Consider the following 57671-nt stretch of genomic DNA (forward strand, 5'->3'; position numbering starts at 1 on the left):
AATTGGTAGAGCAACTGACTTGTAATCAGTAGGTTGGGGGTTCAAGTCCTCTTGCCGGCACTCTTAATATCGGAGGGGTAGCGAAGTGGCTAAACGCGGCGGACTGTAAATCCGCTCCTTCGGGTTCGGCAGTTCGAATCTGCCCCCCTCCACCATTCATTATAGGGGCATAGTTTAAAGGTAGAACAGAGGTCTCCAAAACCTCCAGTGTGGGTTCAATTCCTACTGCCCCTGCCAATAAATATGGCGATTGTGGCGAAGTGGTTAACGCATCGGATTGTGGTTCCGACATTCGTGGGTTCGATTCCCATCAGTCGCCCCATTTTTAGATTAAACTCGAATAATAGCTTATACTAACTAATAAATTTAATTGTTGGGCTATAGCCAAGTGGTAAGGCAACGGACTTTGACTCCGTCATTCGTAGGTTCGAATCCTGCTAGCCCAGCCAACTTAATGCGGAAGTAGTTCAGTGGTAGAACATCACCTTGCCAAGGTGAGGGTCGCGGGTTCGAGCCCCGTCTTCCGCTCCAACAAATTTGGCGGCATAGCCAAGTGGTAAGGCAGAGGTCTGCAAAACCTTTATCACCGGTTCAAATCCGGTTGCCGCCTCCAAAATCTTGCCGGTGTGGCGGAATTGGCAGACGCGCACGACTCAAAATCGTGTTCCGTAAGGAGTGTCGGTTCGACCCCGACCACCGGTATCATCAGATTAATTCTTGCCAAGATTAATCATTAAAAAGACTCCCAAATGTTGAATTAAAACATTTGGGAGTCTTTTTTTGTATAAGAGTAGCAAATCGAAATAGATACCGGAATCTTTATACATTCCCTTCAAATCCCTCCATCTATTACCATTGGACTATCTGAGATAATCTGTTAATATAGATTTAATTTAAATTGAAGACCTTTAAGAGCAGTCCAGAGAGGCTGACAAGGTGGGCGATACTTTGTTTGGAGAACGTATTTATACACATAATATATTATTGTGTGAATAATACGGTTATTTCTGACACCTTCCACTTGTCACTTTATGGCAAGTGGTTTTTTTTTGCTCACCAAGACTAATAACTTGGGAGGAAACAAAATGCAATTAAAAGACAAAGATTTTTCATTTCAATCAGTACCTGAAGCAAAACGTAACAGCTTTCTGAAAATGCTTGTTGTTATGCTTGGCTTCACATTCTATTCAGCAAGTATGTGGGCTGGTGGATCATTAGGTGAAGGATTAACATTTATGCAGTTGATTGGTGTCATCTTATTAGGAAACCTTATATTAGGAGCATTTACCGGTGCATTAAGTTATATTGCAGCAAAAACAGGATTATCGACTCACTTACTGGCACAATATAGTTTTGGTGAAAAAGGAGCATATATCTCTTCATTCATGTTATCTGCAACCCAAGTCGGATGGTTTGGTGTAGGGCTAGGAATGTTTGCCTATCCGGTTTCTAAATTAACTGGCCTCCCACTGGTACCGATTGTCATCATTACAGGGATTTTAATGACAGCAACTGCTTATTTCGGTATGAAAGCTTTAACAATCTTAAGTTTTATCGCTGTACCGGCTATTGCGATTTTTGGATCAACGAGTGCAGGAATGGCCATTTCAGATATGGGAGGAATGGAAGCGCTCATTGCTTATAAACCTGAAACTTCATTAACATTAGCAGCAGCTTTAACGATTACAATCGGTTCATTCATTAGTGGTGGTACATTAACACCCGACTTTGCACGCTATGCAAAATCAGGAAAACATGCTGTAACAACAACTGTCATTGCCTTTTTCTTAGGAAATACATTAATGTTCCTATTTGGTGCGATTGGTGTAATAGCAACCGGTCACAATGATATTTCAGATGTAATGATTTCACAAGGCTTACTATTGCCGGCTGTTTTAGTGCTCGGATTAAACATTTGGACAACAAACGATAACTCCCTGTACGCATCTGGACTTGGTTTTGCAACCATGTTCAAGAAGCCAAAGGTATTTATGGTTATGATGAACGGTACGATTGGTACGGTATTTGCCATCGTACTTTATAACAATTTCACAAGCTGGCTGACATTCCTAGGATCCACTCTGCCGGCTATTGGATCAATTATTATTGTGGATTTCTTCTTTATCCAAAAAAGACAATATATTCAGTATGAGCAGGCAAACATTGCAAAAGTACATGTTCCAGCCATCATTGCATGGGCTGTTGGTGTCATCTCGGGGTTAACATTGCCGGGAATCGCTTCACTAAACACATTATTGATTACAGGAATTGTTTATGTAGTTGCTGTTAAGCTAATGAAAACAACAGTTGTTACGGTAAGGGAAGAGGAGGTAGGATGCTATTATGAAAAAGTGGGCTAATGCTGCAATCTTCGGAAGAGAAGGCCTTTGGGATTTACTAATAGAAAATGGTTCATTTTTAAAGATTGTTGAGGCAGGTACAGGTGAATTTGACAGCTGTGAAACAATTGATCTAAGTGGAAAGCTGGTTTGTGCGCCATTTATTGAACCTCATATTCATCTAGATACTACTTTAACGGCAGGCCAACCACGTTGGAATGAAAGTGGGACTTTATTTGAAGGTATTCAATGTTGGTCTGAACGCAAAGATTCCTTAATAAAAGAGGATGTAAAAGAGCGTGCAAAGAAAGCCCTTAGCTGGCAAATTGCTAACGGAATAGGTGCTGTGCGTACACATGTCGATACAACGGATCCTTCTTTAGTAGCATTAGAAGCTATGCTTGAAGTGAAAGCAGAAATGAAAGACTTTGTTGATTTACAAATTGTCGCTTTCCCGCAGGAAGGTCTAATATCTTATCCAAATGGGTTGGAGCTAGTAGAGGAAGCCTTAAAAATGGGTGCTGATATTGTTGGGGGAATCCCTCACTTTGAATTTACGCGTGAAGACGGAGTTCAATCGGTTCGCGAGATTTTTAAATTGGCCATGAAATATGACAAGCCGATTGATATTCATTGTGATGAAATTGATGATGAGCAGTCTCGCCATGTGGAAGTTGTAGCACGTGAAACGATTATGAATGAGTACCAAGGTCGTGTTACAGCAAGTCATACGACGGCAATGGGATCTTACAATGATGCCTACGCATATAAATTAATGCGTGTACTTAGACTTGCCGAATTGAATTTCGTAGCAAATCCATTAGTGAATATTCATCTGCAGGGGCGTTTTGACACGTATCCAAAACGTCGTGGCTTAACACGCGTAAAAGAGCTTGATCAAAACGGATTAAATGTTTGCTTCGGTCATGATGATATTATGGATCCTTGGTATCCAATCGGAAACGGGAATATGCTTCAAGTATTGCATATGGGCTTACATGCTTCACAGTTAATGGGCTATAGTGATATTGCAAACAGTTTACGTTTTGTGACTGGTAATAGTGCTAAAGCATTGAACCTTAAAAATTACGGTATTGCAGAAGGAAATCCAGCAAACTTCGTTGTGCTGAATGCGGAAGATGGTTACCATGCCCTTCGCCTGCAAGCAGAGATTCTATACTCTGTTCGAAACGGTAAAGTGATTGCTGAAACGAAGCCTCGCGAGACGAACATTTTTCTGCAAGGTCAAAAGAACATTACCTTTATGTAAGTAAAAGTGAAGACTATCATCAGTTAATGAACTGCCCCTGAAACGGTAGACACGGATTTACCTCTTCAGGGGATTTTTTGAGTGAATGTATATGATGAACAACGTATTGAAGCGGTTAAAAGATACATAAATGGCTCTGAAACATAAGAGAAAGTTCGAAAATGAAATTAAACACGGGAGTTATCAAAAAACGAAATTTATATATGAAACGTAGTGCCATCTTCCGGATTGTGGAAAATTCTCGAAGCAGGTAGGTTAATCTTAATGAAATATAAAAAAGCCAAGGGCAAATTCTTAGCTTTTTTTCCGATTATTGAGTGGGATGGATGGCTGAGAATTCTTTTTTGATTTGTATGATTGCTTTAGTTTTTTCTCCTTTTGTTACCTCGGATGATAAAGAACCAGGGCCTCCACTACGTTCATAATAGACTTTCCCATCAACCTCTCTCTTTTTCTGATTATCCTCAAAATATATTTCAAATTTAACCTCATCATTTTCTGGTAATGTATTTTCATAATAGTAAATATATAATTCTTTTGCTTAGTTCGCTTTCAATTTCTATAAAAGCAACTACAGTGGGATATCCACCACTTCCTGTAGGTCCATAGGGGAAAAAGACTCCATAATCAAAATTCTTATCGATGATCTTAGTAATTTTCTTTCTAATTGAGATTGATTCATAGAAGTTATGTTTTTCATATCTTCCTTAATGAACGATTTTATAATTATATTTTATCAAAATGAAGGATTCTCTCGCATTAGAAAATGGAAAATAATAGTTTTAATGATGTTCGTAACTGAATTCAGATTAATTGACGATGAGTAAGGTATATGAATGTTGGACATTTACTCACTATTCGCATGATTAGTAGTAATCGAATGGAACGTTATTCACCGAGTTGTTTGTATAATATTCAAAATATTAAAAAAGTAAGTTGACTTGTACAAACGAGTGGAATATGATGGTAAAAAATGAATACGCTTACAATAATAGAGCTTGTTTTAAAAGAGTAAAAGACTAAAGGAGGTTATAAATAGCTTGTAATTTAAAGGATTGACTAGGTTCAAATGAGTATAAACCATAAAAATTGAGGTGTATAGAATGAGCGTGTTAAGTGCTGGTAAACGTAAGATAATGACTCTTGTTTTGGCATTAATACTGGTTTTGTCCTTTTCATTGGCTGGCTGTAGTTCAGGTGACTCCCCTTCTGATGCTAAAACAAAAGATGGAAAAGCTCAATATACCATGTGGACATTTGTACAAGTACATGCTGATTATTGGAAAGATGCAGCTGAAACCTGGAATAAAAATCATCCTGATGAACAAATTAATTTGAAAATAAATGTTCTTCCTTTTGATCAGATGAATCAAAAGTTACAGGTAGCATTAAATTCTGGTAATGGTGCTCCAGATATCGCGGACGTAGAAATTGGACAATTCGCTAAATATACAAAAACAAACAAGCCTCCATTTGAAGATATTACAAATGAAGTAGAACCATATAATGAAAACTTAGTAAAAGGACGCACAGATAATTATACGGTAGATGGCAAAGTCTATGGTCTGGATTATCATGTAGGGACAACTCTTGTTTATTACAATATGGATATCATGAAAAAAGCGGGGGTAGATCCATCCACTATTAAAACTTGGGATGACTATGTGGAAGCAGGGAAAGTGGTTAAAGAAAAGACGGGTATATATATGACTTCTGTAGAAACAAGTTCCCAATTTGTATATACGGCAATGGTTGCTCAACAGAAAGCAGATATGGTAAGAGATGATAAGTCTATTTTATCCGAGGAAGCCAGTGTAACTGCTGTACAAACTCTTCAAGATATGGTCTACAAACATAAAATTGCTAAAACGGCAGAAGGCGGCCATCAAGATGTTGAAGAATATTATGCAGCCTTTAATAAAGGTAAGTATGCTTCAGTGGTCATGCCAGCGTGGTATATGAGTCGTATGGTAAGCTTTATGCCTAAATTAAGCGGAAAAATAAAAATCCAGGGTTTACCAATATTTAAAGAGGGAGATCTCCGTTCGGCGGGACTTGGAGGAACAGCTACAGTTGTCACAAATCAAGCGCATGATAAAGATTTACTTAAGAAATTTGTAGTTGAATCCAAGGCCAGTGAAGAAGGATCTATTAAGACTTGGACAATACTTGGTTTTGATCCAATTCGATCAGATGTATGGCTGAGTCCTGAAATGGAAAAACCGAACAAATACACAGATTATTTCGGAACTGATATTTTTAAACAAATGGCAGTATTGAAGGATGAGGTAGGAACATTAAGTTTTACCCATAATAGTTATCCGATTATTATTGATGAGTTACTCACGAATGGTATGCCAAAAATGATGACTAAACAGGCGGACGTACAAAAAACTTTGGATGCTGTTGATAAATCTGCCAATAAACGAATTAAAGCAGGTAAATAATGTTTGCAATCTAACAAATTAAGGAGGGAACATTCTCTTCTTAATTTGTTGGATAACATTTTGGTATGAAGAGGGATAAGGGGGGAATGAAGATGACGAACGATATTACGGCACAAATAAGTCCAAAGAGCAAAAGTCCATTAAAAAGAGAAAAAAAGAAAATAAATATGCAGAAGATAGCTCCATATCTATTTGTCTCCCCGTTTATTATTGTATTTTTAGTGTTTTCTTTATACCCTTTTATAAATTCGATTATTATGAGTTTCCAAAGAATTTCAGGTTTCGATGAAACGACATTTATAGGTTTAGAGAATTATAAGCGGTTGTTTGCAGATCCTGTATTCTATAAAGCTTTATGGAACGTTACCAGGTATACATTTTGGACTATTTTAATTTTAATCCCATTACCACTCTTGCTGGCTTTAGTGATGAATAATAAAAATACTAAATATAAATATTTTTTTAGATCAATTTTCTTTATACCAGTATTAACATCTACGGTAATTGTAGGGCTGGTATTTAAATTTGCTTTCAGCAAAGAACCTACTGGAGTATTCAACAGTTGGCTTAGTTACCTTAACATAGGTCCGATTGATTGGCTTAATAATTCAGGGACAGCTATGTTTGCACTTGTAATAGTATGTGTGTGGAGATGGCTTGGTGTAAATATGATTTATTTTTTATCTGGGTTACAAAATATCCCACGGGAGTTGTATGAATGCGCTGAAATTGATGGCGCAAGTAAATGGGATAAATTTAAAAGTATAACATTGCCAATGATTAAACCAATTACTACTTATGTTTTAACTATATCTATACTCGCAGGCTTTTCATTATTTAATGAAACTTATGTGTATTGGGGAGCACAGTCTCCAGATAATATTGGAACAACTTTCTTAACATATATTTACAAAACAGCCTTTAGCGATGGGGATTTCGGGTATGCATGTACGCTTGGAGTAATAATGTTTGTGATTGTGGTTGCAATAAATTTGATTCAAGTTTCAGTAAGAGGCTTATTTAAGGAGGATTAATGATGAAGGCCAAAAAAAGAGTATCAACCTTGATCACAACCCTAATACTTAGTGTTATCGGATTTATTATACTGATTCCTTTTTGGTTTATGTTAGTCTCCTCCTTTAAAGAATCCTCAGATATTTTTGCACAGGGTTTAAATATACATATAGATTTATCCAGTATCAACTTTAGTAACTATGGAAAATTGTTTACTAATAATAATGGTATATTTCTATCCTGGTTTAAAAATAGTGCACTAATAACAATTATACAAACAGTTTTAGTACTGATTTTTTGTTCAATGGTAGGTTATGGTTTGGCGCAATATCGTTTTAGAGGCCGAAATTTTATTTTTATGCTTGTCTTGATTATGTTGATGGTTCCGGGTGATATTTTATTAATTCCGTTATATAAGCTAGTTACAAATTTAGGCTTAATGGATACTTACGCAGGGGTGATATTACCAGGAATAGTTCCGCCTGCTACAGTGTTTTTCTTTAGGCAATATGCAATTGGGATTCCAAATGATTATGCTGAGGCCGCTAGAATAGATGGGGCGGGAGAATTTCGTATTTTCTCGCAAATATATGTACCGATGATGAAACCGGCTTTTGGAGCAATGACTATTATGACTTCCATGGGAGCTTGGAATAATTTTCTTTGGCCATTGATTGTTATGAGGTCAGATGAGAATTTGGTTATACCTGCAGGGTTATTAACTGCAATGACACCATATGGTAATAACTATGATATCGTCTTTTCGGGCTCGATCATGTCTATTATTCCTATACTTATATTATTCTTATTCAATCAAAAATCTTTTATATCAGGAATGACTGTTGGTGGGGTAAAAGGTTGATAGTGTCAGTAAATGAGGTGTTTTTTGATGGCAAATAAAAGCTTTTTAATCAAAACTACAAATATTGTCTGGAGTTTATTTGTGGTAGGTATTTGTGCTTTGTTAACGAGTGGTATTCTGATTTTTTTATTGCTATTTGTAAAATTCCACTTAATTACACTTCCCTTATATTTAATTGCTTTTTTGTTAATTGGCCCAACAATGGGGGCGATATTCCAAACTATTTTTAAAATGCTTTTTGAAACTGAAATTAGGGTCGTGAGAAAATATTTCTATTACTATAAGAAAGATTTCAAAGATTCCTTAAAACTATGGATTCCATACAGTGTATTAATACTGATTTTGTGTGCAGATATTGATTTTCTGGCCTCCAACGAAAAAGGCGCATATTTGTTACCTATGTTATTTTTAATCCTTCTTTTATCAATGATTAGTTATGTCTATTCACTCATTCTATATAGCCGCTTCATTATCAGGATGAGAGACATTATAAAATACTCCCTTTATTTAGTCATCAATCGCCCGGTACAATCTTTATCTATTGTTATATTAATCTTTATCCTGTATCAATCGTTTAAATATTTTGGCAACTTTGCGATATTTTGGGGAGTCCCGATGTTTGCAGCGTGTACTGTCTTGTTAGTGAGAAATGTGTTACTACAGATTGAAATGAAATATGTTCAATAAATAGATTGAAGAATACTATCATGCATATTACAGAAATCTGTTGAAGAAATATGGCTCTTAGTGAGGGATTCGGCAATTTATGAATGTGAGTTAAAAGTGAAATGATCCGATCTATCGTTTAAAACCAGAAAGCATTTAGAAATTGGAGGAGGATTGAGCGAATACGAAAATTATCACAACTGACATTTCATGTCGATCGTTACGGTAGAGATTGAAAGAGGTGAAAGAATGAATAGGAGAAATATTTGAAAAGCTGTTCAGGAAGTATCAAAGTCAGTGAAGATCATATTCAATCTTTAATTAAGGAAGCAGATTTAAATAAGTTCAATATTGTATCCGATGAATTATATAAAGCAAGGGTAGAAATATGCAAACAATGTTCTTCTTTTCAATATGGGACAACCTGTTCTTACAGCCGGTCAATCATTCATTATCAAGCGAAATTTAAAAGTCAGACTTGTCCGTACCCAAGGGAATCAAAATGGGCAATGATAACGATCTGATTTGAACATATTGTACTTATATAAGTTAGGCTAGTACAAACAAAATGGAGGGATTGTAAATGGCAGCCAATAAAGCAAAAATGATTCTAGAGAAAGATTTTAAAATCGCTGAAATTGATAATCGTATATATGGTTCATTTATTGAACATTTAGGCAGAGCTGTATATGGAGGTATTTATGAGCCTACTCATCCTCAGGCAGATGAAAATGGCTTTAGAAAGGATGTTCTAGAATTAGTAAAAGAACTAAAAGTGCCGTTAGTCCGATATCCTGGAGGGAATTTTGTCTCCGGCTATAATTGGGAGGATGGTGTGGGTCCTAAAGAAAAACGCCCAAACCGCTTAGATCTTGCATGGAGTACTACAGAAACAAATGAAATGGGTACCAATGAATTTATGAAATGGGCTAAATTGGTGAATGCAGATGTAAATATGGCTGTTAATTTAGGTACGAGGGGAATTGATGCAGCTAGAAATTTAGTGGAATATTGCAATCATCCTGGAGGCTCTTATTATAGTGATTTGCGCATCTCGCATGGTGTAAAAGAACCCTATAATATAAAGACATGGTGTCTTGGCAATGAAATGGATGGTCCTTGGCAAATTGGACATAAGACCGCTGCTGAATATGGAAGAATAGCTCAGGAAGCAGCAAAGGTGATGAAGTGGGTAGATCCAAGCATCGAATTGGTAGCATGTGGAAGTTCGCATAGAGCGATGCCTACATTTGCTGATTGGGAAGCAACGGTATTAGATTATACATATGACCATGTTGATTTCATCTCTCTTCATCAGTATTATGGGAATCGAGACAATGACCTATCCAATTATTTAGCTTTATCTTTAGAAATGGATGATTTCATAAAATCAGTTGTCGCCATTGCTGATTATATTAAGGCGAAAAAACGTGGTAAGAAAACTATAAATCTATCTTTTGACGAATGGAACGTTTGGTATCACAGTAATGAGCAGGATAAACAGATTGAACCTTGGAGTATTGCGCCTCCTCAATTAGAGGATATATATACTTTTGAAGATGCGCTCTTAGTTGGATGCATGTTGATTACGTTGCTGAAGCATGCGGATCGAGTTAAAATTGCCTGTCTTGCGCAGTTAGTGAATGTCATTGCGCCGATTATGACAGAAAATAACGGACCTGCTTGGAAGCAAACTATATTCTATCCTTATATGCATACTTCCGTTTATGGACGGGGTATTTCGTTAAATCCGATTATTACTAGTGATAAATACGATAGTAAAGATTTTACGGACGTTCCATATTTAGAGTCTACAGCGGTTTATAATGATGAGGAAGATACATTAACTATTTTTGCGGTTAATCGTCATCTTGAAGAAGTTTTGGAGCTAGAGGTAGATATACGTAATTTTAATGAATATGAAGTAATCGAGCATATTGTTCTAGAAAATGAAAATATTAAACAAACCAATTCAGCACATAAAGAGACAGTAAAACCACATTCCAATGGGAATGCAAAATGTGAGAATGGTAAGGTAATAACCATTCTGCCGAACTTGTCATGGAACGTAATTCGTTTAGCAAAACAGAGATAATTATAAAGTATGGCATATTTTTTTAATATAATAGAAAATATGCCTGCTTATCTAGTATTATTTGAAGCAAGTAAGTACTTTATAGCTGTTCACCAATTGAGTGAGAGTTGTGGATTTAAAACAAGATCGATAGAAGAAAGAAGTATTTCTACATTTTCTCAATTAGACAGCTAATTTTGTTGTATACTTTGTTTATCTATTAGACAAACAAAGTATAAAGTGCTACAATGCTAATTAATACAGGTTGCAGATTAAGAATTTAGAGACTCATATTTTGTAAGCATTTACATAAACGATCTGAAACCTAAAAAATTTGGGAGGCATGCCACAATGGCTTATTTCGAAACTGTTAATAAAATCCAATATGAAGGCGCTTCATCTAAAAATCCTTTAGCATTTAAGTATTATAATCCAGAAGAAATGATAAATGGAAAAACAATGGAAGATATTCTCCGATTCTCAGTTACCTATTGGCACACGTTCACAGCAGATGGAACAGATCCATTTGGTGTTGGTACAGCGATTCGCCCATGGAATAATCTCAAAGGTTTAGATTTAGCAAAAGCCCGTGTGGAAGCGGCATTTGAACTCTTTGAAAAATTAAATGTTCCTTATTTTGCTTTCCATGATGTAGATATCGCTCCAGAAGGAAGCACATTAAAAGAAACAAATGAAAATCAGGATATTATCGTAGCAATGATTCAGGAATACATGAAAACAAGTAAAACAAAGTTGCTTTGGAATACAGCAAATATGTTCACTAATCCTCGTTATGTTCATGGTGCTGCCACTTCTCCGAATGCTGATGTATTTGCCTATTCAGCTGCGAAAGTAAAAAAAGGCTTAGAAGTAGCGAAGGAACTTGGCGCTGAAAACTATGTGTTTTGGGGCGGTCGTGAAGGCTACGAAACACTCCTAAATACGGACATGAAGCTTGAACAAGATAACTTGGCTCGCTTCTTCCATATGGCAGTTGACTATGCGAAAGAAATCGGTTTGAATGTTCCTTTCTTGATTGAGCCAAAACCTAAAGAACCTACAAAACACCAATATGATTTTGATGTGGCGACTAGTATGGCTTTCTTGCAAAAATATGATCTGACAGATTATTTCAAGTTCAATATTGAAGCTAACCATGCAACTCTTGCTGGCCATACATTTGAGCATGAGTTAAGAACAGCTCGTATCAATGGAATGCTTGGATCAGTGGATGCAAACCAGGGGGATACACTCCTTGGATGGGATACAGATGAATTTCCGACTGATCTTTATTCTAATACATTAGCAATGTATGAAATATTGAAAAATGGAGGTTTAGGCAAAGGTGGTTTAAACTTCGATGCAAAAGTACGACGGGGTTCATTTGAGCCAGAGGATCTTTTTCATGCCCACATCGCTGGTATGGATGCATTTGCTATTGGATTAAAGGTAGCAAACAAGCTTATTGAAGATAAAGCTTTAGATAGCTTTGTTGAGGAACGCTATAGCAGCTATCAAGAAGGCGTTGGCTTAGATATCGTTGAGGGCAGAACCAACTTCCGTGAATTAGAAAAGTATGCTCTTCAATTAACTGAGATTAAGAACACATCTGGAAGAACAGAGCGCCTGAAAGCCATCATCAACCAATATTTATTAGAAACACTATCAAGCGTACACGTTTAATCTATTAATCTTACAAAGTGCTGGAAGCCTTTCCTCCAGCACTTTTTTTAGAAAAGGATGATAAGGATGAAATATGTTATTGGTGTAGACCTCGGAACAAGTGCAGTGAAAATCTTACTGGTGAATCAGCGTGGAGACGTATGTATGGAAGTAGCAAAGTCATATCCGCTTATTATTGAAAAATCTAGTTACAGTGAACAAAACCCGGAAGAATGGGTTGAAAAAACAACAGCAGGAATAGCGGAATTAATTCACCAGTTCGATGGAGATGTAAATGATATCGAGGGGATCAGTTTCTCGGGTCAGATGCATGGTTTAGTTTTATTAGATGAAGATAATCAAGTCTTAAGAAATGCAATTTTATGGAATGACACGAGAACTACAAGGCAATGTCAGGAAATATACGATGTTATGGGGAGTAAACGTTTATTAGAAGTAACGAAAAACCCTGCATTAGAAGGCTTTACCCTGCCTAAAATTCTCTGGGTAAAAGAAAATGAACCAGACATTTTCAAACGTGCCAGATTATTTGTGCTCCCAAAGGATTATTTACGCTACCGTCTAACTGGAAATATCCATATGGACTACTCCGATGCTGCAGGAACGCTATTACTGAATGTGGCGGAACGGGAATGGAGCCAGGAAGTATTGGCGGCATTTGGTCTATCCTCTGATTTTTGCCCACCATTAGTGGAATCACATGATTTCGTAGGTACAGTAACAGCTGAATTTGCCCAAAAAACAGGATTGACTGAAGCGGTAAAAGTGTTTGCAGGCGGAGCTGATAATGCATGCGGTGCGATTGGTTCCGGAATTTTAACACCAGGAAAAACGTTAGCAAGCATTGGTACCTCTGGTGTCGTACTATCTTATGAAGAAAGAAATGACCAAGATTTTAATGGGAAAGTTCACTATTTTAATCATGGTGAAGAAAATGCTTACTATACAATGGGTGTGACGCTTGCGGCTGGCTATAGCTTAAGCTGGTTTAAGGAAACGTTCGCGAAGCAAGAAGATTTTGATCAATTTTTGGCTGGAGTGGAAGAAGTACCTGCAGGCAGCAATGGTCTATTATTTACGCCATATATTGTCGGTGAAAGAACACCACACGCAGATGCCACTATTCGCGGTAGCTTTATTGGCGTTGATGCATCTCATGATCGGAAATATTTTGCCCGTGCGGTTCTGGAAGGGATAACGTTCTCTCTAAACGAATCAATTGAAATTTTCAGGGAAAATGGTAAGACGATTAATTCAATAATCTCTATTGGCGGCGGTGCCAAAAATGACACATGGCTGCAGATGCAAGCGGATATTTTCAATACGAAAATTGAAAGACTGACAAGCGAGCAAGGTCCAGGAATGGGAGCGGCGATGCTTGCAGCGTATGGATGCGGTTGGTTTGCTTCATTAAACGAATGTGCCAATCATTTTATTCAAGTTGCAAAATCCTATGATCCGATTCAAGAAAATGTCGAGACGTATAAGCGATTATTTAAGGTATATCAACAGGTATATACTCAAACGAAGGGGCTTAATGAGCAACTTGAAGAATATAGAAAATAATTAATGGTAATGGTGTTATTTGGGTTTTGAAGTGCCAAAGGTGATGTTGTAATCCTTTTCTAACTGCTAGTAAAAAGTAAATAATATTCGTAAAATAAGTCGGACTATTAAATCTGACTTATTTTTTTGATTAATAGGTCAGATTTTTTTGTAATGAGAGAGAAAGTTCTAACCGTTATTAAATTTTTATAGGTCCCTCAATATTCTGTTAATGAGAGAAATAAATGAGTTCGATTATATTCCACGTGTACTTGTGGAATACTTTTTATATGGTTTTAGCAGTTTATTAGGAGGATCTTGATGGATGAACTAAAAAAGGAAAGTCATCAATTGGAGAAAATAAGTCCGTTTGAGTTAAAAGATAAGCTCATTGATCTTGCAAAAGGAAAAATGAGAATCACTAGAACTATGCTGGATGCAGGACGGGGGAATCCTAATTGGATTGCAGCGACACCTCGAGAAGCGTTTTTTGCTTTAGGGCAATTCGCTGTTACAGAATCGAGGCAAGTATGGGATGATGGCAATTTAGCGGGGATGCCAAGTCGGATAGGAATTGCAGAACGTTTTAATAAATATGTTGAGGCCAATCAGCAAATTCCAGGAATTCATTTGCTGAAAGAAATTATTCAATACGGTATCAAAAATAAACAGTTTGAGCCAGATACATGGGTCTATGAATTAGTAGATGGAATTATTGGTGATAATTACCCGATTCCGGATCGAATGCTTGTTAGAACTGAACAGGTTGTACATGATTTTTTAATTAAAGAGCTATGTAATGGTGATTCGTCGGCTGGTCCGTTTGATTTATTTGCTGTTGAAGGAGCAACGGCAGCGATGTGTTATATATTTGATACGTTATTTAAAAATTATTTGCTGCCCAAAGGATCTAAGATTGCGGTGATGGTTCCAATTTTTCCGCCTTATATAGAGATTCCAGAGCTTCCTAACAATGATTACGAACTTGTGAAAATTGAAGCAACCGAATTAAACAATGAAGGACAGCATACATGGCAATACCCTGATGAAGAAATAGAAAAATTAAAAGATACGGACATTAAAGCACTTTTTTTAGTAAATCCGAGCAATCCGCCTTCAGTTTCTTTGGAAAAGAAATCCACAGAAAAAATCATACAAATCGTGAAACAAGATAATCCAAATCTTATGATAATTTCAGATGATGTATATGGTACTTTTGTTGAAGGGTTCCGTTCCTTAATGGTGGATTTACCATTCAATACAATTGGGGTCTATTCATTTTCTAAATATTTTGGTGTGACAGGCTGGCGATTAGGGACGATTTCCATAAATCGATCCAATGTCTTTGATAAATTAGTCGATGATTTACCAGAAGAAACGAAGGAGGTTCTACATAAAAGATACGCTTCGCTTACACGGAATCCAGAAAGTCTTACGTTTATCGATCGAATAGTTGCAGATAGCAGAGCCGTTGCGATGAATCACACAGCTGGATTATCGACACCGCAACAAGTACAAATGGCTTTATTTTCGATTTTTGCAATGCTCGATACCAATAATGAATACAAGAAAAAAACTATGGACATTTTACACCGGAGGATGAATTTATTATACAAAGGTCTCGGTTTACCTAAGAAACATTTGCCTAATGATGCAGATTATTATACAGAAATCGATTTGGAAATCTGGTGTAATCATCACTTTGATAAAGGGTTCACCGATTACCTGAAAAAGAATTATAACCCGGTTGATATTTTATATCGCCTAGCAGAAAACTCATCGATTGTATTATTAAGCGGCGAAGGATTTTCAGCACCAGTATGGTCCATTCGTGTATCTCTTGCTAATCTAAATGATGAAGACTACTTACAAATTGGCCAAGAACTAAAAAATGTACTAGAAAATTATGTGATGGAATGGAAAAAGAAAATGGGCCATATTTAAATTTAAGTGCCTAAATCTCAGGGATTTCAGGTTCCATTAGCTGGAATTTAATTATTCCTATATAATAACAGTCAAAGCCTTGCTACGATATTTATGTAGCAAGGCTTTTTAAGTTCTTTATTATACTGTTATCTCATAGCTTATCTCCTCTATTGATAATAACCATATTTTACTCCTTTACCAGATTAAAATGTTGAAGTATAGTTGTACGTGTTATTTACAATGTTAAAAGATGACTATATAATTAGAAATTATTGTAGAATAACTAAAATGTTAGAATAGGAGAGTAGTAATGGAACTATTAGGGATCTTGATTATAATAATAGGATTTGCACTAAAGTTAGATACCATTGCAGTAGTTGTTGTAGCAGGTATTTCGACTGGACTTGTGGCAAACATGAATATCGTAGATATACTTAATACACTTGGAGAAGCATTTGTATCAAATAGAGTAACTTGTTTATTTTTGATTACCATTCCTGTTATAGGGTTGAGTGAAAGATACGGATTAAAAGCCAAGGCAGTTATGCTTATTAAAAAAGCAAGCAGTTTATCAGTAGGAAAATTACTGAGTGGTTATACGTTTATAAGAGAAGTAACGATTGGTATGGGCGTAACACTTGGTGGACACCCACAATTTGTTAGACCTTTAGTAAGCCCAATGGCAGAAGGTGCAGCCGTTGCTAAATACGGAGATAAGGTCGACGAAAAAGATATTGAAAAAATAAAATCATACTCAGCAGCATCTGATAATATCGGTAATTTCTTTGCGCAAAATGTATTCATCGCAAATTCTGGTGTACTTTTAATTGCATCTACACTGGAAGGGCTAGGCATGCAGGTAGATACACTTGAAGTAGCGAAAGTTTCAGTACCAGTTGCCGTTATTGCATTCATATTCTGGACTGCTCAAAATTTATTATTCGATAGAAAAATGACGCAAAAATATTCTAGTAAAAATGGAGAAGGACGAGGTGAACAATAATGGATATAACACAAATCTCTAATCTTTTATTAGAACTCTTTTATATTATAATCGGTTTATTCATGGGAGTTACCATGGTATTTACTTTAAAGGATAAAAACCACAAAACAAGAATCGGTACAGCTATGTTTTGGGGAATACTAGCCGTAATTTTCATACTTGGAAACTATATTCCAAGTACGATAGTAGGTATTTTAGTAGTTGTTATCGCTGTATTATCGGCAACTAAGCAAATAAATATTGGAACGTTAAAACAATTAGATGAGACATTCGCTAACTTAAAAGCAGAAAAATTAGGCTTGAAAATTTTCATCCCATCACTGTCTATCGCAGTTATAGCCATGCTTGTGGCTCAATTTACAAGTTTCCCTGGAACGGTAGCGATTGGTATAGCATCCACCATAGCATTAGTATTAACGTTTATATTAACTAAAGCTACTTCTAAAGAGCTATTAGAGGATACCAATAGAATGTATCAATCAATTGGAGCATTTGCGATTCTGCCTCAATTATTAGCTTCATTAGGCGTATTATTTACGACAGCGGGTGTAGGCGATAAGATTGCATCTATTATTTCAAATGTGATCCCAACAGGTAATGCATTGGTAGGTGTAGCAACTTATTGTGTAGGTATGGCTTTATTTACAGCTATCATGGGTAATGCATTTGCCGCATTTGCTGTAATAACGGCTGGAATCGGTGTACCGTTTGTATTTGCTATAGGCGGAGACCCTCTTATCTGTGGAACTCTGGCATTAACAGCTGGATACTGTGGAACATTAATTACACCTATGGCTGCGAACTTCAATATGTTACCAGCTGCATTGCTTGAACTTAAAGATAAGAATTCAGTCATAAAGGCACAAGCTCCAATCGCTTTAACATTATTAGTTGTTCATATATTTATGATGTATATTTGGGGATTTTAAGATAAAAAACTTACAATAGGAGAATAAATTATGAAAGTATTAATAACTGGATTTGATGCATTCGGAGGAGAGCCAGTAAACCCAGCTGAAGAAGCTGTTAAAATGGTAAACAACAAAATCGCAGGAGCAGAGGTTATTAAGGTCATTATACCGACAGTTCAAAATAAATCTGTTGAAGCAATAGAGAATGCAATAGAACAGCACAAGCCGGATATTGTCATATCAGTAGGGCAGGCAGGAGGAAGATTTGATATAACTCCTGAAAGAGTTGCTATTAACCTGGATGATTATAGAATTAAAGATAACGAAGGTAATCAACCAATTGATGCAGTTATCCAACCGGATGGTCAACCTGCTTATTTCTCAAACTTACCTGTCAAAGCTATGGTTAAACATATGAGTGAAAATGGAATCCCGGCAACGTTATCAAATACAGCCGGAACATTTGTATGTAACCATGTAATGTACGGAATTCTTTACATGATTGATAAGAAGTATCCAAATATAAAAGGTGGATTTATTCACATCCCTTATATGACTTCTCAAGTGATGGATAAGAAAAATACTCCGTTTATGTCGTTAAATGATATTGTAAAGGGCTTGGAACTGGCTATTGAAGCTTGTGTTATCTATGACGAAGATATAAAAGCAATCGGCGGAGAGATTTGTTAATGAGTCGGATCAATCTTTTTGTTTATGGAAGCTTACGGGAAGGGTTTTTCAATTATAATAAGTATTTAGCTAATAAGGTCATTGAGAAAAAAGAAGCCAAATTAGAAAATATGAAATTATATCATATGCCGTATAAAGGTTATCCTGCTATTACATTTGGTGAAGATGTAGTATGGGGAGAAATCATGGTCATAAAAGAAGATTGTTACGAGGATACAATGAAGGCAATGGATGAGATGGAGGGATACATTAGTGAAAATAATCCCGAAAATGAATACCATAAAGTAGTGCTGGAAGTAGAAAATCTTCATACCCATCAAAAAGAAAAATGTTTTGTTTATTTCTATAACAAAGACAAAGATTCAATTTTTGAGAGTAGTACCATTTATATTCCGCATGGTGATTGGAAAGAATACATGATAAGTGGAAATTTACAAAAAGAGCTTTCTCCAAATAAGAATATTTTAATCGGGATGGCTAAAGAAGAAATGCGAGAAAGCTATGTTTATAGCTGAGCTTTCTAATGAAATCCGAGTATTAAACAGCTGTGTAAAAGCAGCTGTTTTTCTTTTTTTGTTTTTTGATCTGGAATTAAAGAATTTCACCTAACCCTATCTCTTGGTAAGGTGTTGAAAACTAGCATTTTTCATTAGGTCAGGAGGTATTATTGTCCTCCATAAATCCTTTATTTTTATGATATAAAATAACGGTGAGCAGGATAATACTGGCTGCTATCCAGATGGCTGTGTTCCCCATATGAATACTGGAATAGGTCCCAACTAATGCACCAAAAATAAAGGAGAGTATAATGGCGGAAAACCCTTTAAATTTTTTTTTTGATTCTGAATCACGATCTATAAAGGCGCCGTAAAAAGCTGAAGAGGCAGTTCGCAGATTTCCGGTTGTGATGGTTGAATTGTAGCTCCAATTTTCCAATTTGTTAAAGGTAGCGATTTGCAGGGAGGATACAAAGGCAATGCTCATAGTGACAATCATATTCGGTACACTTCCTGGTAACCAACCGACAATAAATAAAATGACACACTCCAGTATTAAAACTGCTCGTCTATGCATATCGTGTTTGTCTTTGATGTATTCGGCTGTTAACACGCCGGCAATAAAAGCTAAAAAAGGCGGTACATTCTGAATGGCTGCACCGTATTTTGTGCTGGCTGCTCTCACCGCAAATAAAACGGTATTTCCTGTTTGTGCAGTTGCAAAAACTCCGTCCCTTGTAACGTATGTATAAGCATCTAAAAACCCACCTACTAATGCCAGGATCATTCCCATAACTAAGGAATTAGCTGATAATGAAAGAAATTTTCTTATTCTATGTTCCATATATATCTCCTTACGACCAGCCCATTTTTAGCAAAAAGGAAGAGAACGTGGCTTTTATGAAAATGATTCCACATACCTACTTAGATTATTCAAAAAATCTTGAATGTCATTATCCGAAAAATAAGTGGATGAGGAAACGGATGCGATTTTTTTTTTTGCATTTTAGATGGACGGAGAAGCTAACTGCTACTAAAGAATGTAAATGATTTATTACGCACTATTAGACCGTTTGCTCGAGGAAGAGGGGAGATGAAATAGAGGGAGTTATCTTTGCAAAGAATGAAGAACCTCCATTAGTAACTAGAGGTTCTTCATTCTTTTTAGGCTTTAATTTTCTTTACATTCATTTCTTTTAGAGAAACAACTTTTGTTTTCTTATTATATTTATATCCAAACCACAAAATTAGAAATAGCGGAAGACTGATATAGGATACTAATAAACCGTACCAATCTATAGTACCGCCAAATAAGGCATCGGTATTTTGGCCAAGTATGATCAGGGTACATAGTGTGGCAGCAGCGAGCGGTGCGAACGGGAACCATTTTGCTTTATAAGGAAGATCATTTACATCATATCCCTGAGCCACATATGCTCTGCGAAAACGATAGTGGCTAATGGCGATGCCAAGCCAGGCAATAAACCCAGATAAACCGGCTGCATTAATGAGCCAGACATAAACCACACCATCTCCAAAAAATGAACTTAAAAATGCCAGACAGCCAACCAGGCCAGTAGCAATTAAGGCATTGATGGGTACACCTTTTTTGCTCAATTTTCCAAGGAATTTTGGAGCATGTCCTCTTTCTGCTAAGTTCCATAGCATTCGGGCTGCTGCATACATTCCTGAGTTACCTGCTGAAAGAATGGCGGTCAGGATGATTGCGTTCATAACAGATGCAGCAAAGGCAATGCCAGCGCGCTCAAATAGAAGAGTGAAAGGACTTTTTACGACACTATCGGTAGCAGCAAGGTCCGGAGTAGTATAGGGAATCACTAAACCGATGATTAAGATAGAAAGAATAAAGAAAATTAAAATCCTCCAAAAAACTGAATTTACAGCTTTAGGAATAGTTTTTGCTGGTTCCTTACTTTCTCCGGCCGTAATCCCAATAAGCTCTGTCCCTTGAAATGAAAAACCAACGACCATAAAGACTCCTAATATAGCCATGATTCCTCCATTAAAAGGTGCATCATCAACTGTGAAATTCTTGAATCCAATGGCTTCTCCGCCCATAATTCCAAATATCATCAAGACACCTGTACCAATAAAAACAATAATGGCAATTACTTTTATTAATGAGAACCAATATTCTGACTCTCCGAAGCTTTTAACAGAGAGAGCGTTTAGTAGAAAAATAATGAGAAGAAATAATCCACTCCATAATGCTGAAGGGCTATCAGGAAACCAAAACTTCATTATTAACACAATCGCTGATAGCTCTGCTGCAATCGTGACTGCCCAACTATACCAGTAATTCCAGCCAAGTGCGAAGCCAAAGGCAGGATCGACGAACTTTTCTCCATAGATACTGAATGATCCCGCAACGGGCATATGTGCGGCCATCTCTCCCAGACTTGTCATTAAAAAATATACCATTATACCAACAATTGCGAAGGCAACAAGGGCACCGCCAGGACCGGCAGCATGAACTGTATTTCCACTAGCCAGAAATAATCCCGTACCAATCGTTCCGCCGAGAGAAATCATTGTTAAATGCCTGGTTTTTAAATCTCTTTTTAATTTTCTTTTCTTTTTACGTTTATATATAGGTGATGTTTCTTTAATGGCAGGTTCCATTATTATGCCTCTTTCCTTCTTTATGTCATTTATTAATTAGTAGTGTTATATACCAATTTAGCAAGCAAGCTTAAACATTTTTGTTAACAATCTAATTTTTTAGAAAAAACAGTAAAGTATAATTTGGGAATAATAAAAATAGCGTGGGCAATGAGAAAAGAGCCTCTCTTCTTTACAGAGAAAGGCTCTTTAAAACAGAGGGTAAGCTATTTATTTATGAGATTCGAGGTTTAGCGTTCCATCAATAATTTTATAAACTTTATCACAATAATCTATTAGTCTTGTATCGTGTGTGACCACAATGGTTGTTTTACCATGATTGGTAGTAGCATTTTTCAACATTTCCATTACCTCAAAGGCGCGGTCAGAATCGAGGGAGGCGGTTGGTTCATCAGCAAGAATGATACTAGGATCTGTATATAATGCTTTTGCTAATGCAACACGTTGGCGCTCACCACCCGATAAATCTGATGGGAAACTGGTAAGCAAATCCTCAATTCCAAGTGCCCTGTAAAGGCTTTGAATTTGAGTATTATCCATATTATCCTTCTTTACTTTATCCAGTAAATGCATTTGCTGATTTACTGTAAGAAAGGGTACAAGGTTAGAGGCTTGCAAAACAAAGCCTATTTCTTTTAAACGAATGGATGCTCGCTCTTTTTCCTTTAGGTTAGTCAGGTTTTGATCATTTACAATCACTTCACCGTTGCTTGGTGCTTGAAGACCGCCCGCAATGGTTAGAAAAGTACTTTTTCCAGAACCGGAAGGACCGATAACGGCAATTAATTCTCCTGAATCTGCCGAAAAGTTAGTAGTTTTTAATGCTTCGATTTCTGTACGGCCGGACATGAAAACTTTGTTGACCTCTTTTAATTCAAGTAATGCCATTATGTTAACCTCCTATCGCGTCTAAAGGATCGATTTTGACAATAGTCTGTACAGAGAATAGCGCTCCAAGTATAGATACAATAACCAGGACAGCAGCGTATATCAGCATATCCATATAGTTAAAGGCAACAGGAACAGCTGCTGGTAAGAAATATCCGGTTATAAGAGTTAGGGTGAAACCAACAATAACTCCTGCTAAGGATAGGATAAATGTTTGGGCAATCACCGATTTGGACAAATAGCTGTTGGAAATTCCCTGTGCTTTCATAACTCCGAAAATACTGATTTTTTGAATGGTTAATACATAAAGGAATATCGCCAGGATGACGGCAGATATGATAAATAGAAAATAGATCATAAAGGTTAATGTCAAGTTTTGTTCGGAATATCCGGGCATGTTTTCAATAAATGTTTGTGTTGAAACAACACTAAGTGAATCGTCGACAGCGACGCTTTCTAAGTTATCTGTACGAATGACATAACCATTAATTTGATCATCTTTTTGCTCTGCTGCATCACCAAAACGAACTTCCTGTATCGTTTCCAGTGATCCATACAATACTGGTGCAGCATTAAATTTTGCATCCTCAGTGAATCCGGTAATCGTAAGAGTGATGTCCGTAGAAGAAAGGCTCAATTCATCGCCCATTTTAAACCCTTCATCTTTGAGAGAATCATCGGCTATTACTTCCCCCGTTTTACTAAAAGCCTTCCCTTCACTTATATCAGGCATAATAAATTCATCTTCATTGATGCCAAAAAGAGAGACATTTGCTTTTATATCGTCTGTTTTTGCGATGGAGTTTAATTGGGACAAGATTGCATATTCATCTGTACCGTCCCCTGTAAAATCGCCGATTTCCATTGTTGATTGCGGAAGATTTATATCTGATTCATCCGTCAGTATAACTCCATCTGCCTCCCATTTATCAACAGCTTCTTTATTTAGGTTTTCAAGCCCATTAGCTAACCCGGATAAAAAGAATACTAGGTAGGAAACGAGTGTTAAAACACCGACAATCAATAAAAAGCGAAGTTTATTATTCTTTATTTCATTCCAGGCTAAAAACATGTATCCCCATCCTCACATTATTTGTATTTAAAATATAATTAATATATAGATAATGTATAAGGAAAATATAATAATAGCAAATAATTGAATTTGAGGTAACTTTAATTAGTGAAAGAAAAATGCCCCAATATGAATTGGGGCATGGAGTAAGTATTTAATTTTTAAAATCATTAATCTGATTCATGATGTTCAGCCAGTCTTTGTCAGACGGAGATACATCCCAGCGAGGCTCTTGTTTTTTACTTTCTTTAATTCCTAAACCGCCGATGATGAATTTTAACTTTGGATTCTGGTTATAAAGAATATCTATATATTTTTGGGCTTTCAGTTCGTTTTCATCACTGGATATAGAAATGGCCACTATCTCAATATCTTTTTCCTTAATCAACTCATCCAACCCATCAAGTGGTGTATCGGCACCTATATAATAGACTGGATAATGCTGCTCTTTTAAAAAGAGAGTAAAGAGGATTAATCCAAGTTGATGATGCTCCCCTTCCGGACAAATGGCAATCACTTTGGGTAGAATGGGGGATGAATGGAAAATCGTAAAAAAATTAATGGCACGCTGAAGCACAATATTACTGATCATATGCTCCTTAATAACAGACAACTCTCCCTTTTCCCAAGCATCTCCAACTTTATACATAAGTGGGACGACAATTGAATAAAAGACCGTTTTATAATGAAATTGAGAAAAATATAAATCAAAGAGCTGATTGCATCTCTCGGAATCAAAATGTAGCGTTGCTTCAAATAATTCATTAATTTGCGCTTCAAATGAATGATTAATCGTGTTGTCGATTAATTGCTCCTTTTCAATTTCACCTTTGTGGATTTTCAGAAGCTGAACTGCCTGGCTGACGCTCATCTTATGATCCTGAACCTGTTTTTTGAGCCATTTTAAATCATTTACATTTTCTTCTGTATATACTCTATGACCCGATTCAGTACGTTTCGGAGTAATAGCATGATAACGGGTTTCCCATGATCGAATAGTAACAGTTGGCATATCTAATAATTTAGAAACAGCATTAATCTTATACATAAAATAACCTTTCTTTTACAAGTACTATAAATTCTCTATATTTTAACTGTATATTAAGTTTATAAAAGAATGCAATTCCTGGGTTACTATTTAGTTTTGGATTTTGTTAGGTTTAGGAAAAAAGAGTTACTTTAGTGGGGTAGTTTTTTTAAATGGAAGAGTTATGGATTGAGGTAATTCAATATTATAATAGAGGTAGTGTTGAAATTAATAGAAAACATACAAAGATAGTTCAGCCATTCCTTTATAACATAATCCCTGAACATTTTTTTAAGAGATGAACTACCAATAATATATGCACTCTAAAAAGAAAATTATGATTTGTGGATGATTTTAAGGAATATTAAAAAAAGTAGGCATTACATACATAAAAGAGAACCCAGTCAAGAGACTGGGTTTCTTCAGTTTTAATATAATTTAAGGCAGTCTAGTTTCTTGGTTCTTTAGGCGATTTTGTTGATCCGGTTTACGGCCTTTATCAATTGCGTTTTCTGGCTTCTTCTGACTGTTTTGAACTTTTCTTTCGAGTTCTCGTAATCCTTCAGTGTTATTTTTGTCTGTCATATTGTCGCCTCCTAACGTGTTGGTTATATTTTTCATTCCTGTATTCTTGAGCTGAAAACATCTTTATCCAGCTAGCGTATTTAATATTTTACTGATTATCCCTATAGATTTAAGTGAATTTATAGGATAACAGTTAGCAGATTTTAAAATAAAAAAATATATGTACATATTTTCCAGTAGGGGTTAAACTATATTCAGAATATTTTAATCTTTCAATCAAATCACCGTTTCATATCTTTATCTATAAGAAAAATAGGGGGCATGTGTAATGAAAAAGAAGAAACTAGCTGGTATTATTCTTTCATTATCATTAGGTATGGGTGTTTTGGCCGGCTGCGGTGGAGAGAAATCAGGCGGCGGAGAAAAAGGAGATACGATTAAAATTGGAGCCAACCTTGAGTTAACTGGCGGTGGGGCATCCTATGGTCAATCCATTGTGGAAGGGATGGATCTGGCACTTGAAGAAATAAACAAAGAAGGTGTCGGTGGCAAAAAACTGAAAATAGTAAAATATGATAACAAGTCAGATGCAGCAGAAGCAACGACCGGAGCAATCAAGCTTGCCAGCCAGGATAAGGTGGATGTCATGATTGGTGCGGCGACAAGTACAAATACATTGGCGCAGGTCCAGGTTGCCAATGATAACAAAGTTCCATTAATTACACCTACAGGGACGAACGAAACGATTACTTCGAAGGATGGCAAGGTTAATGAATATGTTTTTAGAACGTGTTTCATTGATCCGTTCCAGGGAACAGTTGCAGCGAATTTTGCTCAGCAGGAATTAGGGGCAAAAACAGCCGCTATTTATGTTGATAGCTCAAGCGACTATTCTAAAGGTCTTGCTGCAGCCTTCAAAGATGCATTTACAAAAGCGGGTGGGCAAATTGTAGCAGAAGAAGCATTCCTGCAAAAAGATACCGATTTCCAATCAACATTGACAAGAATCAAAAAAGCAAATCCGGACTTTGTTTTTGTTCCAGCATTCTATGAAGAAGTTGGATTAATTTTAAAACAAGCACGTGAGTCAGGAATTGAAGTTCCAGTTATGGGAGGAGACGGTTGGGATTCTCCTAAGTTACTAGAAATTGCCGGTAAGGAAGCGCTGAATAATACCTTTATCACGAACCATTATTCTGCTGGAGATCCGGACAAAAAAATCCAGGATTTTGTATCGGCATTTAAAAAGAAATATAAAGATAAATCACCGGACGCCTTTGCAGCACTTGGTTATGACACAGCCTACTTCATTGCAGATTCGATAAAACGCGCAGGAGATGACGCAACACCGGAAAAAATTAAAGATGCACTTGCTGAAACAAAAGATTTACAGCTTGTATCGGGGAATTTAACGATGGATAAAAATCATAATCCGGTTAAATCTGCGGCCATTTTAAAATATGAAAATGGTGAGCAAGTTTTTGAAACAAAGGTAAATCCATAAGAATGAGGAATAGGAAGCTTTGTTAAAAAGCTTCCTATTTTTGAAATAATGACCGAGGGGAGTCTTAGGTTATGGAATTTATTCAGCAACTTGTAAATGGGATATCACTTGGCAGTATTTATGCGTTAATAGCGCTCGGTTATACGATGGTGTATGGAATTGTAAAATTGATTAATTTTGCACATGGCGATGTATTTATGGTTGGAGCCTTCATCGGCTTTTATGCGATTACGTTTATGGAATTATCTTTTTTTCCCGCACTGCTTCTTGCCATGGTTGCCTGTGCTATCTTTGGAGTTTTGATTGAACGGATTGCGTACAAGCCTCTGCGTAATGCGACTCGTATTGCGGCACTCATTACGGCCATTGGGGTTTCCTTATTAATCGAAAACGGGATGATCCAAATCAGGGGAGCGCAGCCTGAAGCATATCCAAATAATGTTCTGCCAGCAGATTCAATAGATATCTTTGGTGTTACGATAAAAAGTCAATCGCTGATGATTTTGGGTGTTTCACTCTTCTTGATGATCGTTCTGCAATTTGTTGTTCATAAAACTAAAATTGGCCGGGCGATGCGTGCAGTTTCATTTGATGCAGATGCTGCTAAATTAATGGGAATCAGCGTAAACAATACAATTTCTGCTACGTTCGCAATCGGATCAGCACTTGCGGGAGCAGCGGGTGTTATATTTGGGACCTACTATACAAAAATAGAGCCATTAATGGGAGTAATGCCGGGACTTAAGGCTTTCGTCGCCGCGGTCCTTGGAGGGATTGGCATTATTCCAGGTGCCATGGTAGGCGGTCTGTTGCTTGGTGTAGTAGAGGGGTTGGTAAGTGCCTCCGGTTTATCCTTATGGAGGGATGCAGCTGCATTTGTTGTCCTCATCTTGATATTAATTTTTATGCCGCAGGGCTTGTTCGGAAAAAACAGAAGAGAAAAAGTGTAAGGGAGACATGGCGATGGCAATTCTTAAGAAGGTTAAAGGTTTTTGGCTCTCTATTTTACTCTCATTCGTCTTGTTTATCGTGGTACAGGTTCTTATTTCAGGCGGATATTTAAATGCTTTTAATACTAATCTTATTGTGACAATTGGAATTAATATTATTCTGGCAGTTAGTTTGCATCTAATTATTGGAATTACGGGCCAGTTCTCGATTGGACATGCTGGCTTTCTGGCAATTGGGGCATATGCTTCTGCTGTCATGTCTATGATGCTAGAGGTCTCATTCTTATCTGCCTTATTAATGGGAGGGATTGCAGCGGCCTTGGTAGGCATGCTTATCGGGATCCCGAGCTTGCGTTTAAAGGGAGATTATTTGGCGATTGCCACTCTTGGGTTTGGAGAAATAGTTCGTATTGTTTTTCTTAATATGGACTCCGTTGGTGGGGCAAGAGGGATGATGGTCACGCAAATGACAACCTGGCCTTGGGTTTTTGCCTGCTTACTAGTGACCATTATCGTCATTCGGAATTTCACTAATTCTACTCACGGTCGTGCTTGTATATCTGTGAGGGAAGATGAAACAGCAGCTGATTCCATGGGTATTAACACAACCTATTATAAGGTGGCTGCCTTTGTCATTGGTGCCTTTTTTGCTGGGATTGCCGGTGGGTTATATGCTCATAACTTTTATATTATTAATCCGTCAACCTTTGGTTTCCTTCGGTCGTTTGATATTTTAATATTCGTCGTGCTTGGGGGATTGGGCAGTATGTCAGGTTCTGTGATTGCAGCAATTCTCCTTACATTAATTTCTTCCTTCCTATCAGATTATTCTGATACGCGGATGATTCTTTACAGTATTATCCTAATTGTGACAATGCTGTACAGACCGCAGGGATTGATGGGTACAAAGGAAATTACCTCATTTTTCAAAAGGAAGACAAAAGGAGGCATGAAGGATGCAAACCACCAAACCACTGCTTAAGGTTGACCAAATTGGAATTCATTTCGGAGGGTTAAAGGCTGTAGCAGATGTATCTATGGAGCTGTATCCCGGTGAACTGTGCGGCTTAATAGGACCGAATGGAGCAGGGAAAACCACCTTTTTCAACCTTTTAACTGGTGTGTACGTACCATCAGAAGGAACCATTCATTTAAACGACGATAAGCTTAACAAATTACCGCCTTATAAAATTACAAGAAAGGGAATTAGCAGGACATTCCAAAATATTCGCTTGTTTGGAGATTTATCTGTCATAGATAATGTCAAAGTTGCTTATCATTCACAGGCTAAACATTCTATGCTCAGTTCAATTATACGAATGCCTAATCATTTTTCGGGAGAATTGGAAATGGACCAAAAGGCTGTAGATTTCCTGAAAATATTTAATCTGGATTCTTATCGTGATGAAAAGGCCAAGAATCTTCCATATGGAATGCAACGCAGACTTGAAATAGCCAGAGCCCTAGCAACGGGTCCGCGGTTACTGCTGCTGGATGAACCGGCAGCGGGTATGAATCCGAAGGAAACAAGTCAGCTGATGGAGTTAATCAGCTTAATACGTGAAAAATTTGATTTAACTGTACTTTTGATTGAGCATGATATGCAGCTTGTGATGGGGGTATGTGAACGTATTTATGTACTTGATCATGGACAATTAATCGCACACGGTACACCGGATGAAGTCCGCAATAATCCTAAGGTTATAGAGGCTTATCTTGGCGAGGAGGTTTCCTGATGCTGAAGGTTGAAGATATTAACGTTTACTATGGAAATATTCAGGCATTAAAAGGTGTCTCTTTTCATATTGACGAAGGGGAAATTGTTACCTTAATCGGTGCAAATGGGGCTGGAAAAAGTACACTACTTAAAACTGTTTCAGGTTTACTTAAACCGAAGCAGGGTCAAATCATGTATCAGGGTAAATCCATAGGTGGAAAAGCAGCTCAAGTGATTGTAAAGCAGGGAATCTCACATGTACCAGAAGGACGGCGGGTTTTTGCCAATATGACAGTGGAAGAAAATTTACAGCTTGGTGCTTATTTACGTAGGGATCGAGCTGGGATTAAAGAGGATATGGAGAAGGTATTTGATCTTTTTCCAAGGATGAACGAACGTCTTAAACAGCCGGCAGGAACATTGTCAGGTGGAGAACAACAAATGCTCGCAATGGGAAGGGCATTAATGGCTAAGCCCAAATTGCTTTTACTCGATGAACCTTCCATGGGATTGGCTCCACTACTGGTTAAAACAATTTTCCGCATAATTGAAGAAATAAATAATGCGGGAACAACTATTCTTTTAGTTGAACAAAATGCTAATTTGGCACTATCGATTGCCAACCGTGCCTATGTAGTGGAGACCGGCAAAATCGTCCTCTCGGGTTCGGCAGATGAGTTAACCTCAAGTGAAAAAGTAAAGATGGCCTATCTTGGCGGACATTAAAGGTGAATCACTCCCCTGTAAACTTTTACAGGGGAGTTTTAGTTTTGTGTGGGTTACAGGAACGAGAGGATTGGATTAATTAGCCTAACATGTTGTCGATCGGGTTACTCGTTAAGCAATTGAGTCAGGCTTCATCCTAATAATTAATCAGATAATTGTAAAAAAATACACATCTATTCCACATTGTGAACAGGAACGTAATCTGTTATATTAGAATAACAATTAGATAGTACCTTATCATTCCGATGGGGTAGAGGCGCAGGATTCAAGAGTAAGCTATGTGAGGATGACAACAGAGAGCATAGCCGAAAGGGGAAACTGCCGAAGCAAGTTGATTAGTCAGAAATGAATTTGCTGGGGTTGTTTTAAATAAAAGCAACACTGTCATTATAAGAGGTTCTTATAATGAGGAGCTACAGGTCGTGATGGAGAAAGAAAAGCTGATACAGGGCTGCGGTAGATATTTCTCTATTGCAGCCCTTCTTTATTTTCTTTTGCATAAAAGGTAAGAGCGCAAGGGTCAGCACTCACGACGAGTTCCCCTTATTTATTTGGAGGAGGAAAAAAGGAATGGAGTCGACAGTTTATACGCTTATTCCCCCACTATTGGCAATTCTAATGGTGGCTATAACAAGGAAGGTTTTGCTTTCACTTGGTGTGGGGATTATAGCATCAGCTTTAATGCTTGCTGATTTTAATATTGGTGAGACATGTGTCCTTATATGGGAAGCAGTAAAAGGAATCTTTATATCAGATGGATCACTCAATGTATCCAATATATATATTATTTTATTTTTGCTCATCCTTGGCATTATTACGGCTTTTATTTCAATTTCCGGTGGGAGCCGTGCCTTTGGTGAATGGGCGATGAAGCATGTTAAAACCAGAGTTGGAGCTCAGCTGGTAGCTGCATTACTTGGGATACTCATTTTCATTGATGATTATTTCAATGCTTTGGCGGTTGGCCAGGTAGCACGTCCGATTACAGATAGACATCAAATACCGAGAGCTAAGCTTGCCTATTTGATTGACTCTACCTCAGCGCCTATCTGTGTAATTATGCCTGTATCCAGCTGGGGGGCTTATATTATTGCACTGATAGGAGGAATTTTTATCACTCATGAGGTGACAGAATACAGTTCCATATCAGCGTTCATTCAAATGATCCCAATGAATTTTTATGCGATGGCAGCGTTGGCGATGGTATTTATTGTTATCTATCGAAATTGGAATATTGGTTCGATGAAAGTACATGAGGATAGAGCGGTAAAAGAAGGTATTCTTTATAATCCATCCAAGACAGTTCCAGGTGAATTAAAAGAAGATTTACCGAGAAGTACAACTGGCAGGGTTGGAGATTTGGTAATCCCCATTGTAACTCTTATTGTAGGCACAGTGGCTGCGATGCTTTGGACAGGTTATCAGGCAGTTGCTGGACATGCAACACTTCTAACCATTTTTGAAAATACTAATGTCACTAAATCATTGGTTCTGGGTGGTACAATCGGAATTATAGTAACAATCATTATGTTTTTACGACAAGTCTTTGTTTTGCATGGAATATCTGTAAAGGTATTCACAGTAGGAGTAAAACACGGAATAGGGTCCATGCTGCCAGCGGTTTATATTTTATTGTTTGCCTGGACAATCGTTGATTTAATCGGAAGGCTAGGAACTGGCCAGTATTTGGCTGGACTTGTACAGGATTTAAATTTAAATGTATCCTTCCTTCCATTACTTTTATTTTTAATAGCAGGATTGATGTCATTTGCAACGGGTACTTCATGGGGATCATTTGGTATCCTGCTTCCGATTGCAGGAGAAATTACGGCTGTAACAGATATTACGATGATATTGCCGGCGATGGCGGCTGTATTGGCTGGTGCGGTATTTGGTGACCATTGCTCACCGGTTTCCGATACAACCATTCTTTCTTCTACCGGTGCCTGTGCGAATCATATTGATCATGTGATGACGCAAATCCCATATGCTTTAATCAGTGCGGGTGTTGCGATGGCAGGGTATATTGTCCTTGGATTTACAGGAAGTACGCCTATGGGATTGATCACGGTCGTTATCTTGCTGGCATCTTTTGTATGGGTATCTAAGCCCAAAAAGCAGGAGCAATTAGAAAACAGTATTATTCATTAATAGATAGGATGGCTGGATACCGGCCATCCTTTTCTTTTTGTCTCTTTAACTAATAATGTGATGTTTGAACCATAAAATGCTCTACTTAAATTTTTGTTGAAAAGGGTTAAAATTGTATTTCTCCTGTTATAAGACCTATATAAATAATTGCAATAAAAATGGCTAATATGGAAAGGGATATTTTATAAAATAAAGAAATAGATTTCAGACGTTTTTTTAACTTATCAGAAAGATGTAAAGTAAGGATTAGTATAGAAATTCCAATTATTATTGCTAGTAAATCCGTGTAAGTAAATGGCTTACTAATATAACTGTCTAAATAAAAATTAGTCAGGATAATCATGCCAATTAGTAGACATTGTATACCTAAATATTTAATAAGGTTCATTTTTATACTCTCTTCTTTGTAAAAAATTAGCTAAGATAAAAAATTGAAAAAGCTCCCATGATAATTGTGGGTTTCCCCCTTTCACTATCATGTAAAGAATTGATTTATTTTATCCGCACAAATTTCCTAATAGTAGTAATGATTATTCCGCATATCAAGGCAACGGCGATGAAGGTAATTAGAAAAAACAAAGGAGAACCAACTGTTCCAAAAGCCACTTCACTTTGTAGCATTTTTACATTTTCCCATTCATCTTTAATATCGGGTTTATAAGTCTTTATAGTTATATAGCCTACGATTAGGGATCCACCAATATAGATTATATGAATCACAAATGAAACAACCAATGATTGAATAATAGTTTTCATTTAAACACACCCTTAAGCACCTTGTATTTCCATTATAATCCATGTTGGTTATTTCAGTAAATAGGACATGTATAAAGTCTGGATAGAGTCTGAAAAACCCATCTGAAGTGTTTAATACATGAATAAAACGGATAAATATTATTATATTTATATAATAATTTACTATTCGGAGAGTTTTATAACTTTTAGGATAAATTTTATCAGGAGGGTGAGGAATCGTGAGAAGCAGTATTCCATTTAGGTCATTGGTATCTATTATCATGCCAAGCTATAATTCAAAGGTTTTTATTCGTCAAACCATAGAATCAGTTAAAAAACAAACCTATGAAAACTGGGAATTAATTATTGTTGATGATGCTTCGACTGACAATAGCAAGGATATGATAAAAGAGTATCTAATGGATGATTCCAGAATTAAATTAATTACCCTGCAGGAAAATGTCGGTCCGGGCGAAGCCAGAAACATGGCTATTCAGGCAGCCAAAGGACATTATATTGCCTTTCTAAACAGCAAAGATTTATGGGCACCGAATAAATTGGAAAAGCAGCTTGAATTCATGGAAGCGCATAACTTGGCATTTAGTTACACTGATTATCAGTTTATTGATGAGGAGAACCAAGCATATGAACCTGTTATTGAGATGCCGGTTCATCTTACATATCAAGATTTGTTAAGAGATACAACAGCTATTGGCTGCTCGACTGTCATGATTGATAAATATAAGGTTGGGAAGATTCAATTAGTACATAACCGAGATATTCCTGAAGACTTCGCCCTTTGGCTTTCTATATTGAAAAGAGGATTTAAAGCGAAGAGACTAAAAAATGTCTATGTTTATCTTAGAAAAAGCAATGATGTTTTGGAAAAAAACAATTACCAAACGGCATCAAGAATCTGGTCGTTATATCGCCAAGTAGAGAAATTAGGTGTTTTTGAATCTGCTTTCTGTTTTGTAAATTATGCAAAACACGAGGCGAAAAGAAATCGAAGCTTAAAAGAATAAGGGAAAAGTGACGCCTACTAAATAAGGGCGTCACTTTTTAAGTAAATAAAAAAATGCGATTTTTGTCGAAAAAAGGTTGAAATCAGGTGAACTTTCTGCTAGTATAATATTTATCTTCTTTGCGGGTGTAGTTTAGTGGTAAAACCTCAGCCTTCCAAGCTGATGATGAGGGTTCGATTCCCTTCACCCGCTCTTGAATTGTTAACAACGCAGTGTTTCGTAACTTAGGAGTACGAAGCATTGCGTTTTTTATATTTTGATAGTATTGCATTCTTGGCTCAGTAGATGGATGGCAGATTCCCCTCCATGGACTTGAATGAACATCTTGGATATCGTGCGCATCATTTGCTGTGCTTGTTCAATGGTGATTTCGGGATAAAAATAAATGATATGCAGTGCATCTGAAGTATGGTCATCCACACTTGTGCGTACAGAATCAACATACGGGCTACCAAAAGGGCCTATTTGATCAAAAGAACCTATAATACCCTCCGATTTATTTACACGGCCATTTAATCCCTCATAGGTATCCTCAGCAACACCAATTCGAAATTCTACATCACCTTTCACGGCTGATAAATCATATATTCCTAATGGACAAGTATATTGCAGGGAGAAAAAATTATTGAGAGCAATCGCTGAGTTGCCTGACGGCGTGTATGCTTCTTTTTTGACGCGTCTAAGTAAGGATTCTACTGAGGGACGGTAACGAGATGGATCACTTCCAGTTTGTTTAAATACTTTCCTCCATGATACAATCCCTTCGTATGCATTCAAGGATTTACTCTCTAGTTCAGTATGTAAATGTTCAATATAGAGCTGAAGGCGTCCTACTAGCATCGGGGGAATGGCATCAGCAACAATTCCTTGATAGCGGATAATACCGATTTTTACATCGCCGGCCTTTGCGAATAGCTGGCGATCTACATGAATTTGCATAAATTTACACCTCCAAAATGATTGGATATAGTTTACCATACATATAAAAGTTATTCATTTTCCAGAGAAAGGAGAGGCTAAGATGGATTTTCAAATACTCAAAGATGAGCTTATCAAATATAGCAAGACAATAGGGATTGATCAAATTGGATTTACATCAGCTGATCCTTTCCAGGTTTTAAAGAAACGACTGATTGATCAACAGAACCTCAATTTTGCATCGGGTTTTGAAGAGCCAGATTTAGATAAGAGGACTAATCCAAGAAGGCTAATGCCAGAAGCACAATCTATTATAGCTATTGCTGTAGCTTATCCATCTAAACTCAAAGATGCACCTAAAAGTAAAGTGGGGGATAGACGTGGCATTTTTAGCCGCTCTTCTTGGGGGCAAGATTATCATTATGTGGTGAAAGATCGCCTGAAGAAGCTTGAAGCTTTTATTTTAGAGCGCATGCCGAATTCTTATTTATCCTCTATGGTAGATACAGGTGAGCTGGTTGATCGGGCCGTAGCAGAGCGGGCTGGTATAGGCTGGAGCGGCAAAAATTGTTCGATTTTAAACGAAGAATTTGGTTCATATATGTACCTTGGCGAAATGATTACAAGCATTCCATTTCCTCCGGATAATCCAATGGAGGATTTGTGCGGAACATGTACAAAATGTTTGGATGCCTGTCCTACCGGTGCGTTGGTTCAAGGAGGACAGATTAATGCAAAGAGATGTATATCCTTTCTGACTCAAACGAAGGATATGATTCCTTATGAATTCAGAGATAAAATGGGTAACAGAGTATATGGATGTGATTCCTGTCAGACATCATGTCCTTATAATCGCCGTATAGATTTTCATAATCACCCTGAATGTGAGTCTGATCCTGAGTTGGCAAAACCTCAGCTGGCCTCCCTTTTAAGCTTGAGCAACCGCCAGTTTAAAGAGAAGTTTGGCAGTGTTTCAGGTTCTTGGCGTGGGAAGATGCCCATTCAAAGAAATGCGATTATCGCATTGGCACATTTTAAGGATTCAGAAAGTGTTGCTTCAATTAAAGAATTGCTGCAAAAGGATCCTAGGCCTGTTATCAGAGGTACAGCAGCATGGGCGCTTGGAAAAATAGGTACCGAGGAAGCAATGGCTGTATTAAAGGATTGTTTAAAAGAAGAGACCGAACAGATGGTAGTGGCTGAAATAAATAATGCCTTAGAACGTCTTATGTTACCGGAGTAGCTTTTTACTCCGGTTTTTTGTATGTATTTTAGTCATTCATCATACTTTTTAGAGAAGGAGTGGATGAATGGATGAAAGAGAAACTGCAAAAACTGGTCGAGGAGAGGATACAAAAACTCAAAGAGAATACATCCTCAAATAAGACAGATAATATGGAAACCTTATTGAAGAAGCAGGAAGGCATGCGTAAACGCAATGGAGAAATAGTGAAGGTCATGGCAAAAGGGCATGTGAAAAAAATCAAGGAGCGGGAAGATGTCGTCGATGCTATATATGAGACTCATTGGAAGCTTGTAATGAAGCAAGGGACACAATTTTACATGGAAGAACATGTGGAGCTTCGTAAAGCTTCCTTTAAAGAAACTAAACTCTTGATAGATCAGAAATTAAATGTTAAGCCTCAAATAATGGAACAAGACCTCCTGAGGAGTTTAGATCTTACTTCCTCGCGTGCCAAGATTGCCTATAATCGGTTAAAGGCGGTTCAATACGCCGAGAGATGGTGGAATTCCTTTAATCCCACCTATCCACAATTCACCGATGATTGTACGAATTTTATATCTCAATGTTTATATGCCGGTGGTATACCGATGTGGGGTAAACCTAATCGTTCAAAGGGGTGGTGGATAGAAGGGAAAAGCAATTGGAGCTTTAGTTGGACAGTGGCACATGCTTTTATGCTCATGTTAAAGGCAGCTTCTTGGACGAAGGAAGTAAAGAATCCTTCCCAATTAATGATTGGAGATATTATTTGTTATGATTTTGAAGGGGATGGCAGGTTTAATCATAATACGATTGTGACCGGAAAGGATGAATATGGCTACCCTTTGGTGAATGCTCATACAACGAACAGCCGTATGAGATACTGGAATTATGAAGATTCTACTGCCTATACGCCTAATATCCAATATAAATATTTTCATATAATAACGAATTAGGTCTTCCATTTTTGGAAAAAGAGAAATAGTGTTATAATGAAGGCTGCTTATACTAACCAGAGGTGAGGAAAAGTGTCTTTACATATTGTTTTATACCAACCATTAATCCCGGCAAATACGGGGAATATTGCCCGTACATGTGCAGCTACAGATACAACCCTGCATTTAATCCGTCCTTTGGGCTTTTCCACTGACGATAAAGCTTTAAAGCGTGCCGGCCTTGATTATTGGGAGCATGTAACTATTATTTATTATGATTCAATTGAAGATTTTTTTGAAAAGAACAGTGGTGGGGAGTTCTTTTATATCACAAAATTTGCGAAGAATTATCATAGTGATATCTCATATGAAGATACCAATAAAGATTACTACTTTATCTTCGGCCGAGAAACGACAGGTCTGCCAAAGCATTTATTAGAGGAACATCCTGAAAGAGGATTGCGTTTACCTATGAATGATACTCATGTTCGTTCGCTTAATTTATCGAATACAGCAGCAATTGTTATCTATGAAGCTTTACGCCAACAAAATTATATTCATTTGACATAACTTCTCTTTCTAGAGAAGTTTTTGTTTTATAAAGAGTTAAACAAAATTTTAGATAACACTTCTATAATTTGTTATATTTGTACTACGTTATAAAGGAGCTGAGTCCAGTGAATGAAACGATTAACCTATTAAATAATCACCGATCGATTCGTAAATTTAAAGAAAAATCTCTCTCAAGGGAGCAGGTTGAAACAATTATAAGTGCAGCCCAGTCTGCATCCACATCGAGTTTTGTTCAAGCTTATTCAATCATTGGGGTCAGTGATCAAAGTAAGAAGACACAATTAGCGGAGCTGGCAGGTGGACAATCGTATGTTGAACACAATGGATATTTTCTAATGTTTTGCGCCGATTATCATCGCCATAAGTTGGCTGCTGATATGGAAGGTATGAATATGGATCACAATCTGGAAAGCATGGAAACATTCATGATTGCGTTAATTGATACAGCCTTGGCTGCACAAAATGCTGCTATTGCAGCTGAGTCTATGGATCTTGGTATTTGTTACATCGGTGGTATACGGAACAATATCGAAAAGGTATCTGAGCTTTTAAAATTGCCTGATCGTGTTATTCCACTCTTTGGAATGGCTATTGGCTATCCAGATCATGAATCTGATCTTAAACCGCGCTTACCGCTGAAAGCAGTCTTTCATGAGAATGAATACGAGGACAAGCAAGCAGAACTCGAAGAATACAACGAAATTATCTCTGCTTACTATAATGAGCGTACAAACGGATTGAGAAAAGATAGATGGACAGAGCAAGTCGTTGGTATGTTAACTAGTAAACAACGTGAATTTATGATGGATTTTGTTAAATCTAAACACTTTGCGCTCAAATAAATAAAAACACAAAATACCCTTCACTTTTATCTCAAAGTGAAGGGTATTTTGTGTTTTGTTGCTATGGGACATGATTATTTTAGTCTTTGTTCCTTAATGCAGTCGTTTCAGCTTTTTAGTTAATCCAGCTTCGACGGCTAGAAGCTCAGGACATAAGCATGGTCTCTGCAGGAGGAAGAACACCTCCTTCCGAGCCCCTGTCTTATGCTCCTCGCGGGCCTACACGATGTAGGTCATGAAGACGTTGCCACAGGACGTGGCGTATTTAGTCTTCGTTCCTTAATATAGCCGTCTTAGCTTTTTAGTTAATCTAACTCCTAATCCCTCGAGTCATAAGGATAGCCGCTGCGGGAGGGAAAAGCGCCTCCCTACGTGCCTATCCTTATGCTTGTCAGGCCTGACAAGTCGTCTCAGCCTTTTAGTTAATCTAGCTTCAGGGCCTAGCCGCTCGAGACATAAGTGTGGCTGCTACGGGAGATAAAAGCGCTCTCCCTACGCACCTCATCTTATGCTTGTCGGCTGATCAAGGCCCTTCAGCTTTTTAGTTAGTTTTATCATTGTAGCCACCGGTGAAGATGGCTGCGAGGAATGCTAGGGATACGGCAATAATAATGGCAAGTTTCATTGGATGATCCTCCTTGTATGAATGCTTTGGAAAAAGTATACCATATAAGTTAATTTTTTCTCCACTAAGAATATTTTAGAAAATTATAAATTGGTAATTCATTATGGATTCTTAAGGGGCTTACACATGTTTGACTATATACGTGCATACAGTATTAGTAGCAGCTGAATCACAGCTAGGGGAGGATTAATACTGAATGGATATCATTAAAAAAATAGAACAATTTAGAGAAGAAGAGGAAATGCTGAAGTGGGAAGGGACATTCGGTGATTATTTGCAATTATTAAAGAAAACACCCTTAGTAGCTCAATCAGCTCATTCCAGGGTTTACAACATGATTAAGGATGCAGGTGTAGAAATTGTTGATGGGAAGAAAAAATACAGCTTTTTTAAAGATGAATTATTTGGCCTCGAGGAGTCACTTGAGCGCCTTGTAGAGGAATATTTTCATCCAGCTGCTAAACGATTAGATGTGCGAAAACGTATTTTGCTACTAATGGGGCCTGTGAGTGGTGGTAAATCGACCTTAGTAACGCTTTTGAAACGCGGATTAGAACGATATTCACGGACGGATCGGGGAGCGATTTATGCGATAAAGGGTTGCCCGATGCATGAAGATCCATTGCATTTAATACCGGCACATTTACGTAATGATTTCTTTGAGGAGTATGGAATCAGGATTGAAGGTAATCTTTCACCTCTAAATTTGATGAGGTTGGAACAGGAATATGGTGGCCGTATTGAAGATATGCTGGTAGAAAGGATATTCCTCTCAGAAGATAAGCGGATTGGAGTAGGGACATTTAGTCCATCTGATCCGAAATCACAGGACATTGCAGATTTAACTGGAAGCATCGACTTTTCTACGATTGCTACGTATGGGTCTGAGTCCGATCCGCGCGCCTATCGATTTGATGGTGAATTAAACAAAGCGAACCGCGGGATGATGGAATTCCAGGAGATGCTGAAGTGTGATGAAAAATTCCTGTGGCACCTGCTTTCTTTGACTCAGGAGGGTAATTTTAAAGCTGGCCGATTTGCGTTGATTAGTGCCGATGAATTAATTATAGCGCACACGAATGAAACGGAATATCGCTCCTTTATTTCCAATAAAAAGAATGAAGCCCTGCATTCTAGGATTATCGTAATGCCAGTCCCTTATAACCTGAAAGTATCCGAGGAAGAAAAAATCTATGAAAAAATGATTCATGACAGTGATGTATCGAATGTTCATATTGCTCCGCATACTTTAAGGGTTGCAGCCATGTTTACTACTCTTAGCAGATTAAAAGATCCAAAAAAAGGCGATATTGATCTTGTTAAGAAAATGAGGCTATATGATGGAGAAAACGTGGAAGGCTTTAATTCTGCAGATGTAGAAGAATTGAAGAAGGAACATTCGGATGAAGGGATGGGCGGCATCGATCCGCGTTATGTCATTAACCGAATATCTTCAACTATTATTAGAAAAGAAACACCTTCCATTAATGCACTGGATGTATTGCGTTCCCTAAAAGAAGGATTGGATCAGCATGCTTCAATTACAGCCGAGTTGAAAGAACGGTATATGAATTATATCTCACTTGCACGAAAAGAATATGATGATATCGCGAAGAAGGAAGTACAGAAGGCATTCGTTTATTCCTATGAGGAATCAGCCAAAACCTTGATGAATAATTATTTGGATAATGTGGAGGCATTCTGCAATAAGTCAAAACTTCGTGATGTCCTAACAGGTGAGGAAATCAATCCTGATGAAAAATTAATGCGATCTATTGAAGAGCAAATTGGAATTTCTGAGAATGCTAAGAAAGCGTTTAGGGAAGAAATTTTAATTCGAATTTCTGCATATGCCCGTAAAGGAAAGCGGTTCGATTATAATTCTCATGACCGTTTACGGGAAGCAATACAGAAGAAACTGTTCGCTGACTTGAAGGATGTCGTTAAAATTACAACCTCCTCTAAAACTCCAGATGAAAGTCAATTGAAGAAAGTAAACGAGGTAGTTGCCAGATTAATAGATGAACATGGATATAATTCTACCTCGGCAAATGAGCTTCTGCGTTATGTAGGCAGCTTGTTGAACAGATAAGTATTGACGAAGGAGAGCTATCTTACATGTCGAGGTATTCGACTTGTGGATAGTTCTTTTTAGGTTGCTTTCTGAAGATTAATGAGGGCACCTATCTTAGGTTAGCTGAAATATCGAGGGTATCGGCTGGATAAAAGACTAGTTTGGCTGGATTATGACGTGAATCGGCTGCATAAAGGCTAGGATTGGCCGGATACAAAGTTAAAACGGCTGAACGAAGGCTCAGTCTAAGTATTCTCTATGGCTTTAGAATGGGAAAAAATGTTTATTAGGTTGATAGGATGGGAATAGGTCTTATGAGGTGATAGTGATGAAAAAAGACGAAAAGGCAGATACAATCGCTGAAAGTCTTGCTGAAAATGGCTCGATGGCACCGGATCTTGAAGAAATGAAAAACCTTGGAAAACAGATGGAGCACCTAAGGACAAATAAAGAATTATCCAAAGAATATAATAAGCAGCCTGATCCTGTTCAACATGAGGAAGAAGAGGCAGAAAATAAATAAATAGTAGTAGTTTTACAAAACGCTTGGTAAATGGCATCTCCCATTGTATATTCTGTTTGACAGTAGGGGAGATTACTAAGCGTTTTTTTCTTTTGATTAGATATATAGCCTAACACCAAATCGTTGGTTCGGTACATAGAGGTGAAGGGAATCTGGATACTTGGTCAATTTTTAAGATAAATTACTCTTTGCGTTCAGCTTCCATATTTAGCACTTCTCCATAATATTCAGGATAGTAATTTCCCTTTTAATAACTCTCAATGGCTTTATCTGAACCTTAATCTCATAATCTATATTACATTTGTTAATACTCACTAAACTATTCTCAGTAATAAGGATGGTTATAGATTCTATAATTCCAAATGACAAGGGGATAAGCAAAACTTTGTCTTATTTTAAGAATATTTTGGCAATAAATTGTAGTTTACGCATAGGATAGAGTAATCAAACATTAAATTCTAAAAAAGACTATTTAACATCTAGAGTATTATGATAAATGTGTTATAGGAGGGGGAAAAACGATGTCGGATAAGAACAATAGCTATCAGTTCGCCATTTCAAAGGAAGATTGGGCCCTCCATCGAAAAGGTTTTGATGATCAGCAAAGACATCAGGAGAAAGTACAGGAAGCGATACGTAATAATCTACCTGATCTAATAACAGAGGAAAGCATTATTATGTCCAATGGAAAGAATGTTGTAAAAATCCCGATACGCTCTCTTGATGAATATAAGATTCGTTATAATTATGATAAAAACAAGCATGTTGGTCAGGGAGATGGAGATTCCCAGGTTGGAGATGTAGTAGCAAGAGATGGAAGTGGACAAAAGGCGCCAGGAAAAGGAGGAGAAGCTGGAGATCAGGCAGGAGAGGATTATGTTGAGTCTGAAGTTTCTTTATTGGAAATAGAGGAAGCCTTATTTGCAAAATTGGAATTACCGAACTTAAAAGAAAAGGAACAGGGAGATCATACCATTGAGCATTACGAATTCAATGATATTCGTAAAACAGGTTTAATGGGAAATGTGGATAAGAAGCGAACGATGATTAGTGCATTTAAAAGAAATGCACTGGGTGGCAATCCTGGATTTACACCTATTTATCAAGATGATCTTAAGTTTAAAACATGGAATTCAGTTGTGAAGCCAGAATCTAAAGCAGTCGTTTTGGCTATGATGGATACTTCTGGAAGTATGGGGCTTTGGGAAAAATATATGGCACGTAGCTTTTTCTTTTGGATGACACGTTTCTTGAGAACGAAATATGAAACAGTTGACATCGAATTTATTGCTCATCATACAGAAGCAAAGGTGGTAGACGAAGAGGATTTCTTTTCTAAAGGTGAAAGCGGTGGGACGATTTGTTCATCAGCCTATCGGAAAGCATTAGAAATAATTGAACAAAAGTATCCGATGGAACGCTATAATATTTATCCTTTTCATTTTTCGGATGGTGATAACTTAACTTCAGATAATCCTCGTTGCATAAAACTTGTGGAAGAATTGATGGAAGTATCTAATATGTTTGGGTATGGTGAAGTTAATCAATACAATCGTAATTCCACATTAATGTCCGCATATAAAAATATTAAAGATGAAAAGTTTCAACACTATATATTGAAGCAAAAGGCAGATGTCTTTCATGCTTTGCAGTCATTCTTTAAACCAGAAAGTATGATTCATTAAAGTATGTTTCTCTTTAAGGAGTAAATAATTAAATTGCTTAGTATAAAGACGCTAGGGTATTTATCCTCTAGCGTCTTCTGATTTAACTGGACTTCTTGGTATTACTATTTTTTGTTTTATTATAAATTGCTATTGTCACATAAATAAGGATCAAAATGAGTTGACCGGCCATGGTTTCAACTGTTGGATAAAAACCAATTTGATTGAACACGGGTAATTGGTGAATGACGGTCGTCGGCAATATATTGGTGAGCTGTAATGTATGAATGCTTGAACCGATGATTTTAAATGCCAATACATAGATGAAAATGGTGGCTACAAAGAAAAATTTATGCACTTGGATTCGTACACTCATTTTGAATAATATAAAGGCAACAAGAGCCAGAATGGCTAATGCAATGATAATACCGAGGGTAAAATCAAACATCGGCATGTTGGGGGCAATACCCACGTAAAAAATAATAGTTTCCGCTCCTTCACGGAAAACAGATAAAAACGATACAGTAGCCATGGCAAACACAGATTGTTTTGAGATGGCCTGTCCCATTTGCTTCGATAAATAAGAGTTCCAGGATGCAACATTAGATTTGTTATGAAGCCATCCCCCGACCCCAATCATCATGGCAGCGGCAATTAGTCCGACATAGCCCTCCAAGATTTCGCGGCTCGTATTAACGGTCAATGAATTAAAGATGAACGATAATGCCACAGCGGCTACTGCAGATACAAGGACCCCTAAAAGAGCACCCATATAAATCCATCGAGCCATGTGCTCCTGATTCGATTTCTTCAGGAATGATACGAGTACCATAATAATAAGAAGTGCTTCCAAACCTTCACGTAATAAGATCAATGCAGAATCCCAAAAAGTATAATCGCTATCTTCCTGCAATAATTGGATTTCTGTTTTGAAATTAGATAATTGGTTAGTGATCGAATCTGTATCTATAGTATCCTTCGTTAATTCACTGACCAGAATTGGTAAATCACTTTCCAAGTTTGTATATAAGGAACTGTTGCGGGTAGAAACCTCCATTTCAATGTTCGGCCAAACAATAATGAATTCTGTCAAAGCATCACTGGCCTCGTCAAACTTTTCCATATCAATTGCCTGCAAGGCATCATCAATATGATTAATTAACGTTTGGAGTGAGTAACTTCCTTCTTCAACAGCAATATCTTCACCTGCCAAAAATTGTTCAATGGACGCTTTAAACGCTGCATATTGACTTGCTACAAGGGGTAAGTCTGGGTCTTCGCTTGCCAATGTGATGCGGATAAAAGCTAACTGTGTTTCAATTTGTCCATACATACCTACACTTTGATCACGTACAGGCTGTTCGTATTGATTCCATTTTCCATTAAGAACATTGTATGCTGGTAGAATCTTTTCATAGTCGTCCGTGGCTAATGCTTCTTCAAATTGCCTCATAAAAGGTGTATACTTCGTTTCAAACTCTTTCCGTTCTGCTTCCTCATCAACTGGATTTTCAAGTTTTTCTAATTGAGAAAGAGTTGTTGATAGCTGCATGATTGTCTTAACCCGTTCTTCTTGTGTTGAAGATTCAAGTACCGCGTTTAGTGCATCATCAACAGCTCTTTTTGCTTCCTTCTGTTCGGAAGTCACCGATGCCCAATTTTCTGCAAACTTATCTATAGCTTTTTGGGTTTGTTCGTCATTTCCTTGCTTTGCATTAATTAATGCATCACTAATTGATATGTAAAAAGAGCTGTAGGATGTTGCAGCTAAAGCTGGCAAAGCTACAAGCATACAAACTAGAAAACTACAAATTTGTAAAAAGCGCTTCACCTAAATAACTCCCTTTTTCAACACCAGGGAAGCAGGCAAAAATGGCGCTGCCTCGATGTGTAATATATTCATTTAATTTATCGTTACGGCCTAAACTATTTTGAATGTCGATAAATTGTTGCGGATGTTTTTGGAACGAGATAAACAGTAAGCCAGCATCATAAGCCCCGGTGTTTGACATAATGCCTGAAGAATAAGAAAAAGAACGGCGGAGAATCTTTTGCTTTGCTAATCGTGCAAGATGGACATGGGATGTTTCCGGAACAATGTAGTTGCCATTTGCATCTTTCTCTAATTCATTAAAATCGTCAAATTCATCTTTCTTACCGAATGCCGCTCCGCTTTCACGATAGCGGCCAAATGTTGCCTCCTGCTGATGTAAGCTGGTCCGATCCCATGTTTCCAAATGCATTTGAATGCGACGATAAACCAAATATGTTCCATTTACCAGCCAACTTTTCGATTCACCGGATTGAATCCATACAGAATCATTATATTCACTGTTTTTGGCAGGATTAACCGTACCATCTTTAAATGCAAATAAGTTGCGCGGTGTACTTCCATCGCGTGGAATGGCATTAAAACCAGATTGAGACCATTTGCTTCTGACCTTCCCGTTTGCCGCACGAACCAAATTCCGTACGGCGTGAAATGCTATTTGAGGATCATTGGCACATGCTTGTATGCAAATATCTCCGCCATTGTATGCTTCATCTAATTGATCTTTTGGGAAATGCGGCAAATCCATCAATTCTTTCGGCCTTAAATGCTGAATGTTAAGATTTTTATTATCGAATAGAGAAGGACCAACCCCAAACGTTATAGTTAAGTTAGAAGCATCGATTCCCATCGCTTCACCAGTATCAGTGGGAGGGATGTGACCGTTAGTGGAAGGTTCGACGATTTGTTCACCATTCATTAACCGAACAGTAAGAGATGTCCACAATTTAAATAATTGGCGCAATTCCTCTTTTGATTCTACTAAAACGTCCAATGCAGCAAAGTATATATGGCCTTGTAAAGGGCTTGAGATACCGGATTGATGGCGTCCATAAAATGCAATTTTGTTTTTTACAGACTGGTTATCATCCAAGGAAGGTTGCAACTCATAGCCTAAAGCATTCATCGTGGAACCCAATCCGCTTGCACCGATAACCATTCCTGTTGCTCCGATGCTAGTTAATTTCAACATCTCGCGTCTTGTCATTTTGTTAGTAGACAACGATACTCACCCTTATTCTAAAATGATCCCCATTTGGCTCAATGGTTCACCTAGTTGATTGACGGCTGTGGCTAATGCATTTGTATCTTTTTTCGTCAATTCATTGTATGATACATAGCCGCCATCAGCTGTTTCATATTTTGATAATAATTCATCGAGCTTAGCGAATTTCTCTTCTAGTGTAGTGACCAAGGCTTCATCTTTTGCTTCGATTTTATCATGTAAAATCTCGAAGATTTTTTCTGCCCCTTCAATATTTGCTTTAAAGTCATAAAGGTCTGTATGTGAGTAAATTTCTTCTTCACCTGTAATTTTTGAAGTGGATACTTCGTTCAATAAATCAACAGCACCAGTAATCATTAAATCCGGTTCTACTTCGACTGTTTGTACTAATGCATGCAATTCCTTTGTATCAGCTAATAATTGATTCGCGACTTCTTCATAACCCTTAGTTGTGTTTTCAATCCATAATGCATACTCAAGTTTATGGTAGCCAGTCCATTCTTCTTCGCCTTTGCCTTCTTCCTGGATATCAGCCAGACGGCCATCAATGCGTGGATCTAAGTCACCGAAGCTTTCCGCGATTGGCTCAGAGCGTTCAAAAAACATGCGCGCTTCAGGATATAATGCTTTCGCGGTTTCGATATCTCCATCCAGGAACGTAGTAACAAATTTTTCAGTTTCGACTAGAAAAGAATCCATTTGTTCCAAAGCGAATGTTTTATAAGTATCCGTTTCGGTTTTCAAGTCGGCAACAGTTGTTTTAGTCGATGTTGTTTGGTCTGCCGGTGTTGCAGTGGAAGCTGTTTCTTCTTCTGTACCGCATCCAGCTAATAGTAGGGAGGCTGATAAAACAGCTGCTGACATCATATTGAATTTTATAGACTTAAATTTCATAATTTTTAACCTTCTCTCTAGAAATTGTTATTGTAGAGATAATAAAATCCTTCTTAGTGTCCTACCCAGCCAATTTTTGAAGTAATGAATAATTGATATACATATTAGATTGATTAGACCGAATTATTAATAATACTTTTTTATCTATTCAAAAATTAAATGTGATAGATAAGTAGGAGAATAAGGATGATTGTCATTATCTGCTAGTATACAAACTATATGATATTGATAATCATTATCAATTGTCAATTCAAAGTTTAAAAATAGGACTTTATACATGTCATAAAAATATTTTCGACAAACGTCATTAAAAAATATATTAGAAAATTATCGAAATGAGAATCATTATCATTGACAATGATTCTCAGTATTGCTAATATTTAAACCGCAAATGACTGATATATGGTTATTTATGTATTGAGTGATGTACATGTCATCAGGTTGATTAGGAATTTTAGGGAGTAAGATCGAAGAAGTAAAAGGAGGAAGATATCTAGTTTCAAGAAAAATTTTCTGAAAATACTTAAAATTTTGTGACTTAAGATCTATTTACACGAAAAGAGGAGTTTAAAGATGGGGAAAAAGTTATTCAAAGGATTAACAGCAGCTACAGTGGCGTTCACATTTGCTATGCCGCTTGGGACAGTTTCAGCTAAAACAGTGCAAAAGACCCAAGTTGAGGTGCCTGCTATCGGCACTGCCAACAATGGCCAATTGATAGAATCAGAGGGGAATACAGCAACGAATGTATCTTATGGTGGGAAAGCTAGTGAAGAACAAATAATCGTGAAATATAAAGATGAAAAAAGTTCTGCCAAATCCGTGGAGAAAGTTGAACAATTGGGTGGAGAAGTGGTAGAGACTACGGATGAAATGGCTCTTTATAAAGTGTCGGAAGAAAATGTTGAAACTTCGATCGAAAAGCTAGAAGAAATGGATAATGTGGAATTTGTTGAAAAAAACACAATTTATTCAATTGAGGGTACAGTTAATGATACATACTTTGACAGTCAGTGGAACTTAGAAGCAATCAATGCTCCAAAAGCTTGGGAAGCAGTAGAGAACACAGATAGAGATGACGTAGTAGTGGCTGTCTTGGATACAGGTGTCCAAAGCTCTCATGAAGACTTGGAAGGCCGTGTGTCGGAAGAAGCTGCCACTTTCGTTGATGGATATGAAGAAACATTCGCAGGGGACGATAATGGCCATGGAACCTTTGTTTCCGGCATTGTTGCAGCAAATTCCAATAATGAGAAGGGGATTGCTGGGGCAGCAGGCAACAACAACGTTAAAATTTTACCGGTTAAAGTCATGAGTAAATCGGGTGTTGGTGATGCTTATAATATTGCGAGAGGAATCCAGTATGCAATAGAGAAAAAGGTAGACGTCATCAACTTAAGTTTTAGCGGAGAATATAGCGAATCGGTCGATAAAGCTATACAGCAAGCCCATGAAGCGGGAATTGTTGTTGTAGCTGCTTCAGGTAACGGAGGCGGAAATGCAGATGTTTCGTATCCTGCAGCATTACCGAACGTTATTTCAGTTGGTGCCATTGCCGCCAAAGACCAAGTGTATGCGGGTTCTAACTATGGTAGTACATTGGATCTTGTGGCTCCTGGTGTAAGTGTTTTGAGTACATCGATTTCAGGGGATTTAGGCGATGAAAATGGTTATTACAAAACAGGTACCGGTACTTCTTATGCAGCGCCGCATGTAGCAGCAGTAGCGGCACTATATAAATTGGAAAATCCAGAAGCCACTGCAACGGCAGTAGAAGAAGCTTTAACAACGACAGCCGTTGATATGAATGTGGAAGGATTTGATGAAAAAACAGGCTATGGAAAAGTCGATGCACTAGCTGCTTTATCTGATGATGTAACGATCTCTCCCTTATCCTTTACCTTGCCAAAAGCGAATGCAATTGTTATTGGTAAAACAGCTATTCAAGCAGAATTAAATAATGTAACAGACGTTGTAAGTACAAGGTTTTATATCGATACAACGGATGAAACTAACTTGATCGGCACTGTCTCCGATACAGACTCAACTACTGTTTCTGTAGAATGGGATACAACGCAGGTTGCCGATGGTGAACATAAAATCATAGCTGTTACATATGATGAGAATGGAAATAAGATTACTCAAGCTGAGCGTTCTGTAAAGGTTCTTAACGAAGCGCAATCCGGTTATATGTTCAGTGTGAAAACACCGAATGATACTGTCGCGAAAGGCGCGGCCGTTCAGTTGTACGAAAAAGTGAAAGCGAAGGATGGCGAGTATTCTTATTCATCACTTTGGTCCGGTGCAACAGACTCTGAGGGAGTTGTTCGTGTACCTAGTCATGTCGGTACAGATTTAAAAAAACTTACAGTTGTCGTTCAAGGAAAATTTGATTCCGAAGAGGGTAATGCATGGTTCATGTATTCACGTGAAGTAAACAGCAGCGGCACAGTGGAATTGTCCAGTGATAAAACGCAAGCGGTATCATTGAGAACACTTGGTGTAAATGGTGAAAACGTTGAAGAGGCACAATACTTCATTAAGATGAAAGATGAAGAAGGATTGGATATTACTGCCGATACAGCAATCAATGAAGAAAATGCAACAAAGTCCCCTGTTGTGTATTTGGATAAAGGTGCATACAGTCTTTACTCTTATTATAAACAAGATGGAGACACGTACTTTTTAACAAACTCTGATACTTCGATTACGAGTAAAACATCGTCATTGGTCTTTGATAGTCGTGAAACCGGTGAAATCGCTATCGATAATTCAGACGGAAAGCTTGTAAATGCAGTACTTTACTTGGATAACGAAGATGTGTCTGAAATTTTTGGTACATCTGAAGTATTAACAGGCCAAAAATTTTTCGTAACAGCTGGTGAATATGATTATATTGTCGATGCAGAGGTCAAAGATCCTGATGGCGGTGAAAATTGGATTTATGTTTTAACGAATGATGACCAAACCGCTGTGGTTGAAAAAGGCGGAAAAACATCCATTAAAGCTGGTGGATCGCTTGAAATCAGTGAATTCCTACCGGATCAAGAGTCATTAAAACGGTATTATGCACAACGCGGATTGACATATATTGAGCGTACAAGTCCATATACGGCTTATAAGTTAGATGGTGCGATTTATACTAAGCAAGTATTCTCTGATGAATACGGAAATATGTTAGTCGGGATGTACCGTGGTTCGGTAGACCCAACAAACGCATTGTACAAGAAGAATGTTGAAACTGGCGAAACGGTCATTATGGATGAGGAAAATACCGTAGCTGCTATAAACTTTGGTGACCTTTATCCAGTTTATCAAGTAAAGAGGGTTTCGGATGGCGAAATCATGTTAAATAGTTATACGAAAAACCCTACAAACCCAGCTAATCGTAGTTATTATTTTTATTCCTTCTGGGTACCGAATAGTTCAAAAGTGACAAACGGTGAGTATGAGCTTTCATTAACATTGGATTCAAGCCCGCTTGCACCGAATGGTTTGAATAAGGCAATGACCATCGACATGCAAGATTCAGGTGTCAATGTAACATTAAAAGATGATCAAGATCAAAATAAAGCAACATACGTGACAATCAATCGAGTGGAAAAAGACGAACATGGCGAATATCAGTGGGTACAGGCATTTGGGCGGAATTCAGATTCTACAACGAAGGTATTATCCGTTCCTTCAAATCTTGAATTGAGTGAAGAGGAAAATGGAAACGTAGCAATCATCCGGTACACAACATCGACTGGTGAGTTTGCGTATTTGTTCCGTCAATTTACTGATCTTGAGGAACTTTCTGATCCGATAACCATCCCTGACAATATGCAAAAAGTCTCCATCTCTGCAATGGAGGGCAGTGAAAAACTGGATAATGTTTCTTCGAAGCTTTGGATGATCAAAAAGCCTGTTGAAGTCAATGGCGTAACCGTATATCCGACAGCAAATAACTTGCAAAGTTACAAAAAAGAAGCGGTTTACTTAGAGCCAGGTTCATTTGTCATCGAAGGCAGCTATGTTACCCTGCCAAATGCGGATGGTGAAAAATCAAACTATTATTTCTTAGAAAACGATGTAGAAATCAAAGCTGACGATGAAAATCAAGTTATCTTCAATACGGAAGAATTAGCGGAAATTAAAATCGATGCAAATACTGAAGACTTCAAAGATGTTCGTGGAGCTATATTGTATCCATACAATCAATATAGCTCGGCATTTACAAAAACATTGCGAGTTGGCCATAAATTCTATGTGCCAGCTGATATGGAAATGGACTTGCAGGTACAGCTTGGTTATGGAGATCCAGAATCAACTGATTATATCTGGAATTACTTCTTATATAAAGGTACACAAACATTCAGCGCTGATGAAAAGGTAAACTGGAAGGTAGGCGGCCAATTCAAGGCTTCCATTGCTTTAAAGGATAACAAACTGAAGCAAGGTGAACCTTTATCTGCCGATACATCCATTCAAGATGAATATGGAAATACCATTAGTTCGGTAATTGTGAATAAGACGTCTGATTATAGCATCGCGGAAAATCAGGAGATTGTTTATGAACGTTTGGCGAATGGGCAAATCGTCGAAAAAGTGGGGACAACAGACAGTGGGAAATACCAGATAACTCATAGTGGTGTAACTGAAGCCAGTTCGGAAAGTGTAAAACCATTACTGCGTATATATAATAAAAAAGGTGAAATAGTAGTGGAACAATCCAATCTGGATTTCTATCAATCTGTTGAAGACTTACCATTATCATTGAATACAGGCAGATATCGAGCTGAATTAGCGATGGCAGCAAGCCCCATGGGACCAATAACATCAAGTGAGAAGGAGGGATTATTTAAGGTTACAAAGAAAAAATATCCTCCAACCACTAAACCAAACGGGAACTGGTCAAGTGAAGATTTAACAGCCACTATGACTAAGAAGAAGTATGGTTTCTCGTTTACTTTTACAGAAGAGCAGTTGAATACAATCAAGGCATCGGATGTGGGAAAGGTAACATTAGTCACAAATACCGGTGTAAAGATTCAGGTTGATACAAGTGAGTTTAAAGAAAAATATGCAAATACTTTAACAATGAGTCTTTCATTGAAAAAAAACCGACTGATCTTTGGAGCTTCTACAAATGGTAAGAGCATTCACTTCTCGAACTATGTATTCATTAGTCTGCCTAAAGAAGAGCTTTCCGCTCCTCTTGAGAAAATAGTCATTTTACGTGAAGGACGAAAAGGAATTGAAGTGGTTCCTCACATTGTGACCGATGAAGGCATCGTGCTAAAAGTAAAACAGGGTGGACAATTCAAAATAAGCACAAACAAAAAACCTTTTCATAATAAACGTTCATAAAGAGTATATTGAAGGAAGCGATTGATCTTAGGTCAGTTTTAACATTTTTGTTTGAAACAAAAGGCTGAATTTCATGTAAAGAGAAGTTTCTTTAAAAAAGAGATGGAGAGTATAGGTTTGATATAATAAAAAAGACTGACGTTATGGCAGATGAAAATCGTGCCTTGCGTCAGTCTTTTTTATAAGTTAATTATTTTATTTCCATCATTGCAACAAGTTTCTTGGATAGTGCTAAAAGAATTAGACCGAAGAAAATTGCTACACCGCCGATAAGGGCGAATACTTCAAAATATCCAAGTGATTGTGTTACAGCAGCTAATTGTCCAGCAATAATGTTAGCGACACCAGAAGAAGCTAACCATACACCCATTAGCAAGGACGCTAATTTAACTGGAGCAATTCTACTTACAAGGGAAAGTCCTACTGGAGATAAGAACAATTCACCCATTGTATGAAGGAAGTATGTTACCACGATGAACATGATACTTGCTTTTTGTTGAATGCTTGCAGCATCATTACCTGTTTTGAAAATTGCAAATAACAATACGATATAACCTAAACCTAGCGTAATCATACCCATTGCCATTTTAGTTGGAACTGGGATGTCACCACGTTTGGAACTTGCAAGTTTAACCCATAATGCAGATACAATTGGTGCCAAGAGTACGATGAATAATGGGTTAAGTGATTGGAACCAGGATACTGGCACTGTCCAACCGAATACTTCACGATCTACAAAGTCTTTTGTATATAGAGTTAACGAACTTCCAGCTTGTTCAAAACCAGCCCAGAAGAAAACAACAAAGCAAGTAATGATAATGATTACCCATGTACGTTGTTTCTCACTGCGTGTTAATGGAGCATTGGATTTTTCTTTAGATTCTTTTGTTGCAGAAACTGCTGGGCGTTTACCAGCATCACCTAAATATTTGTTAGCCAATAAGTTAAATAGTAATTGACCAATGATCATACCAATTGCTGAAATTAAGAAACCATATTTGTAGCCATAGGTCATAACACCGTCAATTGTCTTAGTAAATAAGTCTTCCGAAACAAAACCGATGACTAATGGAGCAAAGAAAGCACCAACATTTATACCCATATAGAAAATTGTATAACCTGCGTCACGGCGAGATTCATTGCCTTCATATAATTGGCCAAGCAATGTGGAAATATTTGGTTTGAAGAAACCATTACCAGCGATTAATAGAGCTAAGCCAATGTATAAGAATGTTTGGCTTTGATGGGCGAACAACGCGATATTACCTAAAGCCATCAAGACCCCACCAATCGTGATGGACAGACGGTGACCTAAATAGCGGTCTGCTAACCATCCACCGACAAGCGGCGTGAAGTAAACAGCACCAGTGTAGAATCCATAGATACTGAGAGCTGTTTTATTATCAATACCTAATCCGCCACTGACTAATTCAGTAGTTAAATAGAGGATTAAAATGGCACGCATGCCGTAATAACTAAATCTTTCCCACATTTCTGTTAGGAATAAAAGATATAATCCAGGAGGATGCTTTTTCTTGCCAAGCTCCTGAGCTTGAGTGTTAACTGACATCTTTATTTCCTCTCCTTATTTCATTTCGCATAAACATTATTTTAAAAAAATTTTAACTAAATAACAATAGTTTTTTTAACGCTTTAGCGAAGTAAAAAGATTCATAAATATTCAATAATTATTAATTTTTAAATAATGTTTTTACACATAGTAAGCTGAAGATATGAATATGAGAATAACTTTTTTGTATATAAATACATTGGTTTGTAAATCTATATTAACATAAATAACTATATTAAAAAAGTGTTTAATCGGATTCAGGAAAATAAAACTATTGGAAATAAATTTACAAATAAAGTATTATTAGGGAAATGGATGTGTGATATAAATAATTTGGTGTAATAGGATTACGTTTTCCTATAAAAGGGGAAATATCTAGATAAAATATAATATGGTATTTCAAAGGGGATTGGTGGAGTGTTTAAAACAGAAAACAAATTACATATTTCATCTGAAATAGGCCAACTTAAAAAAGTACTATTACATAGGCCGGGTAAAGAAATTGAGCATGTAATTCCTTCAAATATGGAGAGATTGCTATTTGATGATATTCCCTTCCTTCCCAGGATGCAATTGGAGCATGATCAATTTGCAACTGAGCTGGAAAAACGAAATGTTGAGGTCATCTATTTGGAAAGTTTGGTTAAAGAGTCATTTACTTCTCCAGAAATCAAGTTGCAGTTAATAGATACTTTTTTACGCGAAAGTAAACATCATCTTGTTGGAAGCTATGAAATGGTTAAAGAATACCTTGAATCCTTAACAGATACAGAGTTAGTCAGAAAATTAATGGAGGGTGTATTAAAAAAAGAACTGGATGATCGTAAAAAAGTTCATCTGGATGATTTTCTATCAACCTATTATCCTTTTTATATTGATCCCCTTCCAAATCTGTACTTTACAAGAGACCCTGCAGCAATCATAGGGGATGGAATGACCATTCATAAAATGTCTACAGCGGCCAGGAAAAGGGAATCTCTATTTTGGGAATTTATTATGAAACATCATCCTGATTATCAAAAACAGGATTATAAACACTGGTCCGATCGTTCCGAGCCTTTTGCAATTGAAGGAGGGGACATTCTAGTATTAAGTGATGAGGTTGTGGCCATTGGTGTAAGTGAGCGCACATCAGCACGGGCAATTGAAAGGATGGCCTTTAATCTGCTTAGTAGTTCTATGACCTATAAAAAAGTACTGGCTGTTGAGATTCCAAAAAAACGTGCATTTATGCATTTAGATACAGTGTTTACTATGGTTGATTATGATAAGTTCACTATTCATCCGGAAATTGAAGGGACAAATGGGCAGATGAATATCTTCATTTTGGAGCTGGTAAATGAGTCTGGTATCCAAATATCAAGAAGATATAATTTAGTAGATACCTTGAAGGAAGTATTGAACTTATCGGAACTGGCCTTAATTCCATGTGGTGGGGGAGATGATATCGTTTCACCGAGAGAACAATGGAATGATGGATCCAATACACTGGCAATAGCGCCGGGAGTTGTAATTACGTATGATCGCAATCAAGTAACAAATAAGCTACTTCAAGATTTTGGAGTGGAAGTTATCGAAATCCCAAGTTCAGAGCTGTCACGTGGCAGGGGAGGTCCTCGTTGTATGAGTATGCCCCTTTTACGAACCTAACAAAAAAACAGATGTAACGGTTAAAACCGTTACATCTGTTTTTTATTATCCAGTTTCTTAGTTGAGGCTTTCTTCGGCTGTCAGATTCATAGCATCTTTAATCGCCTTATAAGTGTATCCAAGATCTGTGGCTACCGCTTCATAGGTAACATAACCGTTAAGCGTGTTAACCCCCTTAGCTAAGCCAGCATTATCCGTAATAGCTTGGATTGCTCCTTTATTTGCAATCTCAAGGGCATATGGAATAGTTACATTTGTTAAAGCTATCGTAGAGGTTCTTGGTACTGCACCTGGTATATTGGCTACGGCATAATGAATCACGCCATGTTTTGTATATGTTGGACAATCATGTGTGGTAATATGGTCGACTGTTTCAAAAATGCCGCCTTGATCGATTGCCACGTCTATAATCACTGAACCAGGAGTCATAGCTTGTACCATTGAATCTGTCACAAGCTTTGGCGCCTTAGCACCTGGTATAAGAACAGCACCAATTACCAAATCAGATTCAGCAACAGCATCAGCAATATTAAATGGATTAGAGATAATGGTAGTCATTTGGTTGCCGAAAATATCATCAAGCTCCCTTAAACGATCAGGGCTTAAATCGATAATGGTAACTTCTGCTCCTAAGCCGATGGCAATTTTGGCAGCATTCGTACCAACTACACCACCGCCAATAATGGTTACTTTTCCTCTTTTAACCCCTGGAACACCGCCTAATAAGATTCCTTTGCCGCCCTCTGGCTTTTCTAAATATTGCGCACCGAGCTGAACAGCCATCCTGCCGGCTACCTCACTCATTGGAGTTAATAAAGGTAATGATTTTCCAGATGAAACTGTTTCATAAGCGATGGAAAAAACCTCAGAATCAACTAATGCTTTTGTTAATTCTGGACAAGCAGCTAAGTGAAGGTAAGTGAATAAAATCAAACCAGGACGAAAATAAGTGTATTCCTCAGGTAGTGGTTCTTTAACTTTCATAATCATGTCTGCTTTTGTCCAAACCTCTGCTGCTGTTGGGTATATTATAGCTCCTGCAGACTCATAATCTGAATCTGTAAAGCCACTGCCCATTCCAGCTGAGGATTCAATCATGACTTTATGTCCGGCAGATACCAAAGTCAAAACGCCTGCTGGAGTTATGGCAACACGATTTTCGTTGTTTTTAATTTCTTTTGGGATTCCTATCAGCATGTTTTATCCTCCAGTCTTATCTAATGTACAATTATTATAATCCGTATTTTATCTGAATAGTATGTTAAAAACAGAAAATTTAAAAATAACGTTTTGTGATAATTCACAAAACGTTCAAAAAATTTTTGGTTATGAACTTATATATATGATTAATATTTAGATAATTTCATTTCGATTAAGAGATGAGAGGTTATTTTATGATCCTTTAAATCATATTGGCTGATCTCTGTTATTCTTTTTAAACGGTAAGAAAGAGTATTAGGGTGTATATGCAGAGTGTTGGCAGTAAAAGCAGGATTAGAATTATTTGTTAAATAGATTTCTAACGTTTCATATAGCTGTGTTTGATGTTGTTCATCATATTTTTTTAGGATATTCAGACCGGTAGGGAGTTGTTTTGGTTGGCTGCTTCGTTTTTCACTGATTATATGGAGGTATTGATAAAGACCAAGTTCATCGTACCATTGAACATTAGTTAATTCAGCTGTATATCTTTTTTTTAAACTAATAACCTCAAGAGCTTCTAAATAGCTCTTACTGGTATCAATATAGTCAGAATATACATTTCCGCAGCCTTCCGAACAAATGGTAACGTTAAAACGTTCCTTCATATCAGCCTTAAAGGATCGAATAAAGAATGATATCAAATCCTTAGATTGATTCTTACTGGTATTCAGTAAAAG

45 protein-coding genes, 8 tRNA genes and 1 riboswitch (1 of these 54 running past the window's edge) are annotated in these 57671 nt (G+C 37.3%); of the genes, 39 read left to right on the top strand and 14 right to left on the bottom strand.

Features of this window, described 5'->3' with window-relative positions:
- Positions 1-71 precede the first annotated feature (71 nt).
- The 22 genes from AC4G3O_RS17470 (at position 72) to AC4G3O_RS17575 (ending at position 18945) form a co-directional block, all read left to right on the top strand.
- Positions 72-155 (top strand) — tRNA-Tyr (locus AC4G3O_RS17470).
- Positions 156-163: 8 nt separating this feature from the next.
- Positions 164-237, top strand: a tRNA-Trp gene (locus tag AC4G3O_RS17475).
- A 9-nt stretch (positions 238-246) separates the two neighbouring features.
- Positions 247-322: transfer RNA gene (locus tag AC4G3O_RS17480), tRNA-His, on the top strand.
- 52 nt (positions 323-374) lie between these two features.
- Positions 375-449: transfer RNA gene (locus tag AC4G3O_RS17485), tRNA-Gln, on the top strand.
- 7 nt (positions 450-456) lie between these two features.
- Positions 457-531 (top strand) — tRNA-Gly (locus AC4G3O_RS17490).
- A gap of 8 nt (positions 532-539) precedes the next feature.
- Positions 540-613, top strand: a tRNA-Cys gene (locus AC4G3O_RS17495).
- Between the two features lie 7 nt (positions 614-620).
- Positions 621-702, top strand: a tRNA-Leu gene (locus tag AC4G3O_RS17500).
- 383 nt (positions 703-1085) lie between these two features.
- Positions 1086-2360: a cytosine permease gene (codB, locus tag AC4G3O_RS17505; protein WP_140462301.1), complete on the top strand. Its 1275-nt coding sequence runs from the start codon at positions 1086-1088 to the stop codon at positions 2358-2360.
- Positions 2344-3609, top strand: coding sequence for a cytosine deaminase (codA, locus tag AC4G3O_RS17510; protein ID WP_491090764.1), 1266 nt, complete (start codon positions 2344-2346; stop codon positions 3607-3609). Before codB ends, codA begins: the two co-directional genes overlap by 17 nt.
- Positions 3610-4712: 1103 nt before the next feature.
- Entirely contained in the window at positions 4713-6056 is a 1344-nt protein-coding gene (locus AC4G3O_RS17515) for an ABC transporter substrate-binding protein (RefSeq protein ID WP_066102853.1), read from the top strand.
- Between the two features lie 92 nt (positions 6057-6148).
- A complete protein-coding gene (locus tag AC4G3O_RS17520; protein ID WP_225983650.1) occupies positions 6149-7090 on the top strand; it encodes a carbohydrate ABC transporter permease in 942 nt (313 codons plus the stop codon).
- Positions 7090-7932, top strand: a complete 843-nt coding sequence (locus AC4G3O_RS17525; RefSeq protein ID WP_066102847.1) for a carbohydrate ABC transporter permease — start codon at positions 7090-7092, stop codon at positions 7930-7932. Before AC4G3O_RS17520 ends, AC4G3O_RS17525 begins: the two co-directional genes overlap by 1 nt.
- Positions 7933-7959: 27 nt before the next feature.
- Entirely contained in the window at positions 7960-8619 is a 660-nt protein-coding gene (locus tag AC4G3O_RS17530; protein WP_066102844.1) for a DUF624 domain-containing protein, read from the top strand.
- A 245-nt stretch (positions 8620-8864) separates the two neighbouring features.
- Positions 8865-9122 (top strand): hypothetical protein, encoded by a 258-nt coding sequence (locus AC4G3O_RS17535; protein WP_066102841.1) that lies wholly within the window; start codon positions 8865-8867, stop codon positions 9120-9122.
- A gap of 59 nt (positions 9123-9181) precedes the next feature.
- Positions 9182-10693: an arabinosylfuranosidase ArfA gene (gene arfA / locus AC4G3O_RS17540; protein WP_066102838.1), complete on the top strand. Its 1512-nt coding sequence runs from the start codon at positions 9182-9184 to the stop codon at positions 10691-10693.
- Positions 10694-11023: 330 nt separating this feature from the next.
- On the top strand, positions 11024-12355 hold the full coding sequence (gene xylA, locus AC4G3O_RS17545; protein ID WP_148631200.1) for a xylose isomerase: 1332 nt from the start codon (positions 11024-11026) through the stop codon (positions 12353-12355).
- Between the two features lie 66 nt (positions 12356-12421).
- Complete coding sequence (gene xylB, locus AC4G3O_RS17550; RefSeq protein WP_148631198.1) at positions 12422-13921, top strand: xylulokinase; 1500 nt, start codon at positions 12422-12424, stop codon at positions 13919-13921.
- Between the two features lie 300 nt (positions 13922-14221).
- Positions 14222-15844, top strand: coding sequence for an aspartate 4-decarboxylase (aspD, locus tag AC4G3O_RS17555; RefSeq protein WP_491090771.1), 1623 nt, complete (start codon positions 14222-14224; stop codon positions 15842-15844).
- Positions 15845-16136: 292 nt separating this feature from the next.
- Entirely contained in the window at positions 16137-16829 is a 693-nt protein-coding gene (locus AC4G3O_RS17560; protein ID WP_066102823.1) for a DUF969 domain-containing protein, read from the top strand.
- Complete coding sequence (locus AC4G3O_RS17565) at positions 16829-17758, top strand: DUF979 domain-containing protein (protein WP_066102819.1); 930 nt, start codon at positions 16829-16831, stop codon at positions 17756-17758. Before AC4G3O_RS17560 ends, AC4G3O_RS17565 begins: the two co-directional genes overlap by 1 nt.
- Before the next feature lie 30 nt (positions 17759-17788).
- On the top strand, positions 17789-18430 hold the full coding sequence (gene pcp / locus AC4G3O_RS17570) for a pyroglutamyl-peptidase I (RefSeq protein ID WP_066102816.1): 642 nt from the start codon (positions 17789-17791) through the stop codon (positions 18428-18430).
- Positions 18430-18945, top strand: coding sequence for a gamma-glutamylcyclotransferase family protein (locus tag AC4G3O_RS17575; protein WP_077247998.1), 516 nt, complete (start codon positions 18430-18432; stop codon positions 18943-18945). The genes pcp and AC4G3O_RS17575 overlap by 1 nt, the downstream gene beginning before the upstream one ends.
- Before the next feature lie 139 nt (positions 18946-19084).
- On the opposite strand, the gene AC4G3O_RS17580 is transcribed toward AC4G3O_RS17575, so the two are convergent.
- From AC4G3O_RS17580 to AC4G3O_RS17605, 6 genes are all read right to left on the bottom strand, one after another.
- Positions 19085-19771 carry a YoaK family protein gene (locus AC4G3O_RS17580; protein WP_491090774.1) on the bottom strand — a complete coding sequence of 229 codons (687 nt, stop codon included), beginning with the start codon at positions 19769-19771 and terminating at the stop codon, positions 19085-19087.
- A 320-nt stretch (positions 19772-20091) separates the two neighbouring features.
- Positions 20092-21570 (bottom strand): amino acid permease, encoded by a 1479-nt coding sequence (locus tag AC4G3O_RS17585; protein ID WP_491136509.1) that lies wholly within the window; start codon positions 21568-21570, stop codon positions 20092-20094.
- Between the two features lie 210 nt (positions 21571-21780).
- Entirely contained in the window at positions 21781-22458 is a 678-nt protein-coding gene (locus AC4G3O_RS17590; RefSeq protein WP_066102807.1) for an ABC transporter ATP-binding protein, read from the bottom strand.
- Between the two features lie 4 nt (positions 22459-22462).
- Positions 22463-23530 carry an ABC transporter permease gene (locus tag AC4G3O_RS17595; protein ID WP_491136510.1) on the bottom strand — a complete coding sequence of 356 codons (1068 nt, stop codon included), beginning with the start codon at positions 23528-23530 and terminating at the stop codon, positions 22463-22465.
- A gap of 154 nt (positions 23531-23684) precedes the next feature.
- Entirely contained in the window at positions 23685-24578 is an 894-nt protein-coding gene (locus AC4G3O_RS17600) for a MerR family transcriptional regulator (RefSeq protein ID WP_491136511.1), read from the bottom strand.
- 417 nt (positions 24579-24995) lie between these two features.
- A complete protein-coding gene (locus AC4G3O_RS17605) occupies positions 24996-25142 on the bottom strand; it encodes a hypothetical protein (protein ID WP_175354247.1) in 147 nt (48 codons plus the stop codon).
- A gap of 268 nt (positions 25143-25410) precedes the next feature.
- On the opposite strand from AC4G3O_RS17605, the gene AC4G3O_RS17610 reads away from it, so the two are divergent.
- The 6 genes from AC4G3O_RS17610 to AC4G3O_RS17635 all read left to right on the top strand — a co-directional run bounded on the left by AC4G3O_RS17610 (position 25411) and on the right by AC4G3O_RS17635 (position 32130).
- The gene (locus AC4G3O_RS17610; RefSeq protein ID WP_491136512.1) at positions 25411-26586 is read left to right on the top strand and encodes an ABC transporter substrate-binding protein; all 1176 of its coding nucleotides are present in this window, start codon (positions 25411-25413) and stop codon (positions 26584-26586) included.
- 71 nt (positions 26587-26657) lie between these two features.
- Positions 26658-27536, top strand: coding sequence for a branched-chain amino acid ABC transporter permease (locus AC4G3O_RS17615; RefSeq protein WP_066102795.1), 879 nt, complete (start codon positions 26658-26660; stop codon positions 27534-27536).
- A 13-nt stretch (positions 27537-27549) separates the two neighbouring features.
- The gene (locus AC4G3O_RS17620; RefSeq protein ID WP_066102793.1) at positions 27550-28518 is read left to right on the top strand and encodes a branched-chain amino acid ABC transporter permease; all 969 of its coding nucleotides are present in this window, start codon (positions 27550-27552) and stop codon (positions 28516-28518) included.
- Positions 28493-29272 carry an ABC transporter ATP-binding protein gene (locus tag AC4G3O_RS17625; protein WP_066102791.1) on the top strand — a complete coding sequence of 260 codons (780 nt, stop codon included), beginning with the start codon at positions 28493-28495 and terminating at the stop codon, positions 29270-29272. Before AC4G3O_RS17620 ends, AC4G3O_RS17625 begins: the two co-directional genes overlap by 26 nt.
- Positions 29272-29979, top strand: coding sequence for an ABC transporter ATP-binding protein (locus AC4G3O_RS17630; protein ID WP_066102789.1), 708 nt, complete (start codon positions 29272-29274; stop codon positions 29977-29979). The genes AC4G3O_RS17625 and AC4G3O_RS17630 overlap by 1 nt, the downstream gene beginning before the upstream one ends.
- Positions 29980-30222: 243 nt before the next feature.
- Positions 30223-30403, top strand: a riboswitch (Lysine riboswitch).
- 146 nt (positions 30404-30549) lie between these two features.
- Entirely contained in the window at positions 30550-32130 is a 1581-nt protein-coding gene (locus AC4G3O_RS17635; protein ID WP_491136513.1) for a Na+/H+ antiporter NhaC family protein, read from the top strand.
- Between the two features lie 492 nt (positions 32131-32622).
- Here the strand turns inward: AC4G3O_RS17635 and AC4G3O_RS17640 are convergent, their stop codons facing one another.
- The gene (locus tag AC4G3O_RS17640) at positions 32623-32886 is read right to left on the bottom strand and encodes a hypothetical protein (protein WP_066102780.1); all 264 of its coding nucleotides are present in this window, start codon (positions 32884-32886) and stop codon (positions 32623-32625) included.
- Positions 32887-33104: 218 nt separating this feature from the next.
- Here AC4G3O_RS17640 and AC4G3O_RS17645 point away from each other — a divergent pair, with 218 nt between their 5' ends.
- Complete coding sequence (locus AC4G3O_RS17645; RefSeq protein WP_148631184.1) at positions 33105-33890, top strand: glycosyltransferase family 2 protein; 786 nt, start codon at positions 33105-33107, stop codon at positions 33888-33890.
- A gap of 121 nt (positions 33891-34011) precedes the next feature.
- Positions 34012-34082, top strand: a tRNA-Gly gene (locus tag AC4G3O_RS17650).
- A 57-nt stretch (positions 34083-34139) separates the two neighbouring features.
- On the opposite strand, the gene AC4G3O_RS17655 is transcribed toward AC4G3O_RS17650, so the two are convergent.
- Positions 34140-34829: a B3/B4 domain-containing protein gene (locus AC4G3O_RS17655; protein WP_491136514.1), complete on the bottom strand. Its 690-nt coding sequence runs from the start codon at positions 34827-34829 to the stop codon at positions 34140-34142.
- An 82-nt stretch (positions 34830-34911) separates the two neighbouring features.
- Here AC4G3O_RS17655 and queG point away from each other — a divergent pair, with 82 nt between their 5' ends.
- The 7 genes from queG to yhbH all read left to right on the top strand — a co-directional run bounded on the left by queG (position 34912) and on the right by yhbH (position 43290).
- Positions 34912-36051 (top strand): tRNA epoxyqueuosine(34) reductase QueG, encoded by a 1140-nt coding sequence (queG, locus tag AC4G3O_RS17660; RefSeq protein WP_491136515.1) that lies wholly within the window; start codon positions 34912-34914, stop codon positions 36049-36051.
- A 71-nt stretch (positions 36052-36122) separates the two neighbouring features.
- Positions 36123-36989, top strand: coding sequence for an amidase domain-containing protein (locus tag AC4G3O_RS17665; RefSeq protein ID WP_066102773.1), 867 nt, complete (start codon positions 36123-36125; stop codon positions 36987-36989).
- A gap of 72 nt (positions 36990-37061) precedes the next feature.
- Positions 37062-37538, top strand: a complete 477-nt coding sequence (gene trmL, locus AC4G3O_RS17670; RefSeq protein WP_066102772.1) for a tRNA (uridine(34)/cytosine(34)/5-carboxymethylaminomethyluridine(34)-2'-O)-methyltransferase TrmL — start codon at positions 37062-37064, stop codon at positions 37536-37538.
- Positions 37539-37645: 107 nt separating this feature from the next.
- On the top strand, positions 37646-38383 hold the full coding sequence (nfsA, locus tag AC4G3O_RS17675; RefSeq protein ID WP_066102767.1) for an oxygen-insensitive NADPH nitroreductase: 738 nt from the start codon (positions 37646-37648) through the stop codon (positions 38381-38383).
- An 821-nt stretch (positions 38384-39204) separates the two neighbouring features.
- Entirely contained in the window at positions 39205-41100 is a 1896-nt protein-coding gene (locus AC4G3O_RS17680; RefSeq protein WP_491136516.1) for a PrkA family serine protein kinase, read from the top strand.
- 310 nt (positions 41101-41410) lie between these two features.
- Positions 41411-41605: a hypothetical protein gene (locus tag AC4G3O_RS17685; RefSeq protein ID WP_066102759.1), complete on the top strand. Its 195-nt coding sequence runs from the start codon at positions 41411-41413 to the stop codon at positions 41603-41605.
- Between the two features lie 521 nt (positions 41606-42126).
- Positions 42127-43290 (top strand): sporulation protein YhbH, encoded by a 1164-nt coding sequence (gene yhbH, locus AC4G3O_RS17690; protein WP_491136517.1) that lies wholly within the window; start codon positions 42127-42129, stop codon positions 43288-43290.
- 82 nt (positions 43291-43372) lie between these two features.
- Here the strand turns inward: yhbH and AC4G3O_RS17695 are convergent, their stop codons facing one another.
- From AC4G3O_RS17695 to efeO, 3 genes are read right to left on the bottom strand one after another with little or no spacing between them, the layout of a single operon-like run.
- Positions 43373-45100 (bottom strand): FTR1 family iron permease, encoded by a 1728-nt coding sequence (locus tag AC4G3O_RS17695; protein ID WP_148631174.1) that lies wholly within the window; start codon positions 45098-45100, stop codon positions 43373-43375.
- Entirely contained in the window at positions 45075-46307 is a 1233-nt protein-coding gene (efeB, locus tag AC4G3O_RS17700; protein ID WP_491136525.1) for an iron uptake transporter deferrochelatase/peroxidase subunit, read from the bottom strand. Before efeB ends, AC4G3O_RS17695 begins: the two co-directional genes overlap by 26 nt.
- 27 nt (positions 46308-46334) lie before the next feature.
- Entirely contained in the window at positions 46335-47219 is an 885-nt protein-coding gene (gene efeO / locus AC4G3O_RS17705; protein ID WP_175354246.1) for an iron uptake system protein EfeO, read from the bottom strand.
- Between the two features lie 573 nt (positions 47220-47792).
- Here efeO and AC4G3O_RS17710 point away from each other — a divergent pair.
- Positions 47793-52571, top strand: a complete 4779-nt coding sequence (locus AC4G3O_RS17710; RefSeq protein ID WP_491136518.1) for a S8 family peptidase — start codon at positions 47793-47795, stop codon at positions 52569-52571.
- A gap of 190 nt (positions 52572-52761) precedes the next feature.
- On the opposite strand, the gene AC4G3O_RS17715 is transcribed toward AC4G3O_RS17710, so the two are convergent.
- Positions 52762-54141: a peptide MFS transporter gene (locus AC4G3O_RS17715; RefSeq protein ID WP_077247996.1), complete on the bottom strand. Its 1380-nt coding sequence runs from the start codon at positions 54139-54141 to the stop codon at positions 52762-52764.
- A 417-nt stretch (positions 54142-54558) separates the two neighbouring features.
- On the opposite strand from AC4G3O_RS17715, the gene arcA reads away from it, so the two are divergent.
- On the top strand, positions 54559-55791 hold the full coding sequence (gene arcA, locus AC4G3O_RS17720) for an arginine deiminase (RefSeq protein WP_066102748.1): 1233 nt from the start codon (positions 54559-54561) through the stop codon (positions 55789-55791).
- Positions 55792-55848: 57 nt separating this feature from the next.
- Here the strand turns inward: arcA and ald are convergent, their stop codons facing one another.
- Positions 55849-56988: an alanine dehydrogenase gene (gene ald / locus AC4G3O_RS17725; protein ID WP_491136519.1), complete on the bottom strand. Its 1140-nt coding sequence runs from the start codon at positions 56986-56988 to the stop codon at positions 55849-55851.
- Positions 56989-57137: 149 nt separating this feature from the next.
- Positions 57138-57671 carry the 3' portion of a PucR family transcriptional regulator gene (locus AC4G3O_RS17730; RefSeq protein WP_490558904.1) on the bottom strand. Its footprint extends 702 nt past the window's final position, so the window shows 534 of its 1236 coding nt (coding positions 703-1236); its start codon lies off the right edge, out of view; the stop codon is at positions 57138-57140.

It is taken from the genome of Bacillus sp. z14 (2026), assembly GCF_058313575.1.

What these genes read in the sequence shown, in the direction of transcription:
- AC4G3O_RS17520 (WP_225983650.1), top strand. Translation starts at nt 6,149, where the DNA reads ATGACGAACGATATTACGGCACAAATAAGTCCAAAGAGCAAAAGTCCA.
- ald (WP_491136519.1), bottom strand. Translation starts at nt 56,988, where the DNA reads ATGCTGATAGGAATCCCAAAAGAAATTAAAAACAACGAAAATCGTGTT.
- AC4G3O_RS17530 (WP_066102844.1), top strand. Translation starts at nt 7,960, where the DNA reads ATGGCAAATAAAAGCTTTTTAATCAAAACTACAAATATTGTCTGGAGT.
- AC4G3O_RS17580 (WP_491090774.1), bottom strand. Translation starts at nt 19,771, where the DNA reads ATGGAACATAGAATAAGAAAATTTCTTTCATTATCAGCTAATTCCTTA.
- arfA (WP_066102838.1), top strand. Translation starts at nt 9,182, where the DNA reads ATGGCAGCCAATAAAGCAAAAATGATTCTAGAGAAAGATTTTAAAATC.
- AC4G3O_RS17635 (WP_491136513.1), top strand. Translation starts at nt 30,550, where the DNA reads ATGGAGTCGACAGTTTATACGCTTATTCCCCCACTATTGGCAATTCTA.
- codB (WP_140462301.1), top strand. Translation starts at nt 1,086, where the DNA reads ATGCAATTAAAAGACAAAGATTTTTCATTTCAATCAGTACCTGAAGCA.
- codA (WP_491090764.1), top strand. Translation starts at nt 2,344, where the DNA reads ATGAAAAAGTGGGCTAATGCTGCAATCTTCGGAAGAGAAGGCCTTTGG.
- AC4G3O_RS17600 (WP_491136511.1), bottom strand. Translation starts at nt 24,578, where the DNA reads ATGTATAAGATTAATGCTGTTTCTAAATTATTAGATATGCCAACTGTT.
- AC4G3O_RS17655 (WP_491136514.1), bottom strand. Translation starts at nt 34,829, where the DNA reads ATGCAAATTCATGTAGATCGCCAGCTATTCGCAAAGGCCGGCGATGTA.
- yhbH (WP_491136517.1), top strand. Translation starts at nt 42,127, where the DNA reads ATGTCGGATAAGAACAATAGCTATCAGTTCGCCATTTCAAAGGAAGAT.
- AC4G3O_RS17680 (WP_491136516.1), top strand. Translation starts at nt 39,205, where the DNA reads ATGGATATCATTAAAAAAATAGAACAATTTAGAGAAGAAGAGGAAATG.
- AC4G3O_RS17710 (WP_491136518.1), top strand. Translation starts at nt 47,793, where the DNA reads ATGGGGAAAAAGTTATTCAAAGGATTAACAGCAGCTACAGTGGCGTTC.
- aspD (WP_491090771.1), top strand. Translation starts at nt 14,222, where the DNA reads ATGGATGAACTAAAAAAGGAAAGTCATCAATTGGAGAAAATAAGTCCG.
- AC4G3O_RS17625 (WP_066102791.1), top strand. Translation starts at nt 28,493, where the DNA reads ATGCAAACCACCAAACCACTGCTTAAGGTTGACCAAATTGGAATTCAT.
- AC4G3O_RS17610 (WP_491136512.1), top strand. Translation starts at nt 25,411, where the DNA reads ATGAAAAAGAAGAAACTAGCTGGTATTATTCTTTCATTATCATTAGGT.
- AC4G3O_RS17585 (WP_491136509.1), bottom strand. Translation starts at nt 21,570, where the DNA reads ATGGAACCTGCCATTAAAGAAACATCACCTATATATAAACGTAAAAAG.
- AC4G3O_RS17515 (WP_066102853.1), top strand. Translation starts at nt 4,713, where the DNA reads ATGAGCGTGTTAAGTGCTGGTAAACGTAAGATAATGACTCTTGTTTTG.
- AC4G3O_RS17665 (WP_066102773.1), top strand. Translation starts at nt 36,123, where the DNA reads ATGAAAGAGAAACTGCAAAAACTGGTCGAGGAGAGGATACAAAAACTC.
- AC4G3O_RS17615 (WP_066102795.1), top strand. Translation starts at nt 26,658, where the DNA reads ATGGAATTTATTCAGCAACTTGTAAATGGGATATCACTTGGCAGTATT.
- queG (WP_491136515.1), top strand. Translation starts at nt 34,912, where the DNA reads ATGGATTTTCAAATACTCAAAGATGAGCTTATCAAATATAGCAAGACA.
- efeO (WP_175354246.1), bottom strand. Translation starts at nt 47,219, where the DNA reads ATGAAATTTAAGTCTATAAAATTCAATATGATGTCAGCAGCTGTTTTA.
- AC4G3O_RS17525 (WP_066102847.1), top strand. Translation starts at nt 7,090, where the DNA reads ATGATGAAGGCCAAAAAAAGAGTATCAACCTTGATCACAACCCTAATA.
- AC4G3O_RS17605 (WP_175354247.1), bottom strand. Translation starts at nt 25,142, where the DNA reads ATGACAGACAAAAATAACACTGAAGGATTACGAGAACTCGAAAGAAAA.
- xylB (WP_148631198.1), top strand. Translation starts at nt 12,422, where the DNA reads ATGAAATATGTTATTGGTGTAGACCTCGGAACAAGTGCAGTGAAAATC.
- efeB (WP_491136525.1), bottom strand. Translation starts at nt 46,307, where the DNA reads ATGACAAGACGCGAGATGTTGAAATTAACTAGCATCGGAGCAACAGGA.
- AC4G3O_RS17715 (WP_077247996.1), bottom strand. Translation starts at nt 54,141, where the DNA reads ATGTCAGTTAACACTCAAGCTCAGGAGCTTGGCAAGAAAAAGCATCCT.
- AC4G3O_RS17565 (WP_066102819.1), top strand. Translation starts at nt 16,829, where the DNA reads ATGGATATAACACAAATCTCTAATCTTTTATTAGAACTCTTTTATATT.
- AC4G3O_RS17575 (WP_077247998.1), top strand. Translation starts at nt 18,430, where the DNA reads ATGAGTCGGATCAATCTTTTTGTTTATGGAAGCTTACGGGAAGGGTTT.
- xylA (WP_148631200.1), top strand. Translation starts at nt 11,024, where the DNA reads ATGGCTTATTTCGAAACTGTTAATAAAATCCAATATGAAGGCGCTTCA.
- AC4G3O_RS17620 (WP_066102793.1), top strand. Translation starts at nt 27,550, where the DNA reads ATGGCAATTCTTAAGAAGGTTAAAGGTTTTTGGCTCTCTATTTTACTC.
- AC4G3O_RS17685 (WP_066102759.1), top strand. Translation starts at nt 41,411, where the DNA reads ATGAAAAAAGACGAAAAGGCAGATACAATCGCTGAAAGTCTTGCTGAA.
- pcp (WP_066102816.1), top strand. Translation starts at nt 17,789, where the DNA reads ATGAAAGTATTAATAACTGGATTTGATGCATTCGGAGGAGAGCCAGTA.
- AC4G3O_RS17630 (WP_066102789.1), top strand. Translation starts at nt 29,272, where the DNA reads ATGCTGAAGGTTGAAGATATTAACGTTTACTATGGAAATATTCAGGCA.
- AC4G3O_RS17595 (WP_491136510.1), bottom strand. Translation starts at nt 23,530, where the DNA reads ATGTTTTTAGCCTGGAATGAAATAAAGAATAATAAACTTCGCTTTTTA.
- AC4G3O_RS17640 (WP_066102780.1), bottom strand. Translation starts at nt 32,886, where the DNA reads ATGAAAACTATTATTCAATCATTGGTTGTTTCATTTGTGATTCATATA.
- AC4G3O_RS17590 (WP_066102807.1), bottom strand. Translation starts at nt 22,458, where the DNA reads ATGGCATTACTTGAATTAAAAGAGGTCAACAAAGTTTTCATGTCCGGC.
- AC4G3O_RS17560 (WP_066102823.1), top strand. Translation starts at nt 16,137, where the DNA reads ATGGAACTATTAGGGATCTTGATTATAATAATAGGATTTGCACTAAAG.